Genomic DNA, 55,584 nt, shown 5'->3' on the forward strand with positions numbered 1-55,584 from the left:
CAGCAACAAACTTCATACAACATGCTGGCCAGACGCCTGAGAATCCCGGGGTAAGTCACATTTCCGGACCTGTTTTCCACAGAACTACCGGGCGGGAACAACAGAAGGCGCAACGGGCAAGGGCACAACATTCGCAGAGCCCGCCGGATTCCCTGGCTGGAGCCCTGCTGCAGGCTTCTGTTCGGCCTTTTGCTGCCATTTTTGCTTCAATGCCTGGCGCTTTTCCGGTGGCAACTGTTTGAATTTCTGGTAGCGCTGCCGCGCCTGCTCGCGTTCCTCTGCGGTCAGCCTGTCCCAGTCCTTGAGCTGAGCCTGAACTCGCTGTTGCTCAAGCGGCGTCATTTTACGGTAATGCTTGGCCACGCCCAGCAGCTTGAAGCGCTTGCGTGCTGACATATCATCCCAGTTCCCGGCCACCGGGGAGAGGATCTGCTTCTGTTCCGGGTTCAGTTCCGACCAGCGCGGCGGTTTGGCAGAATCAACTGCGAAACTCATGCCAGGCAGCAGAAAGAGCCAGAGCGCTAGCGCCGCGAGGATTGATCTAGCCATGAATCAAAATCAGAATCAAGATAAGCATGAACTGGCAAATCTCCAGCCAGCAAGGTGGCGTCCTCATCATCCGGCTCAACGTCATTGATTTCCTGCCAGTTGAATGCGATCAGCAGACCCAGTAGCAAAACGGCGAACGGAATCCAGAATCGCAACGAAGAGTGTCCATGCCCGTGGTGTCCGGAATGCATTTCGCCATGACCTGCCATCGCCACACCAAGAACCTGCCGGGAAGTGGCATGCGCGGCCAAAGCCTGCTTGCGGGCAGAGTGCAAGTTTTCCAGCACAGAGCGATCCAGCTGATTGGCGCCGTGATTCAAATACTGGGTAATTTTTTTTGCTATGTTCCGCTCGTTCATAGCCTCACTCCTTTATTCTTCAACGTGGCAGCCAGGGAATGCACTGCCCGAGAACAATGGGTTTTCACACTCCCTTCGGAGCACCCCATTGCCGCCGCCGTTTCGGCGACATCCATATCCTCCCAGTAACGCAGCACGAATGCTTCCCGTTGACGCGCCGGCAACTTTCCTACTGCATCTTCAATCACAGCGAGCGTTTGCGCCCGATCCAGCTGATTTGCCGGATTCTCGAAGTAATTGGAGTCGCTTTCAACTTCCAGAGTTTCCAGCGGATCCTGCTCATCGCCTTCCTTGTTGAAAGAAAACGATGACAACAGGGTGGTCCACAGCGCGCGCACCTTGTGGCGACGGAAGTAATCGCGAATGGCATTTTGCAAAATACGCTGAAACAACATCGGCAGCTCATCAACCGGGCGCGTGCCATACTTTTCCGCCAGCCGCATCATGGCATCCTGGACAATGTCCAGCGCGGCATGATCGTCATGCACGGCGTATGCCGCCTGCTTGAACGCGCGCCGTTCAACCTGGATCAGGAAATCCGAAAGTTCGCGTTCAGTGGCCAGTTTCTGAATCCCATAAATGCAATAAAACAATGCTGTACTCCGCATAATAGCAAAAAACCGCCATTTTCAGGGCATCCCATGGCGCCGATGCAATGCCGCACTTGACCAAACACTCCGCAACCATTACTGTTCGGGGTCTTTTTGTTAGTTTGTCAGACAAGGCATTTCCATGGAGTTAACGGGCGCAGAAATCACTGTACGCTGCTTGGCGGAAGAGGGGGTCGAATATGTATTCGGTTACCCCGGCGGCGCAGTGCTCAACATCTACGATGCAATTTACAAGCAGGACAAGTTCAAGCATGTGCTCGTGCGCCACGAACAGGCCGCGGTCCACGCGGCCGATGGCTACGCACGCGCCACAGGCCGTACCGGCGTGGCACTGGTTACATCCGGGCCAGGCGCAACCAATGCGGTCACCGGCATTGCCACGGCGTACATGGACTCGGTACCAATGGTGGTGATCAGCGGCCAGGTTCCGACTCCCGCCATCGGCATGGACGCCTTCCAGGAAGTGGATACCGTCGGGATTACACGCCCCTGCGTCAAACACAACTTCCTGGTCAAGGATATCCGGGAGCTCGCCAGCACTATCAAGAAAGCATTTTATATCGCCTCGACAGGGCGCCCCGGCCCGGTTCTGGTGGACATCCCCAAGGATGTGACCCAGTTCAGGACCGAGTTCGAATATCCCAAGAGTGTCAGCCTGCGCTCCTACAACCCGGTGACCAAAGGGCATAGCGGCCAGATCAAACGTGCCGTGCAGATGTTGCTGAGTGCCAAGCGCCCGATGATCTATGCGGGCGGAGGGGTGATCCTTTCCGATGCCGCCAAGCAACTGACCGAACTGGCACGACTGCTGGGCTTTCCTTGCACCAACACCCTGATGGGCCTGGGCGGCTTTCCTGCCAGCGACCCGCTTTCGGTCGGCATGCTCGGCATGCACGGCACCTACGAAGCCAATATGGCAGTACAGCACAGTGATGTGCTGGTGGCCATCGGCGCGCGCTTCGACGACCGGGTGATCGGCAATCCCGAGCACTTCTACCAGGAAGAACGCCAGATCATTCACATCGATATCGATCCTTCCTCCATCTCCAAGCGCGTCAAGGTAGATGTACCCATCGTTGGCAACGTACCCGACGTGCTGACGGAAATGATCAAGCTGATCAAGGCCAGCAAGGAAAAACCGGATCAGGCCGCACTCAAGACCTGGCTGACGCAAATCGAATTGTGGCGCTCGCGCGACTGCCTCAAGTATGACCGCAGCAGCGACATCATCAAGCCCCAGTACGTGCTGGAAAAACTGCATGAAGTGACAGGAGGCGATGCCTTCGTGACTTCCGACGTGGGTCAGCACCAGATGTGGGCAGCGCAATTCTACAAGTTCGACAAGCCGCGCCGCTGGATCAACTCCGGTGGCCTGGGCACCATGGGTTTCGGCCTGCCGGCTGCCATGGGCGTACAGTTGGCCCACCCTGCTGCGATGGTGGCTTGTGTCACGGGCGAAGGCAGCATCCAGATGAACATCCAGGAACTGGCCACCTGCAAGCAGTTCAACATTCCCATCAAGATCATCCTGCTCAACAATCGTTATCTGGGCATGGTGCGGCAGTGGCAGGAGTTTTTCTACGGCGAACGCTATGCCGAATCCTACATGGACACCCTGCCGGATTTCGTCAAGCTGGCCGAGGCCTATGGACACGCCGGTCGGCGCATCGACAACCCGGCCGATGTGGAAGGTGCGCTCAAATGGGCGTTCTCCCCAGAAATGAAGGACACGCTGGTGTTCCTCGACTTCCGTACCGATCAGACCGAGAACGTATATCCCATGATTCCCGGCGGCAAGGGCCTGTCTGAAATGATTCTGGTGTAAACATGCGACACATCATCTCCCTGTTAATGGAAAACGAAGCTGGTGCCCTGTCCCGCGTAGCGGGCCTGTTCTCGGCACGCGGCTACAATATCGAGTCGCTGACCGTGGCGCCGACTGAAGACGCCACCCTTTCACGCATGACCATCGTCACGCGCGGCTCCGATGAAGTCATCGAGCAGATCACCAAGCAGCTCAACAAGCTGATCGATATCGTCAGGGTAGTGGACCTGTCCGAAGGTGGACATATCGAGCGTGAACTGATGCTGGTCAAGGTCCGTGCCGAAGGCGAGTGGCGCGAGGAAATGAAGCGCATGTCGGACATCTTCCGCGGCCGCATCATCGATGTCACCGACAAGACCTACACCATCGAAATGACCGGTGCCGGTCACAAGCTGGATGCTTTCCTGAGTGCGCTGGACAAGAGCGCCATTCTCGAAACCGTGCGCACCGGCGCTTCCGGCATCGGTCGCGGCGACAGAATTTTGAAATCGTGAGGGGTGAGGGGTGAGGAGTGAGGGGGAAACCCTGCTCCTTGCTCCTTTCTCCTCACTCCTCACTCCTCACTATGCAATGAAATGAAAGGAAAACCATGAAAGTTTATTACGATAAAGACGCTGACCTCTCCCTGATCAAGGGCAAGAAAGTCACCATCGTCGGCTACGGCTCGCAGGGCCACGCCCACGCCAACAACCTGAAGGATTCCGGCTGCAAGGTCACGATCGGCCTGCGCAAGGGCGGCGCTTCCTGGGACAAGGCCGAAAAAGCCGGCCACAAGGTGGAAGAAGTGGGCAAGGCCGTCAAGGGCGCCGATGTCGTCATGCTCCTGGTACCGGACGAGCAGCAGCCCAGTGCGTACTATGGCGAAATCGAACCCAACATCAAGAAAGGCGCCACCCTGGCCTTCGCCCATGGATTCAACATCCACTACAACCAGATCCTGCCACGCGCGGACCTGGACGTGATCATGGTCGCCCCCAAGGGCCCCGGCCATACCGTGCGCTCCGAATACCTCAAGGGCGGCGGCGTGCCCTCCCTGATCGCGGTGTACCAGGACAAGTCCGGCAAGGCCAAGGACATCGCCCTGTCCTATGCTGCTGCCAACGGCGGCACCAAAGGCGGCGTGATCGAAACCAACTTCCGTGAAGAAACCGAGACCGACCTGTTCGGCGAACAAGCCGTGCTGTGCGGCGGTGCAGTGGAACTGGTCAAGGCCGGCTTCGAAACCCTGACCGAAGCCGGTTACGCGCCGGAAATGGCCTACTTCGAATGCCTGCACGAACTCAAGCTGATCGTGGACCTGATGTACGAAGGCGGCATTGCCAACATGAACTACTCCATCTCCAACAACGCGGAATACGGTGAATACGTCACCGGCCAGCGCGTCATCGCCGACCAGGCCCGTGCCGCCATGAAGGAAGCGCTGACCAACATCCAGAACGGCGAATACGCCAAGCGCTTCATTCTGGAAGGCAAGACCAACTACCCGGAAATGACCGCCCGCCGCCGCCTGAACGCAGAGCACCCGATCGAAATCGTGGGCGCACAACTGCGTTCCATGATGCCGTGGATCGCCAAGAACAAGCTGGTTGACCAGTCTAAAAACTAAGACCGTGAGAGGTGAGGCGGGAGGGGTGAGGCGAAGAAACCGCCCACGCCTCACCCCTCACCCCTTACGCCTCACCCAAAAATGTGCATCGGCGTAGCCCCTCCCAAATTGAATAACTACCCTCACCCCATTATTGCCCGTGAAGGCTGGCCCTTCCTGGCTGCGGCTATTATTGCCTCCCTTTTCGTGACGATCCTGTATGGCTGGCTGCCTGCCGCGCCGCTGTGGATCATCACCCTGTTTGTACTGCAATTTTTTCGTGACCCGGCGCGCACCGTGCCGCAGGCACCCAATGCCGTACTCTCGCCCGCGGACGGCCGCATCGTTGCCGTGGAACGCGCTTACGACCACTACCTGCAACGTGACGCCCTGAAAATCAGCGTATTCATGAATGTATTCAATGTTCACTCCAACCGTAGCCCGGTGGATGGCACGGTTAGGGAAGTGTGGTATCACCCCGGCAAATTTTTCAATGCCGACCTCGCCAAGGCTTCGCTGGAAAACGAGCGCAACGCGGTGTGGCTGCAAACCAGGAACGGCGCGGATGTCACCTCGGTCCAGGTGGCCGGCCTGATTGCACGGCGCATCCTGTGTTACGTGGTACCGACTGACGAACTGGCCCGTGGACAGCGCTATGGTTTCATTCGCTTTGGCTCCAGGGTGGACGTTTACCTGCCGCTGACCGCACAGCCGAAAGTCAGTCTGGGCGACAAGGTTCGCGCCACGGAAACCATCCTGGCGGAACTTGTCTAAAATCCTTATGCAACAGCCGGATAAATCCAAAGCCCTGCTCGATCCCGACAAGCGCCGGCGCGGCATTTACCTGCTGCCCAACCTGCTCACCACGGCCGCGCTGTTTGCCGGCTTCTATTCCATCGTCCAGGCCATGAACGGGCGCTACGAAGCCGCCGCCATGGCCATCTTCATTGCCATGGTGCTGGATGGCCTGGATGGCCGGGTGGCACGCATGACCCGGACCCAGAGCGCTTTCGGCGCCGAATACGACTCCCTCTCCGACATGGTGTCCTTCGGCGTCGCCCCTGCCCTTGTCGTCTATGTCTGGGCGCTGAAAGGCATGGGCAAGCTGGGCTGGATTGCGGCCTTTGTGTACTGCGCATGCGCCGCTCTGAGATTGGCGCGCTTCAACACCCAGCTCGAAGTGGCCGACAAGCGCTATTTCCAGGGACTGCCCAGCCCGGCCGCGGCTGCACTGATCGCCGGCCTGATCTGGGTGATGCACGATTACGGCGTCGATGGGGCTGACATCCGCTGGCTGGCCTGGGGATTGACCCTGTTCGCCGGCCTCACCATGGTCAGCAATGTCCGCTATTACAGCGGCAAGGACATCAACCTGCGCCGCAGCGTGCCGTTCGCGGTGGTGCTGCTGATCGTACTCGGCTTCATCCTGATTTCGCTCGATCCGGCACACGTTCTGTTTGGCGCATTCGTGCTCTATGGATTATCCGGCTATGCAGTCTGGATCTGGCAGCGCGTGCGCACCGGCAAGAAAAACCCTGTTTCCACACCTGAAAACTGACCACTCCCATCATGTCATTTGAAAGCCTCGGGCTACGCCCGGAAATCCAGCGCGCCGTGGCCGAACAGGGCTACACCGAGCCCACCCCGATCCAGGCGCAAGCCATCCCCGTGGTGCTGCAGGGCCGCGACATCATGGCGGGCGCGCAAACCGGGACCGGCAAGACGGCTGCCTTCACCCTGCCGCTGCTGCACCGTCTGGCCACCCATGCCAGCACCAGCACCTCGCCCGCGAAGCACCCCGTTCGCGCCCTGATCCTCACCCCCACCCGAGAACTGGCGGCCCAGGTAGAGGAAAGCGTGCAAACCTACGGCAAGCATCTTCCCCTCAAGGCTACCGTCATCTACGGCGGCGTCAACATGAATCCCCAGACCGAGGCGTTGCGCACCGGCGTGGACATCGTGGTCGCCACGCCAGGCCGCCTGCTGGATCATGTGCAGCAAAAGAGCATCAACCTCTCCAAGGTCGAATTCCTGGTGCTGGACGAAGCCGACCGCATGCTGGACATGGGTTTCCTGCCCGACCTCAAGCGCATCATGGATTTGCTGCCCAAACAGCGTCAGAGCCTGCTGTTCTCCGCCACTTTCGCCGAAGAAATCAAACGCCTGGCCGATTCCTTTTTACACAACCCGGCGCTGATCGAAGTCGCCAGTCGCAACACCGCCGCCGAAACCGTCACCCAGCTTGCCTATCGGGTGGACCAGGCACGCAAACGCGAACTGCTCGCCCACCTGATCAAGGCTCAGGACCTGCGCCAAGTGCTGGTATTCACCCGCACCAAGAGCGGTGCTGACCGCCTCGCCCACCAGCTCGACCGCGACGGCATCCGCGCGGATGCGATTCATGGCGACAAGACCCAGCCGCAGCGCACCAAGGCCCTGTCCGACTTCAAGGAAGGCGAGGTGCGGGTGCTGGTCGCCACCGACGTGGCCGCGCGCGGCATCGACATCGACCAGCTGCCCCATGTATTCAACTTCGAGATGCCCAATTCGCCGGAAGACTACGTGCACCGCATCGGCCGCACCGGTCGCGCCGGCAGCCAAGGCGATGCGATTTCCCTGGTATGCGAGGAAGAAATGCGGATGCTGGCCGAGATCGAACGCCTGATCAAGCGCGAAATCCCCAAGGAGGTTGTGCCGGGCTTTGAACCGGGAAGCGCACCCAAATCCGAGGAATCCCCCAGGGGGCGCGGGCGTGAACGTGAACGCGCTCCCCAGCGCCGGCCCGAACTGCCACCAGCCGCTGAACGCCATGCCCAGCGCGCACCGAGCGAGGGCTTGCCGAAACCGGCAGCCAACAACCACCACCAGAAGCAGCCGATGGGACATGCCGCTTCACATGGCAAGCGCCCCAACCGGCCTGTCGCGGCGCTATTGGGCGGGTTGAAGAAGAAAGATAGTTAAATCAGATCGGTATTTCTTTGCAAAGTTTTGCAAAGAAATGCTTTAGTGAAGATTCATTACTCATACTATTTCATGCGTTGGACTCGTGATTTCAAAGTGCATAAGCACGTCCGCAGAGCAGCCTTTCTTTAATATTCAATTTATTGTGGTTTCGCATTGAGCACTATGCCAATGGCGTGCATACTCTTGGCCTATCAGTCTTTTTAAAACCGTTTAATCACTGTTAGCCCTTTCATATGCACATTGAAGGCACTCTCACCAAATGGAATGATGATCGTGGCTTTGGATTCATCACACCCTCTCAGGGCGGCCCTGAGGTATTTGTCCATATTTCTGCTTTTCCAAAAGGCTATCAACGCCCCAAACTCGGAGAACAGCTCACTTTTGAGATAGAAGTAGCTGAAGATGGAAAGAAGAAAGCAAAAAACATCTTGTACCCCAGTCGTCCAGTCGTGCGCCCTATTCGCCAGAGTGATCTACGCAATCGCCGCGAAAAAAAGAGCTTGGTTGGACAAATCATTCCACTTATCGTTGTTGGCGCATTGGTAGCCTATGGTTACAACAGATTTAACCACCACACTCCTCCAGAAACGGATGTTGCAGCCCAAACCTACGAAGCTGTTACTCTCCAATCTAACAAGCAAGAAACTTCGATATCCTTTCAGTGCGATGGTCGAACTCATTGCTCACAAATGACTTCTTGCGCCGAGGCAACCTTCTTTTTAAGAAACTGCCCCAACGTTCAAATGGACGGCAACAATGATGGCGTCCCATGCGAACAACAGTGGTGTGGATAGCTCGGGCAGGGTGCTAAAACCAACAGGAATGGCGTTTCATATAGTGAAATATGACTATTTGGTACGCTTTGCGGACGATTGATTGCCGGGGGCAGCCCGGCGGCTGATTACCTTTCTTGCTTTGCCAAGAAAGGTAATCCAAAGAAGGCAACCCCCATCCACCGCCCCTTCGGGGTCCCCTGCGCTGCTCGTCAAGCCGGGCGGCTGCGCAACTCGCGCTACGCGCTCAGACAGTGCTCGCCGACTGCCCCCGGCTTGGCTGTGCTGCTCGGCGGTGGACCGAGGGGAGAAAGAACAACACCATCCCATCCCTGGCCCTTCCCTTGAAGGGAAGGGTGCTCCCTCACTCAATACGCGCCATCGCGATGGCATGTTTTTCGGAACGCCGAGCGTTGAATTGCCACCCAACTTCCCCTCTGCGCCGCTTCGGGTTGGCAGGCGGATTGGGGGATGTCGGCTGCGCCCTGTTTGAGCTCCGCGACAGCCCGCGTCTTGTGCGGGCTGTTAGGGCGAGTTGCGCAGACGCCCAATTTGCCTGACAAGCCGAAGGAACCCGAAGGGCGGCGCAGCGGGGTGCCTTTTTCTTTGGTGCCTTTCTTTTGGGCAAGCAAAAGAAAGATACCCGCTGCCGGGCGGCCCCGGCACCCAATCAACCATGCGCAAAGCGCATTCAAACTAGCCGCCCAAACCTACCCCAGAAAAGCCTCCTTAGGCCCCAGATAATCCAGCTCCTCCCGGCTGCTCTCCCGTGCCAATATCGCATTGCGATGCGGAAACCGCCCAAACCTTCGTATCAGCTCGCGGTGGTGCCAGGCAAAGCGCAAATTCCCTTCCAGCCCAGCCTGTTCGAACATCATCACAGACAAATCCTGATCGGCAAGATGCTCGCTGTGCATCAGCGGCATGTACAGGAAACTCAAGCGCCCGGGAGCAATCTCCCTGTCGTAGCCTTTGGCAATGGCCAATTTGCAGGCTTCGACCGCCTGCTGCTCGGTTGAGAAACTTCTGGCTTCGCCGCGAAACATGTTGAGCGGCAGCTGATCGAGCACGATCACCAGCGCCAGGCAGCCTTCCGGGCTGTGCTTCCAGTCATCCAGCCGCCCTTCCGCAACCGCACACCATAGCGGCTCATACTTGGCGCAGATTTCCGCATCGAGTTGCGGCGTGGAAGAAAACCAGCGCGAGGCCATGGGTTCCGAATACCAGAATTGGAGAACATCGTCGGGGCTGATTGCCGGGATATCGGGATCGTCTTGCATTGCCGCCATGATCAAACCTCCACCAGCACCGGGCCGGGGAAAATCAGCGCGCAGTGGATTTTTTTGCCTGAAAACACGCTTTCCATGGCGCTACGGTATTCGCGCATCTGCCCCAGATAGGGAGCAGCCAGGGCTTCTGGGTCGCCGCCGGAAGCCCCGGTCTTGTAGTCCAGCACCCACACGCTGTCGTCAAATTCAACCAGGCGGTCGAGGCGCCGCAGCTCTCCGCCCGCGCCCTGATAGGCAAGTTCGTTGTAGGCCGCCAGATACTGGGATGAGTCGTAAAAGCGCCGCAAGTCAGGCGCCTGCAGCACGTCCAGCGCGCCCTGCCAGAGCGGGGCGAATGCTTCCGGCTCCAGCGCAAGCTTCGCCCGCAGGCTTTCCGCCTGCTCTGCCAGCGGCTGATCCGGGCGTACCCACTCCAGCAGGGCGTGCACCCGGATACCAAATAGGCGCGCCGCATCCAGCCTGGTGAACTCGCGACGGCCGGTTGGTGGCACGGGCAAAGCCGTGATCTGGGCTTGTTCCTGCTCCGTCGGCATCGCCTTGGTAGCAAGTGGTTGCGGCAGCATCGCTGGCAGTTCGCTCTCAAGCCCGGCCTCCGCCAGGCTGTTTTGAAGCAGCTGGTGCCACGTCTCTGCCGCCCTGCCGGCGCAGCCGCTGACAATGAACATCTGCCGCGCCCGCGTCATGGCGACGTAGAGCAGGTTGAGATTCTCGCGCCGGGCATGTTCCTGCTCCTCGTTCACCAGCTGGTCGTGCGCCCTTGCCTGTTCACCCTTGTGGCTCAACAGCGAAAAATACTGCGGCGCCGGCGCTTGCGGCGGCCAGTCGAGCAGCACGCGGTAGCCGCCATCGCTGCGCGGCGCGGTATTGGCGTCCAGCAGCCACACGATGGGCGCTTCGAGCCCCTTGGCGCCATGCACGGTGAGGATCCGCACTGCATTGCCGCCATCGCCGATCAGCCCTTCATCCGGCGATTCCTGCTCGGGCGCGCGGCGGAGGGCAGCCACTTCATTGATGAAGCGCGCCAGGCTGGGGTAACGTCCGCTGTCCATGTTCAGCGCCAGTTCGATGAACGCCCGCAGATTGGCCTGCACCGCCTCCGCCATGGCCTGCGGCACGGCACTGCGGTAGCGCGCCTGCACCTCGCCCTGGAAATAAATCCGGTCCAGCAGGTCATGCACCGGCAGGCGGTCGGCCATTTCCTGCCAGGACTGGAGCAGGGCGCGCGCCTGCCGCAGGGCGGGGCTCAGCGCCGCGTCTTCCAGTTGGCGCAGGCGCTGCCACCAGCTTAACCCCTCCCGGCCTCCTAACCCCCCTCGATCCCCCCTTATCAGGGGGGAAGGAAGACACTCCTCCCCTGTCTCGCCAGAGCGAGCAGTTGTACTGCCGCTCTCGGCGGGGACACTCCTTGCGGGTGACAAGGGGAGGTTGGTTGGGGTTGCCAGCCGCATCAGATCCTCATCCGAGCAGCCAAAGATGGGCGAGCGCAGCACCTGTGCCAGTTTCAGATCGGAAAAAGGCGTGACCAGAAACTCCAGCAGGGCGACCAGGTCGCTGCATTCCAGCGTGTCCAGCAGGCCGCCCTGTCGCGAGCTGAGATAGGGAATTCGCTCCGCGCGCAGCTTGCGCTCGTAGCTGGCGAGCCAGGTGCGGCCCCGCACCAGGAGCATGAAATCGCGGTATTCGGCGGGACGCGGGCCAGTTTTCTCGTCCATGACCCGACAGGTGCCGACCATGGCGCCGATTTTCTCCGCTACCTGCTCGGCTTCCTGCTCGTGGCGCGCATCCTCGTCTTCCACGCGCGCCTGCTGCAAGGGGTTGCGCAGCGCCAGCCCGTCTTCACTGGCGGAGGCCGCGCTGCCTTTTTCCGCCAGCGGCAGAACTGCAATGGCCCCGGGCAGATCGTCATGATGCCAGCCATGCTCGCGGAAGCCGCTGAAATCGGGCTGACCGGCGAACACCCGGTTGACGGCTTTAATCACTGCTGGCGCGCTGCGGCGCGAAGTGTCCTGCTCCAGCCGGGCAGCGGCAAAATCGCGCGCCAGATCCTCTGCCGCAATCTGGAACAGGCGCGGCTCGGCGCGGCGGAAGCGGTAGATCGACTGCTTCGGGTCGCCCACCAGGAAAACCGTGGGCCGGTTCCCGGCCGCGCCGTAGGCCGACAGCCAGGATTGCATGACCTGCCACTGCAGCGGGTTGGTGTCCTGAAACTCGTCCAGCAGGATATGCCGGTAGCGGCTATCCAGCTTGTACTGCATGTATTCCGCGTGCTCGCTGCGGCTCAGGAGCTGGAACACGCGCCATTCCACATCGGCGAAGTCCAGCATCTGGCGCTCTTCCTTGAGCCGCTGGTAGGCCGCCAGCAATGCCGCGCCGCTGCGCAAGCCATCACGGTTGAAGCGGTAGGCCGCCTGCGCGGAGAGGCGGTCGCGCGCCTCGAACAGCAAGGTGCAAATCCTCTGATGCAAGTCGAGCAGACGTGCCTCGCCATCAGCCCCCAGGCGCTTGGCCTGGGTGGGAGAGGGGTTGCGCACACGCGGCTGCGCCTCTTGGGTAAAGCACACGTTCCATATTTGTTCAAAGCGTTGTAACTGCTTATCCAACGCCAGGGCATCCACTAATTTCGCCGCCAGCTTCTGGTCGGTCGCGGTATTTCTCCCCAGGAGTTGCGCATATTCGAGCTGCCATTCCAGCAGAACGCTGTCCTGCTGCAATTCAGCCAGCACGTCCTGCTCCGGGTCGACGTCCAGCTCGGACTGCACCCGCTCCACCGCATAAGCCACCGGGTCTGCCTGACCGGCCGTATAGGCCCACCACTCGGCGCGCTTGGCCACGAAACCCAGCAGCAGGGCACGGGTATTGCTCAAGCCATGTTCGCGGAACAAGGCCTGCAGGGCGGCAGCGCCGGGGTCCCCGTCTGCCTGTTCGGCCAGATCCTCGGCAAAATTCTGCCAGGCCTCTTCCTGCAGGGCGGCGGTCTGGTCGAGCAGGCTGAAATTGCCGACCGAGCCATCGCCCAAAGGCGCGCGCTGCAAGAGCTGCAGAAACCAGCCGTGGAAGGTGTTGATGGTGAGCGCGGGTTCGGCGGTCAGCACCCGCTCCAGCAGGTTGCGCGCCTCGGGCAGGATGGCATCGATTTCGTGCTCGGCCAGCGCACGCTGGCGCAGGAATTCGCGCACCTCGTCTTCCGGATGCAAGGCCAGTGCATTAAGCCATTCCAGCAGGCGCGCCTGCATTTCCTGCGCGGCCTTGCGCGTGAAGGTAATGGCCAGGATCTCGCCCGGTTTGGCTCCCGCCAGCAGCAGACGCAGGATGCGCGACACCAGCAGCCAGGTCTTGCCGCTGCCGGCACAGGCCTCGATCACCACCGAGCGCTTGGGGTCGAGCGCCGTTCTGAAATCAAAGGGTTGATTCATCAAAAAATCTTTGTTTGAAACCACGGAGGGCACGAAGAACACGGAGAAAGGCAATTTACCGCTTTTATTGCCTCACCCAAGGGGTGAATGAAATTCATCGTTTTTGTCCTCCGTGATCTCCGTGAACTCCGTGGTTAATCGAGTTTTTCAGTTTCATTCCAGTAATCCTTGCGGCACAACCCGCGCATTTCGCAGTACTGGCAGACCGCGCTCACGCCCTGGGCAGGCAGCGGCGCGCCCTCATGCAGCGACTGGAACAGGCCTTGCAAGCGTTCAAGGCTGGCCTCGGCCAACTCTGCCAGCGGCTCGGGCGGTTCGAGCTGGCGCACCACTTCCCCGTCCACCGCGACAAATGCCGCCTGCTGCGGCAGGGCTTCAAGCAGCAGGGCGTAGCAGGCGAGCTGCACGTCTTCGCCAGCGGTCTTGAGTTTTTTCTTCAGGCTGTCGAAATTCTGGGTCTTGTAGTCCAGCACCGCCTGCTCAGAGCCTCTGCGGTCCACCCGGTCCAGCCTGCCGCGCAAGGTGAGCTGCTGCTCCCCCGCCAGCGTGATCGGCCGCGCGCACGCGACCTCGCCCGCCTGCCAGCGCCAGCCCTCGCGCTCGCGCTGCGACTGCCAGGCAAGATAGACGGGAACGGCAGCCTGCCAGCGCAGCAGCCAGGCATGGCTAACAAAATCCGCCTCGATCGCCTGGCTGAAAACTTCCCTGCTGATTTCATGCAGGGCCTGCTCAAGCCCCTCCGGCGGACACTCCGCCACAACCGGATAACGGCCATGGAAGCGGTGCAGGATTTCATGCACGTATTCGCCGTAATCGCGCTTCTCCAGCGCCTGGGTCACCTCGTCCAGTTCATTCAGGTGCAAGGCGTGGCGTGCGAAGTACTGGTAAGGACAGGCCATCAGGCTGTTGTAGCCGCTCGCGGAAATGGTCCCGGGAACGAGAGCGGACGGCAGGGATGGCACGGGGCGGCCTGTCATGGCGAGCGCAGCGAAGCCATCCTGTTTTTCTGCCGGATGAACTTGTGGAGAGATTGCTTCGTCACCTTCGGCTCCTCGCAATGACGCGCGGTAAGCCAGCAGATGGAAGGTTTCCAGGCGCTCGAACCATGGACTGAGCGGGTTGGGTTCACCGTTCCTGCGCGCCTGCCACGTCACGCGCACTTCCGGCACACAGGCCAGCAGGCTGATCAGGTCCTGCCGCTCGGATTCCAGCGCCAGGCGGCGGTCCGGCAGGCCGAGCTGGGTGCGCACCGACTGGTTGAAGAACACGCTTTCCCGCCCCTGCCCCGGCAAATGCACCGCATCGGCGCCGGCAATGATCGCCGCGTCAAAGTTCCGCAGGCGGCAGGCGGCGAGGTGGGTGAAGACCACCGGGCTGGTGATGCTTTCGTCGCGGAACACCGCCTCTTCCAGCTGCTGGTTGAGCCACTGCCGCCACTCGGCATAGCGGAACAGGGTCGCATCGGGGGACAGCTCGCGCCGCAAGCCCTCCAGTAGCCGCAGCACCTGCTCGCCCGCCTGGTCGCGCTGCAGGCCCGGCAAAATCTCCAGCCGCTCCAGGCTCTCCTGCAAGGATTGCAGCCATGACGCGAGCGGGCGCTGTTTTTTCTTGTCCAGTTTTTGTTGCGCTTCGTACAGGATCTGCAGCAATTCCAGTACGTCCTCATCCTCGCCCGCAAGCGCACGGTAGTGGTGAAGATGCGACACCACGCTGTGCTTCCTGATCAGCTGTTCCAGGCGGTACACCGTATTGCGGCGGCGGGCGCCATCCCAGGCGGAAAAAATGAACGGGGACTTGAGCAGATCGAGCAGATCCTGGAAATGAAACTGGCTATCCAGATTATCCAGCCAGCGCATCATCACGGTACTGGCGCTGGTCGTGGACAAGGTCCACCCGGTTTCATCCTGCACCAGCACCTCTGCCCGTTCCAGCAAGGCGCGCGCGCGCCGGGCCACCAGGCGGTCCTGCACCACCACCGCGATGGCTGTTTTGCCCTGCGCCAGCCATTGGCCGATGCGGAACGCCAGCGCTTCGGCCTCATGCTCCAGACCATGCGCGCCGAACAAGGAAATACGCTGCCCCAGCGCACTTGCGGGCGCATGGCTGCGGCAGGCTTCTGCGCGCTCATGCAGCGGCGCGGCCTGCTCCGGGTCGGCCCATGCCGCTTCCAGCAGGGCGGGCAACCCCGCCGGATCTCCCTGCCCGCCATCGCTGTTAAAGCAGTGCACGGCATGGGCTTGCGCGTAACGCTCCAGGAACGCCTGTTCCACCGGCATCAGCGCCTGGAGCCCGATCAGGTATAGCGGGCCCGCCGCTTCGCTGGCAAGGTGCGACAACTGCAACTGGTAATGCGCCGCATCATCCAGCTCGCCGCTGCCAGACAGGGCGAACCACAGTTCATGCACCAGCCGCGCCTCGAACTGCATCGGGCTGCCGCGCCGCGCCTGATAAGCCTCTTCCATCTGCGTGAGGAAATCCTCGGCGGAAGCCGGAAGCCGCACCTGCCACAGGGTGATTTCATCAAACAGGCGCAGCAGTTCGGCGCTGACATGCCACAAATCCCCCTGGCGGAACCATTCCCTGGCGCGCAGAGCCTGATAGATCACTGCCTGGCGGCGGCTGAGCGGGATTATTGCAACGTCCTGATCCGCCTGCCCGGCCAGGTCCCTGAGTGTCGTGAAGCGTGGCAGCAGCAGGGTAGGCACGCCTGCAGCCGCGCACAGTGCACGGCCAAAATTTCCGGCGGCGTGCAGGTTGGGCAGCAACACGGTCACACCGCTCAGATTGGGCAGACGGGATCGCTCCTGGGCGATGATTTCACGCGCCGCAGCCGCAAGCAACTGATCCGGCGCCAGCGCGTAATTGCTTAAACCGCTCATTTCAGCATGAACCGCATACCCAGCATGGCACAGGCGGTCAGCACCACGCCTATGGCAAAATTGAGCCAGAAGGGCCAATGGCTGCGCGGCTCGAACACAAATGGCAAGAAAAACAACAACGAAGGCGGGACCAGAAAGAAAATATCGCGCGCGAAAGCGTTCACCCTCGCAATGTCCCTGGTATCCCAGTAAAGCCACGCCATGGCCAGCATTGAAGTAATCGGCAAAGCAATAACCACCGCCCCCCAAAAGGGGGAACGCTTGGCCATTTCCACTGCCGCGAGCAAAACCGCCACGCTGACTAAAACTTTAACCACCAGCATCAATACTTCCCTAAGTCGATATTTTTGGTTAGCATAGCGTCTACATCTGTCTTTGACCACCTACAACAGACTCCACCCCGAATACGCTTCAAACCATACATTCCCACTATTTCAGAACGTTACGAGGCAAGCCATGAGCGAACATATTCATTACATCAGCGACGATTCTTTCGAGCAGGAAGTGCTCCAGTCACAAATCCCCGTGCTGGTTGACTACTGGGCTGACTGGTGCGGCCCGTGCAAGATGATCGCTCCGATCCTCGATGAAGTGGCGCAAGAATACGCGGGAAAAATCAAGATCACCAAGCTCAACATTGATGAAAATCAGGCCACACCACCCAAATTCGGCATTCGCGGCATCCCGACCCTGATGATTTTCAAGAATGGTAACGTGGAAGCCACCAAGGTGGGCGCCCTGTCGAAATCCCAGCTCACCGCCTTTATTGACAGCAACATTTAAAGCCGTTACGCTTCACCCCAATTACTCTCTTCGACTGGCAAGCGCTTAGCTTGCCAGCTCAAGTTTCACCAGCCCTACCCCCCCATTCCCGCCACACTTCTTACAAGCGCTTCCTCTCCATGCATCTATCCGATTTAAAGCAAAAACACGTTTCCGAACTGGTTGAAATGGCGATCGCCAATGAAATCGATGGCGCCAGCCGATTGCGCAAGCAGGATCTGATTTTCGCCCTGCTGAAAAATCAGGCCAAAAAAGGCGAGAGCATCTTTGGAGATGGCACGCTGGAAGTACTGCAGGACGGCTTCGGTTTTCTGCGTTCCCCTGATACCTCGTACCTGGCCGGCCCGGACGACATCTATGTCAGTCCCTCGCAGATTCGCCGTTTCAACCTGCACACCGGCGACACCATCCAGGGCGAGATCCGCACCCCCAAGGAAGGCGAGCGTTATTTCGCGCTGGTGAAAGTGGACAAGGTTAACGACGAGCCGCCGGAAAATTCCAAACACAAGATCCTGTTCGAAAACCTGACGCCGCTGTTCCCCACCCAGCCGATGATTCTCGAACGCGACATCAAGGCGGAAGAAAACATTACCGGCCGCGTCATCGACATGGTTGCACCCATCGGCAAGGGCCAGCGCGGCCTGCTGGTGGCTAGCCCGAAGAGCGGCAAAACCGTGATGCTGCAACACATCGCCCACGCCATTGCCACCAACCATCCGGACGTCATCATGATCGTGCTGCTGATCGACGAGCGCCCGGAAGAAGTAACGGAAATGACGCGCACCGTGCGCGGCGAAGTGGTCGCCTCCACCTTCGACGAACCCGCCACGCGCCACGTCCAGGTCGCCGAAATGGTGCTGGAAAAAGCCAAGCGCCTGGTGGAACACAAAAAGGACGTGGTGATCCTGCTCGACTCCATCACCCGCCTGGCACGCGCCTACAACACAGTCGTGCCCGCCTCCGGCAAGGTGCTCACCGGCGGCGTCGACGCCAACGCCCTGCAACGCCCCAAGCGCTTCTTCGGCGCCGCGCGCAACATCGAGGAAGGCGGCAGCCTGACCATCATCGCCACCGCCCTGGTGGACACCGGCTCGCGCATGGACGACGTGATCTACGAAGAATTCAAGGGCACCGGCAACATGGAAATCCATCTTGACCGCAAGATGGCCGAAAAGCGCCTCTACCCCGCGATCAACGTCAACCGCTCCGGCACCCGCCGCGAAGAACTGCTGATCAAGCAGGACATCCTGCAAAAGATCTGGGTGCTGCGCAAACTGCTCTACCCGATGGACGACCTGGAAGCGATGGAATTCCTGCTCGACAAGATCAAAGCCACCAAGTGCAACGCGGACTTCTTCGACTCCATGCGCAGGGGCTAGGCTTCCAGGCCGCGGCTGCTTCACGGTCGCACGTGCCGAGGCTCCGCGCTTCGCAGCCACACCTCTCAGCAATGAAATTCCTGCTCACTGGTAGAGCGGTTCATCCCCACGGGCGTGGGGAACACGCCATGCGCCCGCCTGAAGCGGGCTGAAATTTACGCTGTTTTTGCCTGGTCCCGGCTGTTGCCCAGCAGATCGAAGTGCGCCCGCACCCATTCTTCCCCGCTATCGACGACCTCGATAAGACGAATGCGGAAAATATTGTTGCGGTAGTGCATGTCCAGCAGCCGGCCATCGCGATAGTCGGGCGTCCGCAGGATCAGGCTGCTGTCGATATCGCGCTGGTAAAGCTTGGGTAGAAATATGGATTTGATCGCCTCTGCCCCGCTTTCATCCGTGGGCATCAGGGTGACCTGTTTGGGCGCATCGCTTAAACGTTCGACTCCCAGCGCCGGCAAGCCCGATTCGCCGTCCTTTTTCCAGCGCACGACACCGATTTCCCAGCAGCCATCGTGGCCGGATGGCTTGACCAGCACCAGCTTCCCTTCCTGCGCGCGTTCGGTATGGCGGGCCTCGACCAGGCCATACCCCCCCTCGCTTTCGTCCAGTACTGCCCAGTGCTCAAACGGGATTTTGCCGCAACGCTTATCGTCCGGCTGCAAACAACTGTAGATCGCTCCGACACCGCACGCCATTTCCATCATCTTGTCTTCTACTGGCGCGCGATGCAGGCGCCGCGCCGCCTCGGGACGAATCCAGTAACGCGCGACATAATCCAGCAGTTCAATGCAATCCGGCACGACACAGTCTTCGCCCAGTTCCACATTTTCGCTCCAGTCGCCTTCACTCAGGCTGGCACGTGCCTTGCGGATCTGCAGGTAGATATCTGCCATGCTCCAGCAGCGCAGGGCGGGGCTGTGCATGTCTTCCAGTAATTTACGGGCACCGGCGCCTGTGGAGAGATCCACGCAGTGCATGTGCGTATCCGGATCGCAGTCCCGATCCAGTTCTACCAGAGCTGCCCAGCGATCAAGCCAGCGATCCACCCTTTCCAGCTGGGGGGGGTTAAGCGTCATGGGTTTAATCATATCGAGCAGAAGGATATGCATGTATTCATTGCGGCAGGTGCTCAGATGCCTGCTATCAATGCTGACTTCGATACTGGCGAAATGGCTTTCCTCGCACATCTGGAAGTATTTGTGCAAGCGCTTCCACATGACGGGCTGCACCGGCTCCTGGTGAAAGTAGCCCCATTTGATGCCCTGTCCGTAGTATCGCAGGGCCCGTGCTGTAATGGTGGGGAGGTAACGGCTGAATTCGGCTTTGCCGCGTTGAGCCACGATTTCGCGAATAAACAGCTGATAAGCGTGCGCAAACTGGGCAAATAGCGTGGTCATGCTTTTCCACAAGGTATCCTCGGCCCGCTTCAGCCCGGCCTGGTTGTGGAAGTATGCCGCACCGAGCCGGTTCTGGAATGCCTGGCTGGTTTCATCGAGGTGCATCAGCACCTTCAGACGTTCCTTGGAAGGGGCTTCCTGGCTTTTCAGGAAGCCGGTCAAGCCTTCAATGATCAGTTTTTGTGCTTCGTATTCGTCCTCGTGGTGCAATTTTTGCAACCACACATCAGCCGCTTTCACGTTATCGAGAAAGCCAGCCTGCTTTTTGCTGAACAAAGTCAAAAAATTGAACACAGATCCAGCGCTATGAAGTGTCTAGTATTCCAGCATATTTCATGCTGATGACCGGCGCAAGCCTTGCCCCGGCAAAAACAAAGGCGCCGCAGCGCCTTTTTGGAGGGTTACCGATCCGGGTCGGCTCAAACGCGAACGGTATCTCTGAGCGTAATGTCGTAATGCGTTCCCACCAGTACCTTTTGCAGCCCCAGTTTCTTGTTCAGATTCAACACCAGGGGCCCATTGATATTGGCACTGATACCGCCCATGAAAAGTGCCTTTTCCTGCATGTTTCCGGCAGGCTTGTAAACCATCAGCACCACGGCCAGATCGGCAGGGCTTCCGGCCTGCAGCAGCACCACTTCCTCATCCGACAGGGTGAGTTCATAGTTAAAGCCGAACAGGGCGGGGTCAACGATTGAAAAAGCGACCGCAGGATCATCCAGTGATTGCAGGTAAAACACGACTGGCCCGGCCTTGTCCTCATGCAATAGCTGATAACGGTAACAACCATCAAACCCGGGCAGGCCTCGCGGGAAAGTCAGGATTGCATCTGGATTGATTTCCAGTTCACCAAAACGGGTGGTATCGATTTTCATCAGGGTTCCCTGTTACAAGGTTTTGGAATAGCGCGGTTTCAATTCCGTCGTCTGCTGGCGCAAGTAGGCATCAAAGGGCATGGCAATGTTGCGCAGGAAAATGCGCCCGGTTTCGGTTACCCGGATGATCCCAGGCTCCAGTGCAATCAGGCCATCCGCGGCAAGTTCCTTGAAATCGTTCAGGGCGTCGGCAAAGAAAACATCGAAATCGATATCCCATTGCCGGCCGAACCTGGCCTTGTCCAGCTCCAGGTCGCACATGATGCCGCTGATCGCCTCGCGGCGGATCATGTCGTCGCGGGAAATGCGCAGGCCGCGCTCCGTCGCCAGCCCGCCCGAGGCGATGCGGCGCTGGTATTCGGCCAGGTTCTTGGCGTTCTGCACATACACTTCCGCCGTCTGGCTGATGGCGGACACGCCGAAGGCATAGATGTCGCAATCCTTGTGCGTGGTATAGCCCTGGAAGTTGCGGTACAGGGTCTTGCTCTGCTGCGCCATCACGATCTCGTCGTCCGCCTTGGCAAAGTGATCCATGCCGATATACACATAACCCGCGTCAGCCAGCCGTTCCATCATCAGTTTCTGCAATGCCATCTTGGTGGGCAGATCGGGCAGATCGCTCTCGACGATCAGCTTCTGGTGCTTTTTCATCCACGGCACATGGGCGTAGTTGAATACCGCCAGGCGGTCCGGCCCGAGGGCCAGCATCTTGTCCAGGGTCAGGGAAAAGCTCTCCACGGTCTGATGCGGCAGCCCCACCATGAGGTCGATATTGATGCTGCTGAAGCCCGCCTCGCGCAGCCAGCCATAGACCTGCTGGATCAGTGCTTCCGGCTGCACGCGATTGACTGCTTTCTGCACCTTTTCATCGAGATCCTGCACGCCCATGCTGACGCGGTTGAAGCCGGACTCGGCCAGTGCGGCGATATGCTCCCGGCTCAGTTCGCGCGGATCCAGCTCACAGCTGATTTCAGCATCCGGGGCGATCTTGAAGCGCGTGGCAAGGTGCTGGAACAGGCGGCGGATATCGGCCGGCTTGAGGAAGGTGGGCGTCCCGCCGCCCCAGTGCACCTGGCGCGCCATACGCTCCGGCGAGGTCAGCGCGGCAACCCGGTCAATTTCCTGGAACAGGTAGCCAAGGTAAGTGTCGGCCTTGCTGTAATCGTGGGTCGCGACCATGTTGCAGCCGCAGTAATAGCACAGGGTGTCGCAAAACGGGATGTGCACGTAAAGCGACATGTCGCGCCCGCTGGACTGGGCCTGGTTCAATTCGTCCAGCCACTCCTTTTCTGCAAACTGTTCCGTGAAATAAGGCGCCGTGGGGTATGAGGTGTAGCGTGGACCGGCCTTGCTGTATTTTTCGAGAAGTGAAGTCGCGAGTTCCATGAATTAAGAGGCGCCAAATTAAAGTTCGGGAATTATACCCTCCCGTCAGGATTATGATAAAAAAATGACTTCCCTTGAGTTAAACTCCGTCTAATCAATAATAAATTCAAAATCCCCTGGCATGAGCACTAAAGGTATCCCGGCCAGCATCGGCCGCTTCAAGGTTTTACGCATTCTCGGCGAAGGCGCCCAGAGCGTGGTTTACCTGGCCGAAGACCCTCACCTGCAACGCGAAGTGGCCATCAAGACCGTGCACCTGGCTGGCGGCGAAGACCACCTGGCACGCACGAAAACGCTGATTGACGAAGCGCGCACAGTCAGCAAACTGCAACACCCCAACATTGTGCCGATTTTCGAGGCAGGCGAGCATGAAGGCAATCCTTACCTGGTGTTTGAATTCGTGCAGGGCAGCGACCTCTCGCACCTGATCAGACAAAAAGGCGCCCTCCCCCCGCAACAGGCAGTGGAACTGGCCATACAGATTCTCGACGCTGTCGCTTATGCGCACCAGCACAACATCATTCACCGCGATCTCAAGCCCTCCAATATCCTGCTTAATGCAGAAGGGATGCCGCGGGTCATGGATTTTGGCATCGCCACGCGCATCTCCGAAAAAGCCGGCGCTGAAAAGGTTTTGATGCTATTTGGCACCCCCGGCTACATGGCGCCGGAGTACATCACAGGAAAGGAAATCACGCCCAAGCTGGATATTTTCGCCAGCGGCATGATTCTGCACCAGCTGCTCACCGGCAAGCCGGCGGTACAGGGCAGCGACCCGCGCGACACCTTGCGCCTGATCGTGCAGGAACCCATTGCACCGCCGTCTGCCCGCAACGGCCAGGTAGACGAAAAACTCGATGACATCGTCCTCAAGGCACTGGCAAAAGACCCATTGAGCCGCTACGACTCGGCCCAGGACATGAAAGCGGCACTACAGGCCTACCTCACGCCAGAATCCGAGCCTGCCAGCCCCAGCACCAATCAGGGCACGCTGGATTTTCTGCTGCGCCGCATGCGCCACAAGAGCGATTTCCCCGCCCTGTCGGAATCCATCAGCACCATCAACCGCATCGCCTCCTCCGAATCGGAGGGGGTCACCATGCTGTCCAACGCCATTCTCAAGGACGTGGCGCTCACCAGCAAACTGCTGAAAGTGGTCAACGCCGCCTATTACACCCAGTATGGCGGCGGCACCATCAGCACGGTTTCGCGCGCGGTCGTGATTCTGGGCTTCGATGCGGTGCGCAACCTCGCGCTCACCCTGATGCTGTTCGATCACCTGCAAAATCAGGAACATGCCGCGCAGCTCAAGGACGAATTTGTACGTTCGCTGTACGGCGGCATCATCGCCAAGGGACTGGCGCACAAGGTAGGCGTGCGCAACGCCGAGGAAGGCTTCATCTGTGCGCTGTTCCACAGCCTGGGCAAGCTGTTGTGCATGTTTTACCTGATGGAGGAGGTTGAGGAAACCAACCGGGTGATGCAGCAGAAGAACATGAGCGAGGAGAACGCTTCCGTCTCGGTGCTGGGCATGTCCTACCACGAGATCGGTATCGGCGTCGCCAGGGCGTGGAACTTTCCGGATCAGATCAGCCACAGCATGCGCAGCCTGCCGGCAGACAAGATCAAGAAACCGGCCAGCGACATGGAACGGCTCAATATCCTGTCCGCCTTCTCGCATGAGATCAGCCGCATGGCCACCCAGGAAGCGGGGCAGGACAAGATCAAGGAATTGTTGCGCATTACGCAGCGCTTCGGTGCGCCTCTGGACATCAGCCAGAAAACCATTGATGCCGTGGCGGAAAACGCAGCCATCGAATTCGCAAAATTCACCAGCACGCTACAGCTCGATCTGCGCCAAAGCGCGGTTGCCAGGCAACTGCTCAAATCCAGCGGCCAGGCGGAACGCACAACTGCCAGCGGCATGACAGATGCAATTTTGGGCGAAGGCATGTCTGATGAACAGACGCACATGATAGAACTGGGGTCGCCTGGAATTCATCAAAATGCGCAAGGCATCCTGACCCAGGGCATTCAGGACATCAGCAACTCGCTGGTGGAGGGCCGCTCGCTCAACGACATCATGCGCATGATCATGGAAACCATGTACACCAGCATCGGCTTTTCGCGCGTCATACTGTGCCTGAAAGATGCGCGTCAGAACCTGATGGTGGCAAGATCAGGCTTCGGCCCCGACTCAAGCCAGATCGTCAGGGAGTTCAAATTTTCCATGGCTTTCGCGCCCGATGTCTTTCATGTCAGCCTCAAGAACAATGTGGACATCATCATCGAGGATATCGACGACCCAAAAATCGAGGCGCGCATCCCCGAGTGGTATCGCAAGGTCGTCCCGGCCCACACCTTCGTACTGTTTCCGGTGGTACTCAAGAACAACCCGATCGCCCTGATTTATGCCGATAAACCCAAGGCGGGAGACATCAAGCTGCCGGAGCAGGAACTGAACCTGCTGCGCGTGCTGCGCAACCAGGCGATCCTGGCCATTAAAACCCAGGCGTAAAAAAAGGCGCCGCAGCGCCTTTTTTCTGGCTCCATGATACTCAGCCGGTAATACGGCGCTTGTATTCCGCAGTACGGGTGTCGATCTCGATCTTGTCACCGATTTCCACAAAGGCCGCTACCGGCAGCTCAAAACCGGTACCAATCTTGGCTGTTTTCATCACCTTGCCGGAAGTGTCGCCACGCGCCACGGGTTCGGTGTAGATCACTTCGCGCACCACGGTAGTGGGCAGCTCCACGGAAATGGCCTTGCCGTTATAGAACACCACTTCGCACGTCATGCCATCTTCCAGATAGTTGAGCGCGTCACCCATGTTTTCGCCTTCGACTTCAAACTGGTTGTACTCGGCGTCCATGAACACGTACATCGGATCGGCAAAATAGGAATAGGTCACGTCCTTGCGTTCCAGCGACACAGTTTCGAATTTGTCGTCTGCCCTGAACACGCTCTCGCCGGGCGAACTGGTAAGCAGATTCTTGTATTTCATCTTGACCACGGAGGCATTGCGGCCGGATTTGGTGTAATCGGCCTTCAGCACGACCATGGGGTCGTTGCCGATCATGAAGACGTTGCCTGCGCGAAGTTCCTGAGCGGTTTTCATAATACTTTTGTCCTACGGCTAAAAAATGGCTGGAGAAAAACGGGCCATTATAATCTTTTATTGCAAAATTGCACCAGGTTTGCCGCCAAACCGCTCTGGCTCAACAGACCATCCGCCCAGTGCTGCGCGTGCTGTTCCAGTGCCGCACGATGTTGCCAGAACCCTTGCCAGGCCTCACCCGCGCCACTACCCTTGTTCCATGCCCCCCAAAAAGCCCGTACCCCGGATGCCACCTCCAGTGGTAAAGCAGCGCAATAACGATCGAGAAATGCCTCCAGCTTCACCCAGTGTGCATCCTCCTGCTGGGGATAGATATGCCACACCAAAGGCCGTGCCGCCCATTGTGCCCGGACAAAAGAATCCTCACCGCGTACAAAATTTAAATCGCAAGCCCACAAAAAATCGTCATAGCGCACCTGATTCATGAAAGGCAATACCCGCACAGTAAGACTGCCGCGTTCATAATCGCGTCCGCAATCCAGTCCATTCAGGCCCAGAAATTCTGCCGTACCTGGCACCAGCCGCCCTTCCGGCACCAGGCAGGTAATTGGACTGGAAGCGTCACGCCAGGCTGCCAGCAATCCTGGCAACGCCGGGTTTTCATAGCCGAACAGGGAAATCCGGCATTCATCCGCTTCGGGCGCTGGCAGTCCGATAGACTGCCAGAAAGCGTGTTTATGCCCCAGACCTTCCTGGAATGTGCGGCGGCGCTGCGCCAGCCCGCTCTCGGCCAGCAATCCACCCGTTTCCGGTGTAAACCCGGGGAAAAAGAAATACTTGAGGAGAGGCAAACGAGGATGCGGAGAACTCAGCCCGTGGCATTCACCAACCCATTGTTCCGCGCTGAGATATTCGAGATTGATCCACACCGGCTGGCGGGGAAGTTCTGCCATGGCGTCGATATAGCGGGGAGGCAAGGCACAACCAAACGCCTCGATCACCACCTCGGCGGGCTCCACCAGAAGGAAAGGCGTCGGCCAGCGCCGCACCTCAATTCCATCAAATGTTTGCTGGGTCTCGAGAGCGGGAGAAATTTCGGGCAGAATCGGCTGCAGACTGGCGAGATCATCGACCCACAGCCGGACCTTGAGGCCATGCTCGACAGCGAGCTGCCTGGCCAGCCGCCAGCTCACGCCGATATCGCCGTAGTTATCCACCACGGCACAGAAAATATCCCAGCGCTGGCCGCGAGCTTCCCTGATTGTCAGACCGATTTTTCCAGCTCGTCCTCGATACCGAGGCGTACGGCTTCTCCATCCATATCAATGGTGACGTGGCCGCCATTGGCCAGCCGGCCAAACAGCAATTCGTCAGCCAGCGCGCGCCGGATGGTGTCCTGGATCAGCCGGGCCATGGGGCGCGCGCCCATGAGCGGATCGAAGCCGTGCTTGGCCAGATAGGCTTTCAGCGCATCGGTAAAAGTGGCTTCCACTTTCTTTTCGTGCAACTGCTCTTCGAGCTGCATCAGGAATTTGTCGACCACGCGCAAAATAACTTCCTGGTCCAGGGCCTGGAATGAAATGGTGGCATCCAGGCGGTTGCGGAATTCGGGCGTAAACAAACGCTTGATCTCCGCCATTTCGTCGCCCGCCGTCTTGCTCTGGGCAAACCCGATGCTGCCCTTGCCGAGCTGCTCCGCGCCGGCATTGGTGGTCATGATGATGATCACATTGCGGAAATCCGCCTTGCGGCCATTGTTGTCGGTCAGCGTGCCATGATCCATGACCTGCAGCAGGATGTTGAAAATATCCGGATGGGCCTTCTCGATCTCATCCAGCAGCAACACGCAATAAGGATGCCTGGTGATCGCCTCGGTCATCAGCCCGCCCTGCTCGAAGCCGACATAACCCGGCGGCGCGCCGATCAGGCGCGACACCGCGTGCCGCTCCATGTATTCGGACATATCGAAGCGAATCAGCTCGATGCCCAGAATATAGGCCAGTTGACGCGCAACCTCGGTTTTACCCACACCGGTTGGACCGGAGAAGAGGAAGGAACCGATGGGTTTCTGCGGGCTGCCCAGGCCGCTGCGCGCCATCTTGATGGCTGATGAAAGCGCCTCGATGGCCTTGCCCTGGCCGAACACCACGGCACTGAGATCGCGTTCCAGCGTTTTCAGTGCCGAGCGGTCATCGCTGGACACATTCTTGGGTGGAATGCGCGCAATCTTGGCAATGATTTCCTCGATTTCCTTGATGGAAATGGTCTTTTTCTGCCTGGATTTGGGCAGAATGCGCTGCGCCGCACCCGCTTCGTCAATCACGTCGATCGCCTTGTCCGGCAGGTGGCGGTCATTGATATAGCGCGCCGAAAGCTCCGCCGCCATGGTCAGGGCGGCGGATGTGTATTTCACCCCATGGTGCGCTTCGAAGCGCGACTTGAGGCCGCGCAGGATCTCCACGGTTTCCGCCACCGAAGGCTCGGGTACGTCGATTTTCTGGAAGCGCCGTGACAGGGCATGATCCTTCTCGAAAATACCGCGATACTCATTGTAGGTCGTGGCGCCGATACATTTCAAAGCCCCGGAACTCAATACCGGCTTGAGCAGATTCGAGGCATCCAGCGTACCGCCGGAAGCTGCTCCGGCACCGATCAGGGTATGAATCTCGTCAATGAACAGGATGGCATGCGCATCCTCGGACAATTGCTTCAATACCGCCTTGAGGCGCTGCTCGAAATCGCCGCGATACTTGGTGCCTGCCAGCAGGGCGCCCATATCGAGGGCATACACGGTGCTTTTTGCCAGCACATCTGGAACTTCACCTTCCACGATACGCCGCGCCAGGCCTTCCGCAATCGCAGTCTTGCCCACGCCGGCTTCCCCCACCAAGAGAGGATTGTTCTTGCGGCGGCGGCACAGGGTCTGCACCACCCGCTCCAGTTCCAGGTCGCGCCCGATCAGCGGGTCGATCTTGCCCGCCAGCGCCTGCGTGTTGAGATTCTGGGTATAACTATCCAGTGCAGATGCCGGCGCGGCATCCTGTTCAGCCTCTTGTTCCTGTTCCTGACGGGGTGTGGCGCCCTCCTGCCCCTTGCTGATGCCGTGCGAAATAAAGTTCACTACATCCAGCCGGCTGACCCCCTGCTGCTGCAGAAAGTACACGGCATGTGAGTCTTTTTCGCTGAACAGGGCGACCAGCACGTTGGCACCCGTCACTTCCTTCTTGCCGGAAGACTGGACATGCAGGATCGCGCGCTGGATCACGCGCTGAAAGCCCAATGTGGGCTGGGTATCGACTTCTTCCGCACCGGCTACAATAGGCGTGTGCTCGGCCACAAAATCGGTCAGCTTCCCGCGCAAATCTTCCAGATTTGCCGCGCAGGCACGCAGCACCTGAGCAGCGGTAGGATTGTCCAGCAAGGCAAGCAGCAGGTGCTCCACGGAAATGAACTCGTGACGCTTTTGCCGCGCTTCGATGAACGCCATGTGCAGAGAGACTTCCAGTTCTTGCGCTATCATTTCACGACTCCTCCATCACGCACTGCAGCGGATGTTGATGTTCATTGGCAAACGCCACCACCTGATCCACTTTGGTTGCTGCAATATCCCTGGGATAGACGCCACACACACCGCGGCCATCCCTGTGCACTTTGAGCATGATTTCCGTCGCCTGTTCACGGTTCTTGGAAAAAAACTGTTGCAGCACAACCACTACAAACTCCATCGGCGTGTAGTCATCATTCAACAATATCACCTTGAACATCGGCGGCGGCTTGGCCTTGTTTTGCTGCTTCTCGGCTACGGAGCTTTCTCGAAACTTGCCAGGCATATTCATCACACTCACTCAATGTGATCAATTGTGACGCTAATGAGAAATTTTTCAAGTGCAGACAACGATATTTGCCTGGCGTACGAAAGTGCTTGACTTGCTGTCATATAGGACGTAAAAAGACGGCTGTGTTTGGTTTCAAGTTTTCTGCAGTGCCAGCTTGACCGGTTGCGGTCTTGAATTTCAAACATTTTTTGGGTTTGAGCCCGTAATTTTTTAAGGAAGCATGTAATGGCAACTGGTACCGTAAAATGGTTTAACGACGCTAAAGGTTTTGGCTTCATTACCCCCGATGATGGCAGCGAAGATCTGTTCGCGCATTTCTCCGCCATTCAGATGGGTGGTTTCAAGACCCTGAAAGAAGGCCAAAAGGTCCAATTCGAAGTGACCCAAGGTCCTAAGGGCAAGCAAGCCTCCAACATTCAAGCTGCCTAATACAGCTTCAGAATGCTAAAAGCCCGTGGTGAAAACCACGGGCTTTTTTTCGTCCCCTGATTCGGGGACGGGTTCAGGCCAACCTGCTTACATTTTCTGAATCATCACGTCGCCGAAAGTGGAACAGGATACCTGCTTTGCGCCATCCATCAACCGCGCAAAATCATAGGTCACCTCTTTGCTTGCAATTGCGCCGTTCATGCCCTTGATAATCAGGTCAGCCGCTTCCAGCCATCCCATGTGGCGCAGCATCATCTCGGCCGAGAGAATAATCGAGCCAGGGTTGACATAATCCTTGCCGGCATACTTCGGTGCCGTGCCGTGGGTGGCCTCGAACATCGCGATTGAATCCGACAGGTTTGCCCCCGGTGCGATCCCAATGCCGCCCACTTCCGCCGCCAATGCATCGGAAACATAATCGCCATTCAGGTTCAGGGTGGCAATCACGTCATACTCTTCCGGGCGCAACAGGATCTGCTGCAGGAAGGCATCGGCGATCACATCCTTGATCACAATGCCATTCGGCAATTTCATCCACGGCCCGCCGTCGATCAGTTCTGCGCCGAACTCGCGCGCCGCCAGTTCATAGCCCCACTTCTTGAAGCCGCCCTCGGTGAACTTCATGATATTGCCCTTGTGCACCAGGGTCACCGACCTGCGGTTGTTATCGATGGCGTACTGGATCGCACGGCGAATCAGGCGCTCGCTGCCCTCGATGGAAACCGGCTTGATGCCGATGGACGAGCTTTCCGGAAAACGAATTTTCTTCACGCCCATTTCCTGCTGCAGAAACTCGATCACTTTTTTCACTTCGGCAGAACCGGCTTCCCACTCCACGCCGGCATAGATGTCTTCGGTGTTTTCACGGAAAATCACCATGTCCACGCGCTCAGGGTGTTTGACCGGGCTGGGGACGCCTTCGAAGTAGCGCACCGGGCGCAGGCACACGTACAGGTCGAGCATCTGGCGCAAGGCCACGTTAAGAGAACGGATGCCACCGGAAACCGGCGTGGTCAGCGGCCCCTTGATGGACACCACATACTCGCGCACCGCCGCCACCGTTTCTTCCGGCAGCCAGGTGTCCGCGTCGTAGATCTTGGTGGCTTTCTCGCCGGCAAACACTTCCATCCAGGCGATCTTGCGCTTGCCGCCATAGGCCTTCTCAACCGCGGCATCCACCACCTTGATCATGACCGGGGTGATATCCACACCGGTTCCGTCTCCCTCGATAAAGGGCACAATCGGACAATCCGGAACCTGGAGGGAGAAGTCGCTGTTGACTTGAATTTTTTCGCCTGTGGCAGGCACTTTGATGTGCTGATACATGTTTTGCTCCTGATCAAAATCGAAAAACAGACAGGATTAACCAGATTTACAGGGCACGGGGAAGCTCCCCATAATTCTGTTAATCTTGTAAATCCTGTCCATTCTTAAAAAAATGCTCATCCTGTTCAACAAACCCTACGGCGTGATCTGCCAATTCAGCAGTGATGGCATGCATCCCACACTCAAGGACTATCTGGCCATCCCAGGCATCTACCCAGCCGGGCGGCTGGACACGGATAGTGAAGGACTGCTGATTTTAACCGATGATGGCAAGCTACAGCACAAAATCAGCCACCCTCGCCACAAAGAAGCCAAGACCTACTGGGCGCAAGTGGAGGGCAACCCTACCCCTGAAGCGCTGGGGAAGCTGCACAGAGGAGTGGATCTGGGCGACTTCGTCACCCAACCTGCCAGCGTAAAAATCATTCCCGAACCGCCCGGCTTATGGCCACGCACGCCACCAGTCCGCTTCCGCAAGGAAATCCCCACCAGCTGGCTGGAACTCACCATCAGCGAGGGCAAGAACCGCCAGGTACGCCGCATGACCGCCAAGGCGGGCTTCCCCACCCTGCGCCTGATCCGTTGCCGGATTGGCGAATGGAATCTAGGCGGCCTGGCACCAGGCCAATGGCGTGAAGTCTTGAACCCAGATAATCCATTGGACGGCTGTAGCAAATCAAAATGAGCACGGCCCGGTGGCCCTGCCCTTTTCATTTATGGCATTATCGCTTTTCATGAATTTTCCAATACACAGACACACATGATCTGGAAACCCAATGTCACCGTCGCAGCCGTGGTCGAGCAAAACGGCAAATTTCTGCTGGTGGAAGAACAAACGGACCAGGGCCTGTTGTTCAATCAGCCAGCAGGCCACTGGGAGCCGGGTGAAACGCTTGAGCAAGGCGTGATACGCGAAACCCGCGAGGAAACCGCTTATTCCTTTACTCCGCAATGGCTGCAGGGGATTTACAGCTGGCATCATCCCCGCAAGAACATCACCTACCTGCGCTTTGCCTTTTCCGGGCCTGTTGGCCCCCACGATCCGCAGCAAGCACTGGACGACGGCATCGTGCGCGCAGCATGGCTGACCGTGGAGGAAATCCGCGAATCCCAGGCCCGCCACCGCAGCCCGCTGGTGCTGCAATGCGTGGAAGACTACCTTGCCGGAAAACGCTTTCCGCTCAATTTGATTACCCATCGCTAGATGCGCCCCGGTTTATTTCTCACCATGCTGATGCTGTACAGCATGGCGCCCAGTGCATATGCCGATGAAGTGTCCATTTGCTACAACTATGGCTGCACCAGAAGTGCCGAGGTTCAATTGCGCGGCGCTCAACTGTCGCGCATTCACATACTTTTCTCCTGGGCCGGGAATGCAGAGGAAGAACGCCAGGCCATTTCCCAGGCAATCGGCCTGTTTCAGGTTTTCGCCGGCGAACAAACCCCCACCTTCCGCGACCGCGGACGCAACAGTCCCGATGAAGGCGTCGATGGCCGCATGGACTGTATTGATCACGCCCGCAACACCAGCGAATATCTGCAACTGATGGAGGAGCGCAGCTGGCTGCGCTTCCACCGGGTGCTGGAACCGGTCAAACGCGCGCCGTTGATCTTCAATGAGCACTGGTCAGCGCGCATCGCGGAAAAGGAAAGTGATGAGGAATTCGTGGTAGATTCGTGGTTCTTTGATAACGGGCACCCAGCGGCCATTTTCACGCTGGCGGAATGGATGAAGGGAGCAGATCCGGATGAGTAAGGTAGTCGTCGGCATGTCGGGCGGAGTGGATTCTTCCGTTGCCGCACTGCTCCTGAAGCAGCAGGGGCACGAAGTGATCGGCCTGTTCATGAAAAACTGGGAAGACGACGACGGTGAAGACGGCTATTGCCCGGCCAAGCAGGATTTCATGGACGTGCTGGCGGTGGCTGACAAGATCGGCATCGAGGTGGAAGCCGTCAATTTTGCCAAGGAGTACAAGGAACGGGTCTTCAGCCTGTTTCTCAAGGAATATCAGGCGGGCCGGACGCCCAACCCGGACGTGCTGTGCAATTCGGAAATCAAGTTCAAGGCCTTCCTCGACCATGCCCTGACTTTAGGCGCGGACAAAATCGCCACCGGCCACTACGCACGGGTGCGCGAACGTTTCGGTTCATTCGAGTTGCTGAAGGCCGAAGACGGCACCAAGGACCAGAGCTATTTCCTCTATCGCCTCAGCCAGGCCCAACTCTCGAAAACACTCTTCCCGCTTGGCGGCCTGTACAAGCGCGATATTCGAAAAATCGCCGAGGCAGCCGGCTTACCCACTTATGCGAAAAAAGACAGCACCGGCATCTGTTTCATCGGCGAACGGCCGTTCCGGGATTTTCTGCAGCGCTACCTGCCCCGGCAGCCGGGGCCAATGCAGACGCCGGAAGGCAAGGTGGTGGGAGAGCACCAGGGCCTGGCCTATTACACCCTCGGCCAGCGCCAGGGACTGGGCATCGGCGGCCAGGGCGAACCCTGGTTCGTGGCCGCAAAAGACATGGCCAGCAACATCCTGATCGTGGTGCAGGGCCATGCGCACCCCCTGCTGCTCAAGGACAAGCTCGTCGCGGCGGAACTCAACTGGATCAGCGGCGCCCAGCCCCACCCGCAATGGGTGTACGCCGCCAAGACGCGCTACCGCCAGAGCGATGCGCCCTGCAGCATCACGCATGTGGACGCCGACAGATGCGAGGTGCAATTCGCCGCACCTCAATGGGCAGTGACGCCGGGGCAGTCGGTGGTGATCTATGAAAGCGAGGTTTGTCTGGGCGGCGGGATTATTCTGTAACGCGCCCGGCTTGTATTTTGTAGCCCTGCTGCCCGACCCCACTTTGCAGGAATGCCAGCGCTTCGGCCACCTGGGCATGGCGGCCCTTCAACCCGAACTCGATGCGCCGCACCCCGTCCACCCCAAGATGCGGCAAACTGGAAAAGCACACATCGGGGTAGCGCACCACGAATTCGTTCATCAAATCCAGCAGAAAACTTTCCGACACGTCCAGGGCCGTAAAGATTTCCTCGCTCTCGGGCGCCAGATCGCGCAAATCCGAATAGCGGGTGTCCAGTACCCATTCCATCATCGGCCAAGCCATCTGCGGAAAACCCGGCAAAAAATGGTGATGGCGCAAGGAAAAGCCCGGCACCCGATTGACCGGATTGGGAATGATCGCGCTGCCATCCGGCAGATCGGCCATGAGGATGCGGCGCGGATAGGCCTCGGGCCCGAATTGCGCTTCGATCTCGCCCACCGCGTCGGGGTGACGTAGCATGGAAACACCGGCAGCCTCGGCAGCACACTGGCGCGTATGATCGTCTGGGGTGGCCCCGATGCCACCAAAGGAAAATACCAGATCAGCCGAGGCATAGGTCTCGCGCAGATTTTGCACAATGCGCGCCGGCACATCCCCAACGATGCGACACCAGGCCAACTCCAGTCCCCGCCCGGCAAGCGTTTCGACAGCATGTGAAAAATGCCCGTCCTTGCGCTTTCCGGAGAGAATTTCATCGCCGATAATGAGGATGCCGATATTCATGAAGGTGGGTTTCCTGAGTTTTGTGCAAACAGATTTCGTTTAACGTATGCAAACATACCCGCAGAATAACTGCACTTGCAATGGTGCCGGTGGTGTGCGCTGGACAATAAAAAACCCAGAGAGTGTTGATCTGTCTGGGTTTTTGCTGCTTCTTGGTGCTGTGTTCTGGTGCCGGGAGCCGGAATCGAACCGGCACGATGTTGCCACCGCGGGATTTTGAGTCCCGTGCGTCTACCAGTTCCGCCATCCCGGCTGATAGAGAGCGGAGATTATCAACCAAAACACCGATTTCGGCAAGTAGCGGCGCCGTTTTGCGGCGCTTTTCAGCCGCCAATTGAACATATCAGCACCGAATCTTGTATCCCCGCATTATTTCGCTTAATGTAAGCGAGCATACGGATGGCGGCGGAAAAAACACATTTCAAACAAATAGTTACTTACTTATCGAACAACCGGCTGTTAGAATGCGCCATGAACGACAAAATTCGCCGCATTCTCAACCAGATTACCGTCCTCGAAGATGAATTGCGTACATCGCTAAAGGAACAGGAAGGGCGTTTGCGCTACCAGGTCGAGGGTAAGCGCATTGAGTTCGAGCACGCCATCAAGGATGCGCATCTCAAGCTGAAACGCGGCGTATTTAGCTGGTTTTTTTCCATTCCACCGCAGAATTTTCTCACCGCCCCCATCATCTATGGCATGGCCGTTCCGCTGGCACTGACCGATCTGTGCGTCTCGTTCTACCAGCTAAGCTGCTTTCCGGTTTACGGCATCCCCAAGGTTCGGCGAGCCGATTACCTCATCTTTGACCACCAGCACCTTGAATACCTCAATATTTTCGAAAAATTTCACTGTGTATATTGTTCTTATGCAAGCGGGGTGCTGGCTTACGCGCGCGAGATTACAGCCTGTACCGAGCAGTATTTTTGCCCGATCAAGCATGCGCGCAAAATACTCAGCACCCATCGTCGCTATGCGGCTTTTCTGGATTATGGCGAGGCGGAAGGCTTTCATGCCAGGCTGAACGAATTTCGTGCGCAACTCGCGCAGGAACTCGAAAGCGATGCAGAGCAGAAAAACGAAAAAAACCCGGATTAACCGATTCAACGATGCGGGCAGTTGTGCCGCATGCAACCCGGATTTCCTGAGCGCCTGGTTCCACCGGTTTTGACGCCCTGCCGGATGCCGCTCTCGATGCCGCCCTGCTCATCCACATCCCCGCGCAGGTCGAAGGGTTTGGGTAATTCGCGTTAAAAAGGTGTTCGCGGGTCAGGCCGGTTTTTCGTGTGCCACAGGAATATTCCGCACATTTTATCCAGGCGGGCAGGGGCCAGGCGCTCCAAACCGGCATGCCAACATGGGTATAATGTGCGCCATGATCAACCCATTCACCGCTCGCTGGACCATCACCGGGAACAACCTGTGCCTGGGTCAATGGGAAATTCGCTACCTTGGGCGGCCAATAGAGCTCGACCCCGGCCCGCGTGAAAATGACATGGGCAGCTTCGGCATATACAGCTATATTTTTCCCGACGACGAAGATCTGGCCGAAGGGCTGCCGGAAGATGACTGGATCCTCGAAAATGCCGAATGGCTGGCCGATTTTTTTGCCGCCCATGACATTCCCGTCGATGAAGAACATATGCGCTGGTTTTACCAGGCGATCAACCCCCATGACTGGCGCTGCGGCAGTTGTGGGGGGTGTATTTGAAGCGCGCCTGTCGATCCTGAAGCCCTCCTTGCCCTGCTTCCCAGCTCAAGAAGCGAGGCCGTCCATCCGGGAAATAAAGCGATCCACATCCTGTGTTGCCACCTCGACCGGCATGCCGTCATAAAGCGGTTGTGCGCTGACATATTCATGGAGTCCGGCATGCTGCACCGGGTACATCTTGTACCCATCCCGGGGTAGCGAGGAATCATCCGAAACGAGCCGGACATCGGGGGTGAGCTCTTTCTCCCACAAGCCCGTCGTCATATCCATCGTGGCTTTCATGGCACACCTCCTTTTAGAGTTGCACTACATATAGTTATTTATCGCCATCAAGTGCAAAAAGTTGAGTTTGCGCTGCTGTCTTCATGCAATTTTGTACAAGCATGATGTGTGCCTGAAAAACACTGCAACGCCAGCCCAATCAGGGCAAGCAGAAACCGGCGGTCATTGAATGGCCGCCGGACTCGCCCTCGAATTGCAGCTCTTACTTGCTGATACCCAGCGCCTTGGCTATACCGGCGCCATATGCCGGATCGGCCCTGGTGCAGTTTTCGATATGGCGCAGCTGGATCTCACGCGGGGCGCCGCCGACGGAACGCGCGGTATTTTCGAACAAGACCTGTTGCTGCGCCGGTGTCATCAGACGAAACAGGGCACCCGGCTGAGAATAATAGTCACCATCCTCGCGGTGGTTCCAGTGATCCGCGGCGCCATCGATGGACAGCGGAGGCTCCGAGAAATCGGGCTGCTCCTGCCACTGGCCGTAACTATTCGGCTGGTAGCCAATGGTGCTGCCCTGGTTGCCGTCTACCCGCATGGCGCCATCACGGTGGTAGCTATGGAACGGACAGCGCGGCGCATTCACCGGGATCTGGCCATGGTTGACCCCGAGGCGGTAGCGTTGCGCATCGCCGTAGGAGAACAGCCGCGCCTGCAACATCTTGTCCGGCGAGAAACTGATCCCGGGCACGACATTGGCCGGGTTGAAAGCGGCCTGCTCCACCTCTGCGTGGTAGTTATCCGGATTGCGGTTCAGCTCCAGCACGCCCACCTCGATCAGCGGATAATCCTTCTTGGGCCAGATTTTGGTGAGGTCGAAGGGGTTGTAGGGCACCTTGGCGGCGTCCTTTTCCGGCATGATCTGGACGTGCATGGTCCAGCGCGGGAAATCCTTGTTCTCGATTGCCTCGTACAGGTCGCGCTGACTGCTCTCGCGGTCGTTGGCGATGATCTGAGCGGCTTCCTCGTCGGTCAGATTCTTGATGCCCTGCTGGGTTACGAAGTGAAACTTGACCCAGTAGCGCTCGTTCCTGGCGTTGATGAAGCTGAAGGTATGGCTGCCGAAGCCGTGCATGTGGCGATACGAGGCAGGGATGCCGCGGTCGCTCATGACGATGGTCACCTGGTGCAGCGCTTCCGGCAGCAAAGTCCAGAAATCCCAGTTATTTTGCGCACTGCGCATATTGGTACGCGGGTCGCGCTTGACTGCATGGTTGAGATCCGGGAATTTGAGCGGATCGCGCAGGAAGAAGACGGGCGTGTTATTGCCGACCAGATCCCAGTTGCCCTCTTCGGTGTAGAACTTGACCGCGAAGCCGCGAATGTCACGCTCGGCATCTGCCGCGCCGCGTTCGCCGGCCACGGTGGAGAAACGCGCGATAAGATCAGTTTTCTTGCCGATTTGGGAAAAAATCCTGGCGCGGGTGTACTGGGTGATGTCGTGCGTCACCGTGAAGCTACCATAGGCCGCCGAGCCCTTGGCATGCATGCGGCGCTCGGGGATCACCTCGCGATCGAAGTGTGCCAGCTTTTCCAGCAGCCAGACATCCTGAAGCAGCATGGGACCGCGCGGCCCGGCAGTCATCACATTCTGGTTGTCAGGTACGGGCGCGCCGCCAGCAGTGGTCAGTTTTTTCGAGTTCATGGCTAAATCTCCTCAAATTGTTAAGAAAATTACGAACTTGCATTCTATGAAACAACGCACAATAGCTCCAATTGATTATAGAAATAACATTGATTGCCAAAAACTATATATAGCCGATTCACCCGGATATCCATTGAACCCAAATAATCCATTAAATTGTAGGTCGGGCTTCAGCCCGAAATCTCGGGCTGAAGCCCGGCCTACAAGCTGTTGATTTCCTTCATGTCAAATCTCTAACGGATAATCTGGGTTGAATGCATGGGCATGCAGGAGCGCCGCCCTCGGCACGCACTCACGGTAAAATCGATAAAACCGTCTTTAAATAGTACACTCAAATAAAAATCGAACCCTATCGTTGATCCCATGCCAGACACACACCACTTCGAAACGCCTCCCTTGCAACCATCCTGTTGTCCCGCACGGCATGTGTGCAAGCGGGAGGAGTTCGCGGTGAAATGGATTTACGCCCTGCTGTTCCTTCCTGGCATGTTGCCGTTGCAGGCCGCCGGGTCTGATTTCGGGAAATGTGCCGCGATCATCCGGGATTCGGAACGCCTTGCCTGCTACGACCAGGCTGCCACACAACTTGTAGCGCCGCTGCCGGCTTCGGTTGAGCCGGACCCGATCATTGCGGAGCAGCGCCCGGATCGTATCGCCGTGGCCAATTCTTTCCTTGGCAAACGCTGGGAACTGGACCAGCAGTCAAAAAAGGGAACCTTCCGCTTTCGTGAATACAAGCCGGTCTTTATTCTGCCGTTTCACTACAGCAACAACCCCAATCAGTCGCCCTCCTCGCCCACGCCGGATCACTCGGCAACGTCATCCGTACCGGTGGGCACTACCGACGTGAAATATCAACTCAGCTTCAAAACCAAGCTTTGGGAAAATAGCCTCGGCGATAATGGCGATCTGTGGTTTGCCTATACGCAACAGTCACACTGGATGCTCTACAATCAGGAGGTTTCGTCCCCCTTCCGCGAAACCAATTACGAGCCCGAGCTGATTTATTCCCTGCGAACGGATACCGGCCTGCCGGGGATGAAATGGCGCATGTTGAACCTGGGCCTGGCGCACCAGTCGAACGGGCGCGGGCTCCCGCTTTCGCGTAGCTGGAACAGGGTCTATGCCCAATTCGGCCTGGAACGGGACAATCTTGCTCTCTTCGTGCGCCCCTGGATTCGCCTGCCCGAGCGTAGCAACCAGGACGACAACCCGGACATCACCCGTTACATGGGCAACGGCGACGTGCTGCTGAACTACCGCAGCGGAGAAAATGTCTACTCGGCCCTGGGGCGCTATAACCTCGGCGGCAATCATGGCGCTTTGCAATTAAGCTGGAGTTTTCCGATTTCGCACACCCTCAAGGGCTATGTGCAAGCTTTCAGCGGCTATGGCGAAAGCCTGATCGACTACAACCATAAGCAGAACAGCATCGGCTTCGGTTTTTCCCTGCAGGAGTGGCGCTGAGCCTGGATTGCGGATTTTTATGAAACCGATCATGCCGGAACCGATCCCCTTGTGATTGAAAATCCATGACCACTGAACGGCTGCCCGGTTACTGCGCCCTGTGCATTTCCCGCTGCGGCTGCGTGGGCACGGTCGAGGACGGTGTCCTCACCCGGGTCGATCCCGACCCGCTGCACCCCACCGGGCGCGCCCTGTGCGTCAAGGCCAGGGCGGCGCCGGAGGCGGTCTATCACCCGGAGCGCATCCTCCACCCGCTGCGCCGCACCACCCCCAAGGGTTCGCAAGATCCCGGCTGGGAGCGCATCTCATGGGATGAGGCGCTCGACCTGATCACTGAAAAAGTGCGCGCCGCCTGGGCACGGGATGGCGCCACGGGACTGGCTTTCGGCGTGGCCACGCCGAGCGGCACGGCAGTTGCCGACAGCTTCGCCTGGATCCATCGCCTCGCCCATGCCTGCAAGAGCCCCAACCTGGTTTTTGCCACCGAGAACTGCAACTGGCACAAGGATTTCGCGCCGGCCTACACCTTCGGCGCGGGCATCGGCATGCCGGACTACGCCCATACCGGCTGCATCCTGCTGTGGGGCTTCAACCCCGCCACCTCCTGGCTCTCCCAGGCCACATTGGTGCGGGAAGCGCAGAAGCGCGGCGCCAGGCTGATCGTGGTGGACCCGCGCCGCGCCGGGCTGGCGGGCTCCGCCGACCTGTGGCTGCGGCCCCGTCCCGGCAGCGACGGGGCGCTGGCCCTGGGGCTTGCCAACGCATTGCTGGAAAGCGGACAGTTCGACCGCGATTTCGTCATGCGCTGGAGCGATGCCCCTTTCCTGGTGGCGGATGACACCGGGCGGCCGCTGAGCGCCGCCGAGCTGGACGCGGATGGCGACCCGGCCTGTTTTGTCGTTTGGGATGCCGCAGCGGGAAAAGCGGTAGCCTGTCCGCGCCTGCCGCCCAATACGGATGAAGCCGGGCATCTGGCACTGGAAGGATGCCACACCGTCATGACCCTGCGCGGCCCGGTGACCTGCCGGCCGGTGTTCGCGCACCTCGCCGAGCGCTGCCGGGCCTGGACGCCGGAGAAAGTGGCCGAGGCGACCGGCATTCCGGCGGATCAGGTTACGCAGGCGGCGCGCCTTATTTCCGGCCACCTCCCCCTGTCGTTCTTCACCTGGACCGGCACCTGCCAGCACAGCAACGCCACCCGGAACGGGCGCGCAATTGCGTCACTATATGCCCTGACCGGCTGCCTCGATGCGCCGGGCGGCAACGTCTGGTTCAGCAAGCCGCCGCTGGCCGATGTCATGGGCTTTGAAATGGTCGCGCCCGGGGAGCGGGCGCTGACCCTGGGCCTAGACCAGCGCCCCCACGGCCCGCCGCAGAAGGGCTGGATCACCAGCCGCGACCTGTTCCGCGCCGTCGTCGAAGGGCAACCCTATCCGGTTTCCTGCTTCATCTCCTTCGGCAGCAACTTCCTGCTCTCCAAACCGAGCACCCGGCTGGCGGAGGAAGCGCTGCGGCAGCTCGATTACTTTGTCCTGGCCGAGCTTTTCGAGACGCCCACGGCGCGCCATGCCGACCTGCTCCTGCCGGTGTGCACCGCCTGGGAGCGCGAGGGGTTGCAGGCGGGCTTCCAGGTCAGCGCCGCGGCCGAGGCGCACGTCCAGCTGCGCCCGGCCTTCGTTGCACCGCAGGGAGAAAGCCGCTCCGACACCTGGATCGTGTTCGAGCTGGCCAAACGCCTGGGCCTCGCCGACCAGTTCTTCGACGGCGATCCCGGCAAGGCGCTGGACCATGTGCTGGCGCCAAGCGGCATCACGGCCGAAGCACTGCGCGCCGAACGGCGCGGCGTCGCGCTGCCACTGGCAACCCGCTACCGGAAATACCTGCAAAACGGCTTTGCCACGCCCAGCGGCCGGATCGAGTTCCACAGCGAGCGCCTGCGCGCGGCCGGGCTGGAACCGCTGCCCGATTTCGCCGCCCCGTCCGTGCCGCGCGGCACGGCATTCCCCCTCACCCTGACCACCGCCAAATGGCCGCAGTACTGCCACAGCCAGCAGCGCAACCAGCCTTCGCTGCGGCGCCTGATGCCCGAGCCGCTGGTGGAAATCCACCCGGACACGGCGGCAGCCCGCGGCATCCGTGATGGCGACTGGGTGGAGGTGGCGACGGCGACGGCCCGAATGCGCGCCCGCGCCCGGCTGGACAAGCATCTCGCGCCAGAAGTGGTGTGCGCCCAGTATGGCTGGTGGCAATTCGCGGACGGGGCGGGAGACGCCAACCGCCTGATCGACGGCGAATATTTCGACCCGGTGGCAGGCTCGAATAGCCTGCGTTACTTTCCTTGCGAGGTCAGTTTGTGCCCGGCGGGGGTAGACCAGACTCAGTCCAGCGCGACGTAGCGAATCTCCACCACGTCCAGCTCCTCCACCCCGCCCGGCGTGCGCAGCGTCACCACGTCACCTTCCCGCGCCTTGAGCAGCGCCATGGCCAGGGGTGAAACCCAGCTGATGCGGCCGCGCCCCACATCTACTTCGTCCAGGCCGACGATGCTGTAGGTTTTTTCCTCGCCTGAGGGGTTGCAGACCGTCACCGTGGCGCCGAAGAATACCTGGTCGCACTCCCCGCGCTGTGCCGGGTCGATCACTTCCGAGTGTTCCAGCCGCTTGGAGAGGAAGCGGATGCGCCGGTCGATCTCGCGCAGGCGCTTCTTGCCGTAGATGTAATCGCCGTTTTCCGAGCGGTCGCCGTTGGACGCGGCCCAGTGGATGACTTTCACCAGTTCAGGACGTTCCACTTTCCACAGCTGGTCGAATTCTTCCATCAGGCGCCGATAGCCTCCCGGCGTAATGTAGTTTTTGCTTCCCTGGGGTAGTTTGGGCGAGGCATCGAGATCTTCGTCGTCATCCTCGCTCTCCTTGGTAAATGCCTTACTCATCCGCTGCTCCATGATCGCCGGTCAGCGGCACGAAGGCCACCGGCAGAATGTTTCGGGTCGACACCTCCCCTGAACTGCTTTTTTCCACCAGCAACAGGTCCTGGCGCATATAGGGCAGGCCCACCGGGATCACCATGCGGCCGCCGGGCTTGAGCTGCCCGATCAGCGGCGGCGGGATTTCAGGCGCGGCGGCGGTGACGATGATGCCGTCGAAGGGCGCATGTTCCGGCCAGCCCTGGTAGCCGTCGCCGTGCCGCACTGTCACATTGCCATAGCCCAGATGCAACAGGCGCTCCTGTGCCGCCCGGGCCAGCTCGGGCACGATTTCCAGCGAATAGACCTGCTTCACCAGCCGCGACAGCACCGCGCTCTGGTAGCCCGAACCGCAGCCCACTTCGAGTACCACGTGATGCGCCTGGGTCGCCAGCAAGTCGCTCATCAGCGCCACGATAAAGGGCTGCGAAATGGTCTGCCCCTGACCGATCGACAACGGCCTGTTGTCGTAGGCCAGCTCCTCCATGCCATACGGCACGAAGGCATGGCGCGGCACCTGCTGCATCGCCTCCAGGACGCGCGGATCCAGCTCGGATTTGCCAATCCAGGCGCGTGTTTCCGAGGTTTCCCAGCGGATGTCGCGCAGCATGCGTTCGATCCCGGGATGGATATTGGGGCTCATGGGGAAAGGATCGTTCCAGAAAAGGGGGATGCGGGCTATTCTATCAAACCCATACCGAATGCTTTCCGAATATGAATTTCATCAGCGCACTTAAAGAAGCCTTTCTGAGCCTGTTTCATCCGCGCATGCTGGCGCTGCTCCTGCTGCCGATGGGTTTTTCCCTCTTGCTGTGGGGCGGGCTGGCGGCCTGGTTCTGGGGCGACTGGGCCAGCGCACTGGGCCACTGGCTGGCCACCAGCGCCGCCGGCCCCTACGTTGAGGGCATCACCTGGCTGGCCGGCTCGGCAGTGACTTTCCTGATCCTGCTGATCCTGATTCCGCTCGCTTATGTCACCGCCCTGCTGATCGTGTCCGTCTTCGCCATGCCGATGATGGTGCGCCATGTGGCAGAGCGCCGCTTTCCAGAATTGCGCCGGGAACACGGCGGCAGCAATCTGGGCTCGGCGTGGAACGGCTTTGCCGCCCTGCTCATTTACCTGCTGCTGTGGCTCCTGACTTTGCCGCTGTGGCTCCTGAGCGGCCCGCTGGCGCTGGTGTTCCCGCTGCTGCTCAATGCCTATCTCAACCAGCGCCTGTTTCGCTATGACGCGCTGGCCGAGCATGCGAGCCGCGAGGAATTCGCCGCCCTGATGGAGCGTTCAGGCGGGAAACTCTATCTGCTTGGCGGCGTGCTGGGGCTGCTCCAGTACGTGCCGCTGCTCAATTTTCTCTCCCCGATCTACATCGGGCTGGCCTTCACCCACTTCTGTCTCGATGAGCTGGAAAAACTGCGCAGGGAGAAAGCCGGGCTGGTGGTAGCCGAATAGCTACTGCGCGCCCATTTCCGCCAGCGTTTCGGCGGCAATCTCGCGCACTTCGGCGTTCTCGTCGGCAAGGCAGTCCTTGAGGTAAGGCACGATCCGTTCGCCGCCGATGAGCGACAGGTAATGACAGGCGTCGGCTCGCGTCAGCGCACCCGCATGGCGGGTCAGCTCGCCCAGGCCGGGAATCATCACCCCGGCGATGGCATCGCCCTGAAACTCCTCCAGCACCGCGCCGATGCCCAGCCTCACCGCCATGCTGGATTCCGCATCGGCCAGCAGCGTCACCAGCGCCAGCAGACGCTGCGGCGCCTGGCGCGCCATGGCTTCCACCTTGTCGCGCCGGCCATTCTTGAGCAGATGCATGAAATACTCCGGCAGGCCGCGCGGCGTGCCCGAAAGCCCTGCCCAGCGGCGCAGCTCGCCCGGCGTCTGCACGCCTTCCAGCTCGAATTCGCCGATCCGCGTCCAGGGTACGCTGCGCACCCCAAGGTCTGCCGCCTGTTCAGGATGCACCGCGATATTGACGGCTTCCAGCCGCCCGATCTCGCCCTCCTTCACCAACCCGGACAAGCCTTCCAGCACCGCCGGGCAGTGCGGACAGCCGGGAGCCAGCAGGAGCAGGGCATCGGGCGCTTCACGCGGCTGCGTCATGAGTTACAGCTCCATCTCGATTTGCAGCAACTGGCGCAGCAGGGGCACCGTCACCGGGCGCTGCTGCTCCAGGGTGATGCGATCCAGGGCATCGAGCACCGCCATCAGCGAGGGCAGGTCGCGCCGCCAGTGGCGCAGCAGGTAATCCAGCACTTCCTGCGGCAGGGCGAAGCCGCGCGCCCGGGCGTGTTCCTGCAGGGCCTGGGCTTTTTCCACATCATTCAGGCCCTGCACCTGGTAAACCAGACCCCAGCCGAGGCGGGTCGCCAGGTCGGGGCGCACATTCAGCCGCGCGGGAGGGCAAGGGCCGCTGGCCACGAAAAATCCGCCGTCTTCGCGCAGGTCGTTGTAGAGGTTGAACAGGGAGATCTGCTCTGCGGCGCCCAGCCGCTCCACGTCATCCACGGCCACCAGCGCCCCCGCACCCGGCTGAACGGGAATGGCCTCACCCGCCGTTACCCGCATGGCGGGCAGGCCCGCTTCCCGCGCTGCCGCCACCAGGCCGTGCAGAAGATGCGATCTGCCGCTGCCCGCCTCGCCCCACAGGTAAATGGCGCGCTCGCGCGCGCTGCCCGAAAGCAGTTGCCGCAATGCCTGCATCAGCTCGGCATTTCGCCCGATGACAAAATTGTCCAGCGTGGGCGCAAAAACGGGGGAGATTTCCAGCAACAACTGTTTCATGGCTAGAAACGATGGAACGAATCAATATGCAATTGCGCCGCGGGCAGGCCATGTTCAAGCAGCAAGGCGCGCGTCTCGGGCACGGCATGCTCCGGGCCGGTCATGTAGACCCGGCAATGGGACAGGTCGGGATGCTCGGCGACGATGCGCTGCGCTCCGAGAAGTTGCCCAATCTCCGTATCCGAAAACGGGCTGCTCCCTTCACCTTCATCCAGTAGCGGAGTGAAGGAAAAATTGTCCAGCGCGTCGAGCCAGGAGCGGCAGAGATTTTCCAGATAATGGTCGCCCGCCCTGGAAGCCACCCAGTACAGATGCATGGGGTGAGGATATTCGAGCGATATGGCGTGCTCGATCAGACTCTTGATGGGCGCGAAACCGGTATCGTAGGCAAGGAAAATGACTTCCTCGTTCGCCTCGTCGTCAAAGGTGAAACGGCCCGACGGCCCGGTGAGCATGACCGCCTGATTGGGCTTCAGCGCTGTAAAGCAGTATTCCGCAAAAGGGTCGCCGGGTGCACGCCGGATGTGGAACTGCAGATTCATCGCATTGCAGGGGCAACTGGCGATGGACTTGTTGCGCGGCGGCAAGCCGGGAATTTCCAGCGTGGCATGCTGCCCGGCCAGAAAGCGCAGAGACTGGCTGCGCGGGGTACGCAGATGCACCACCATCACGTCCGGATGAGGGTGCTCCAGCCTGGCAACCCGCGTTTCAATCTGCTGCAGCGGCATGTCTTCCGCGCTACCCGCTTCATGCACTTCGATTTCCAGGTCTTCCAGCGTGCAGGCATGGCAAGTCAGAAAATAGTTGGCCGCCTTTTCCGCCGCGCTGAACTGGTAATCAGGCAAGCAGCCGGGTGCCAGGTGGCCCGAAAGCAGGCGCGCCTTGCATTCTCCGCAGGCGCCGCTGTTGCAGCTATAGGGAATGGCGATCCCGGCCCGCAATGCCCCTTCCAGCAGGGTCTCGTGAGGACCGGCCTGAAACTCGCGCCCACTGGGCAGAATGCGGATTTTTGCAGTCATAATGGCGCAAAAGAATAGCATACAAGCTGAATTCCTGATCACCTCGCGGCAACAGCATGGCGGTCATTTGAGGTAAAATAGCGCAAATTTTTTGCCGCCATGGAATACACAATGAACCCGTCCGAACCCTCCAAGACTTCCCTTTCCTACCGCGACGCCGGCGTGGACATCGACGCTGGCGATGCGCTGGTGGAAAACATCAAGCCCTTCGCCAAACGCACCATGCGGCCGGAGGTGCTGGGCGGCCTGGGCGGCTTCGGCGCCATGTTCGAGATCGGCAAGAAATACCAGAACCCGGTGCTGGTGTCCGGCACCGACGGCGTCGGCACCAAGCTGAAGCTCGCTTTCATGACCGGCAAGCACGACACCGTCGGCATCGACCTGGTCGCCATGAGCGTCAACGACATCCTGGTACAGGGCGCAGAGCCGCTGTTCTTCCTCGACTACTTCGCCTGCGGCAAGCTCGATGTGGCCACCGCCACCGATGTCATCAAGGGCATTGCGGCCGGCTGCGAGCAGGCCGGCTGCGCGCTGATCGGCGGCGAGACGGCGGAAATGCCCGGCATGTACCCGGCTGGCGAATATGACCTGGCAGGTTTCGCCGTGGGCGCGGTGGAAAAGGACAAGATCATCAGCGGCAAGACCATTGTCGCGGGCGACGTGGTGCTGGGCCTGGCTTCCAGCGGCGCGCACTCCAACGGCTACTCCCTGGTGCGCAAGATCATCGAGCGCACCGGCATCGACCTGAATAGCGACTTCCATGGCCGCCCCCTGCGCGACGTGGTGCTGGCGCCGACGCGCATCTACGTCAAGCCCCTGCTCAAGCTGATGGGCGAATTGCCGGTCAAGGGCATGGCCCACATCACCGGCGGCGGCCTACTGGAAAACATCCCGCGCGTGCTGCCGGAAAACCTCACCGCCGTGATCCGGAAAACCAGCTGGCCCATGCCGCCGCTGTTCTCGTGGATGCAGCAGGAAGGCAACGTGGCCGAGAAGGAAATGCACCGCACCTTCAATTGCGGCATCGGCATGATCGTGATCGTGGCCGCCGGAGATGCCGAGGCCGCGATGAACTCGCTCAGCGCCAGCGGCGAACAGGTATGGCGCATCGGCCAGATCGAAGCCCGCGCCGATGGGCAAGCGCAGACGGTCGTTGAGTGAAGTGAAGTGAAACGCATCGTCATCCTCATCTCCGGGCGCGGCAGCAACATGCAGGCGATCCTGGAGGCCGGGCTGCCGGTGGAAATCGCCGCAGTCATCAGCAACAAGCCTGAAGCCAAAGGCCTGGAAATCGCGGCACGGCACGGCATTGCAACGGCCGCGGTGGACCACCGCGAACATGAAAGCCGGGCGCACTTTGATGCCGCCCTGGCGGAGAAAATCGACAGCTTCCAGCCGGACCTGGTGGTGCTGGCCGGTTTCATGCGCATCCTGACGGCAGATTTCGTCAACCGCTACCAGGGCCGCCTGATCAACATCCACCCCGCCCTGCTGCCCGCCTTTCCCGGCCTCGACACCCATGAGAAAGCCTTGCAGGAAGGCGTCAGAATCCACGGCTGCACGGTGCATTTCGTCACGCCAACTGTCGATCATGGGCCGATCATTTCCCAGGCCGCCGTGCCGGTATTGCCCGGCGACACGCCGGACAGCCTCGCCGCCCGCGTGCTGGAGCAGGAACACCTGATCTACCCCGAAGCCATCCGCTGGTTTGCCGAAGGCCGCCTGGTGCTGGAAAACAACCGGGTGAAAGCGGATGTTGCGCAGGCTTCCGCTTCTGCGCTGAGGTCGCCATGGGCCGCCTGATCATTCTTGTGCTGGCACTGGCCAGCTTCGCGGCCCAGGCAGCACCGCCGCAACAGATTGACGCCACCTACCGCGTGCTGAAAAACGGCCAGCAAGTAGGCAAAGTCACCGAGCACTTTGAGCATGATGGCAAGCGCTACCGCATTGAAAGCACGACGGCGGCGATTGGCATTTATGCGCTCTTCGCTCGCGGCAACATCCGCCTCATCAGCGAGGGGGAAATCACCCCGAACGGCCTGCGTCCGCAACATTTCGAGCACCATCGCGGGTCCGATCCGGGCAAGCTGATCGTGGCCGATTTTGACTGGGAAAAACGTGTTGTCAGCCACAAATATGACGGGAAAGTCGAAACCGCCCCGCTTGAAGAGGGGATACAGGATCGCATCAGCCAGCATTATCAATTCATGTTTCAGCCGCCACGACAGGAGAACATCGACATTCGCCTGAGCACCGGGCGCAAACTCAGCCTCAACACCTACCGGGTGCTCGACGAAGAAACCATGTCAACGCTCGTTGGCAGCCTCCAGACCGTGCATATTTCCAAACAGCGCACGCCGAATGAAGACGGCATCGATTTGTGGCTGGCAAAATCCCGGCATTACTTTCCGGCGCGCATCGTGTTCAACGAAAAAGATGGCGGCAAGCTGGTACAGCAACTGGAAAGTCTGTCCCCTCCGCCAGACTCCGAGCCCAATCCAGCCAAACGGTGACGCCGTCCACAGTCAAACGTTTTTTCTGGGCGCTGGCACTGTCGCTGCTGGTTCACCTGATCGCGACTTTCGGCCCCGGCATCACCCTGCCGGAATATCAGCCTGACCCGGTGATTACAGCGACCATCAGGCCCCTGCCCGCTCTCCCGCCAGTAGCAAAGACCCCCAAGCCGCGTCCCAAACCAGCACCACAACGGCGGCCTGAACCTGTTGCGGCCGGCGCCCCGCCCGAACCTGCCGTGGCTGAAACACCAGCGCCGGAGCAACCTCCGGCCGTAATACAGGAAATACCCGCCCCCCCCCCGGAAAGCGAAAGTGCCGGAGCCCCCCCTATCGACCTGCCGGAACACGCCGAAATCCGCTACACCCTGAACAAGGGGCAGGACGGCTTTTCCGTAGGCCTTGCCGTTCATACCTGGAAGCGCGAGGGAACGCATTACTCCATTACCCAGATCGCAGAAGCCAGCGGCATCGTGTCGCTTTTCTACAGCGGCCGCCATGTCCAGATCAGTCAGGGCGTCATCACGGCACACGGCATGCAGCCCGATTCCTACTGGGTGCAGCGCGGGCAGAGCGCAGAAAAGACCGATACGGCTAAATTTGACTGGATAAACAGACAGCTTACATTCGGCACCAGCGGCAACACGCGTACTGCCAACCTGCCGGATGGCACGCAGGACCTGCTCAGCTTTCTTTATCAACTCGCCTTCGCCCCGCCACGGGAAGGCAGCACCCGGCTCCATATCACCACCGGGCGCAAACTGGGCAGCTACGGCTACCGCTCCATGGGCGAGGAAAACCTGGAAACTCCCCTCGGACCCATCAAGGCGCTGCACATCGCACAAGTACGCCAGGATGGGGAAGAAAACACGGAAATCTGGCTGGCGACGGAGTATCATTACCTTCCGCTTAAAATCCGTTTCACCGACAAACAAGGCAGCGTGACAGAACAAACCGCCACTGCCCTGGATATCCGATAACCATGCCCATCCCAGTTTCCCGCTTCGGCCACCTCGTCCACGCCCTGCAATCCGTCATGCGCCTGCACGAACCCGCCGACGCCAACCTGCACAATTATTTCCGCATCCACCGCGAACTCGGCAGTCAGGATCGCGCCTTCGTGGCTGAAAATGTCTACGCTGCGCTGCGCCGTAAACGCTTTCTCGAACACCTGATCGGCCCCCTCTCTCCTGGCTCTCTCCCAAAAGCCCCTGCCGAATTACCCGAGGATAAAGGAGAGAGTGACGAGGTTCCGCTACACGAGGCTCGCGTTACGGCCAGCCCGCGCCAGCTCGCACTGGCCACCCTGATGAAGCTGCAAGGCATCAATGCGCGTGAACTGGCGCCGCTGCTGCTGGATAGCGAAGAGGAATGGCTGAAGCAGCTCAAGGCGAAATCAAGCGCCGATTTGCCGCTCGCCGTGCAGGCCGACTTCCCCGACTGGTTGATGGAAAAGCTCGCCACCTTCATGTCCGAAGCCGACATCCTTGCGCTGGCGCGCGGCATGCAGCAGCCCGCGCCGCTGGACCTACGCGTCAACACCCTGCTCGACAAGCGCGACGAGGTGCTGCATACCCTGGTCAACAGCGACGGCATCGCGGCGGAAATCACGCCCTACTCCCCGCTCGGCCTGCGCCTCAAGGACAAACCCTCGCTCAACAAGAATTCACTCTTCATTAAGGGCAAGATCGAGGTGCAGGATGAAGGCAGCCAGCTGATCGGCCTGCTCCTGGCGCCGCAGCGCCGCGAAATGGTGGTGGATTTCTGCGCCGGGGCAGGCGGCAAAACCCTGTTGATCGGTGCGCTGATGCAGAATTCAGGCCGCGTCTATGCCTTCGATGTGTCCGAAAAACGCCTCAACAACCTCAAGCCGCGCCTGAAACGTTCAGGACTCTCCAACCTGCACCCGCAGCTCATCGCCAACGAAAACGACCTCAAGATCAAGCGCCTGGCCGGGAAAATCGACCGCGTGCTGGTGGATGCCCCATGCAGTGGCTTCGGCACCCTGCGCCGCAACCCGGACATGAAATGGCGCCAGACGCCAGAAGGCATCGCCGAGCTGACCCAAAGGCAGGCCGCGATCCTGCTGGCAGCATCCCGCCTGCTGAAAACCGGCGGACGCCTGGTGTATGCAACCTGCAGCTTCCTGCCTGAAGAAAACCAGCAGGTCGTGGAAGCTTTTCTTGCGCAGCATCCCGAATTCAAACTGCTGGACGCCAGTGAAATCCTTGCCTCCCAGCACGTCCCCCTGAACACCGGGAAATACCTGCAACTCCTGCCCCATGTTCACGGCACGGATGGGTTTTTTGCGGCGGTGATGGAAAGGGTCTAAGAAAGCGCTGATTTATCCCGCAGCCCGGTCATTGCGAGCGCAGCGAAGCAATCTCGATCTTTATAAACCAGCGCTTCCCTAAGAGATACAAAAAGCCCCGGAGGGAAACCTCCGGGGCTTCTTGCTATGCGCCAGGCCCTTGCATAGCAGGCGGCTTTCTTCTTGAACACTTGCTATGGCGTTGGTCTATCGCTCCCAATGGCCTTCAAAGTCGAATGAAAGTTGCCGCTGGTGGCGGATGGCGAGGAGGTAAATCTTTCCGCCAATCAGCGCGTAGAGCTGCAGGTAATCCTTGAAGAGGTATTCGCGTAACGCGTCTGCGTCCTGTGCCAGTGCCGACAACTTTGCGCGGAGCGTTGCCAATGCATTTGTGGTCTCGACAGAACGCGGCTGGCGGATCAAAAATGGTGTACCCATTTCGGGGAAACGCTCAAGGTTGGGAACCACCGTTTCGAGCAGTTCATCCAGCAAGCTGTCGAAGGCTTGCGGCGCTTCTGCTTCAGTCAGGAAGTGCTCGATATCTTCAAGGTTACGCTCGAAGTTCTCAGTGAATTTGACGACAGGTTGTTTCGCCACAAGCAGGCCCCGCTATAACTCAGGCGCTACGGCGGCGCTTGATTGACTGGATCACGCTACGGGCATCTTTCACCTTGCCAGCAGCAACGTCGTCGAGCCCCCTGGATGCCTCGTCGATCAGCAGCAGGTGAATGCGCTCGCGTTCCAGTTGGTGGTAGTAATCCAGACGCTTGGCGTCGATCAAGGCGATATAGCTTTCACCGTTCTTGGTGATGATCTTCTCGGTGCCGCCTTTGACCTCTTCAGCCAGTTCGGAGAAGTTCGCCCGGGCGTGCGAGAGCGGGATAACATCGCTTGCGGAAATACCCATGATGGCCTCCTGTGCCGCACAATGTGTGCAGTATTTTGTACATCATACGCTCTTGCGCGCAGGGAAAAAAGGAAATGGGTTTTGCTTCCTGGGCGGGGCGATTCACCCCAACTTCACGGCACCGGCGGCTTCTTCGCCGCCGCGCTGGAAAAAGGCTGAACCCGGCCATATACTCTGGCAAGCTGGACCAAAATCAATAAGACAACAGGCTTGCAGGGATAACCGCAATGAATCAGACAACAAAGCACTCCATGAGCATCAAAACCCGCTTGCTGCTAGTCCTCGTCCGGGGGTGTCCGGAATTTTGTGTAAACGGGATTTCGTTTAACGTTGTGGCAACCGGTCATCGAACTGGATAGTAAACCGGTTTAGCGCAGCTTTCCAATCCCGGATCGGCATGGTCCACTTCTGGCTGATGTTTTGCAGAGCCAGATAGAACAACTTCAGCAATGCCTCATCAGCATAAAGGGGACCATAAAGGGGACAGATTGGACGTGTCAGAAATTCTGTGTGCTGAGGTCGGGTTAAGAAATCTCAGTTTAGTGCATTCGTGAACCGTTCGCCGAACAGGATGGCGAACTGGTTGACTGCCTGTTTCCACGTAATAGGTGGCATCTTCCAATCCTTCTCGATATTGCACAAGGCCAAGTAGAGCAATTTGCTGGCTGCCTCGTCGCTGGGGAAATGCCCGCGATTCTTGACGATCTTGCGCAGCTGCATGTGCATGCTTTCGATGGCATTGGTCGTGTAAACGATTTTGCGTACGGCGGGCGGGTAGGCGAAGAACGGGATCACCTGCTCCCATTGGCGTTGCCACATGGTTACGACCGTCGGAAATTTCTGTCCCCACTCGCTTTGGGCAAACGCCTCCAGCGCCGTTGCCGCCGCTTGCGCCGTAGCGGCCTGATAGATGGGCTTGAGCGCCGCCGCCAGCGCCTTGCGTTCCTTCCAGCTCGCCAGATTCAGCGAATTGCGGATCAGGTGCACGATGCAGGTCTGGATGTGCGCCTGCGGGTACACCGCTTCGATGGCCTCCGGAAAGCCGCGCAGGCCGTCGACGACCGCAAGCAAGATGTCCTCCAGGCCGCGATTCTTGAGCTCGTTGAAGACCTTGAGCCAGAACTTGGCGCCTTCGGTTTGTTCGATCCATAGCCCCAGCACTTCCTTGCGGCCGTCGGCCCGGATGCCCAGGGCAAGATAGACCGCCTTGTTCCTGACCGTGGAGGTCAGGGCAATATCGGTCTTGCCGCTATGCCCTGCAAGACGGCCTTTGCTATGCCTTCGGGCGATTTCAGCCACGGGCATGAACTGGCCGCGATACAGGTTGAAGACGAAGCGTTGGGCAGCGATGTTCATGGGCGGAAATTATCGTGATTTTTTATACATGCGGCGCAATGCCCGTTGGTTATTGCGCCCTACGCGGGCTCTCAAAGACAACTGCAAGAGCCAAAGGGGTCACAACCAAGAGCCAAAGGGGTCACCAAGAGCCAAAGGGGTCAAGTCTTGACGTAACAGCTACGAAATAAGGGACGTCAACTTCGTTTGTGGGTCATGGCAATTACGGCAAAGAGGTGATGGCGGCATGTCAAGACTTGACCCCTTTGGTGCTGAAGACTTGACCCCTTTGGTGCTGCTTGATCTGGCTGCTCAGGATGTGAATATCGTTCCCGGCATCGAGGTTCATTTCACAATCCTCAATCCATTATGCGTTTGCACCACAAGAACTGGCCGGTGTGGTAGTCCAGTTCAAAGTAGTGTTTGCCTGCATATTCCACCCAGGCGGTGACGCCAAATTTGCCCTCCTTGCCATCGGCGGGGTTGACGTAGGGGGCGCTGATGTTTTCAAAGCTGGTCGGAGGTTGGCCTGATTCTGGGCTGGTGGAGCCTGTCATCTGCCACGGCACAGTCAGGCGCATGCGTTCTTTGCCGTAGGCATCTAGGAGAATGCAGTTGTCGGGTTTCGAATCGCTTTCGAAGCAGATGAAGCCGCTGGCGTCGGAGAGAAGGTGAATTAACAATTTACTCTTTAAATCATCAATTCTCTTTTCCGCACCGTTCACCTTCCATGAATAAGCAGTTACAGGACCGAATATTTCGCTACCGGTTACTGGGTCGCGCCAATTATTGAACTCAGAAAGCAATACCGCTTGACCTCTGTTGTTATGTTTCGTAAAGAACTCGATTTGTTTTACTGTCATGGCAAAGCCCTCCCGCTACCTTGAACGTATTTGAAGACGCTGCTTCGATCATCACGGGGTATCATGAAATTCAACTGATTCCCGCCACCCCCTGCCGTCCCACCTTGACTACCCACAACGCCAACCTGCGCCTGAATGGGTTTGGTGATTTCAACTTCGATGACGTAGCCTACGTTCTGCTTAAACTCATTGGTAATGGCAAGCTGGTTACGGGCATAGGCTTGGTTTGGGACGTTGTCGAATGTGGCCCAGCCGCCAAAAGAGCGTTCTGTTTTTCCATCACGAATCGCGTTCCATGCAATTTCATCCACCACCATCTGCACCCTGGTCCCCGGCTGCAATGTGGCCTCTGCCACCGCTGTTCCAGACTTCCATGCCGGTGCATAGCTGTAGGCGTTCATCAGACTGTTGACCTCATCAGCACTCTTGAAACCATGGATGGCACCGACTTGAACACCCTTTAGCGCCATGTTCTGAATCATCTGGGTAGCCGCCTGCGCGCTCTGCGCTACGGCTCCGGTGATCACATCTGCCCCCGCCTTGGCCGTTGTGGCCACTACCTTGCTCACTCCCATCGCCACAGTGGCCGCCCCCACGATATCCACGGCCAGCCGCCCCGCCTCAACCCCCGCAGTGATGGAGCCATCCCAGCCGCCCTCGTTGTAGGCTCGGGTTTGCATGTCGATGCGCTGCTGGTAGTCATCGGCGATCTGATTGCCCACCTTGGTGCGGAACTCAGGGTCGTTGACGATGGCTTTGAGCGCGGTCAGGGTCTCTGGCAGGTTTTTTACCATTTCTACCACGGCAACACCTTGCTCATAGGTTTGGTAGCCCATGCCGCCAAATACACCAACAATCAAGCCCGTCTCTTGTTTAATACTTATTCCAGCGTAGTTGAGTTTTACGCCGATTTCGCAAGCCAAGCTTTTCTTGCAGGCCTCCAATTCCTTGTCGCGTTGCGCTTCCTGAGCGTGAGTCAGATAGTTATTCTCCGCCGCGTTCGCCCCCGTACTGCTGGCGATGGCGATCCCCTGGGCATCCTGCCCGGCCACGGCTGCCGCGATGCCGCCCATCATGGCGGCAAAGGCGACGGTGTCGGTCTTGGGCAGTAAGCCTGCCTCGGCTCGCCCCGAGTTATAGAGGCCGGCACTTAATTCCCCCACCACCGCACCCAAGGCGCCCGCACCACAGCCGTTGCCAGTGCCGGTGTTGCTGCCCGGCGCACTCGCTCCCGCCGCACCGGCCATGCAACCCGCTACCGCGTGCGCAAAGGCGCGGCCGAATTCGTTGATCTGACCGGTCTGCGCCTGGTCCCCGATCCAGTTGGCGCCCTGGGCGCTGGCGGCGTTGAGTAAGCTGGCGATGACTTCGGTGCGGAGGCTGGTTTCCAGGTCGGTGCCGGTCACGGCGCTGGTGAGGGTGGCGCGGGCCAGGCCGTTGATGAGGTTCTTGCCGGCGTTGGCGGCAAAGCCGTCTTTTACGCTGATGGTGTTGAGGGCTTTGCCGTCTATGGTAAAAG

General features: G+C 59.2%; 53 protein-coding genes, 1 tRNA gene and 2 pseudogenes. 26 read left to right on the forward strand and 30 right to left on the reverse strand.

Annotation, left to right across the window (positions count from 1 at the left end):
• Window positions 1-84: 84 nt before the first annotated feature.
• From WC392_13640 to WC392_13650, 3 genes are read right to left on the reverse strand one after another with little or no spacing between them, the layout of a single operon-like run.
• Window positions 85-495, reverse strand: a complete 411-nt coding sequence (locus tag WC392_13640; protein ID MFA5243408.1) for a DUF3106 domain-containing protein — start codon at window positions 493-495, stop codon at window positions 85-87.
• Between the two features lie 26 nt (window positions 496-521).
• Window positions 522-908 carry a DUF3619 family protein gene (locus WC392_13645; GenBank protein ID MFA5243409.1) on the reverse strand — a complete coding sequence of 129 codons (387 nt, stop codon included), beginning with the start codon at window positions 906-908 and terminating at the stop codon, window positions 522-524.
• Window positions 905-1,471: an RNA polymerase sigma factor gene (locus tag WC392_13650; protein ID MFA5243410.1), complete on the reverse strand. Its 567-nt coding sequence runs from the start codon at window positions 1,469-1,471 to the stop codon at window positions 905-907. The genes WC392_13645 and WC392_13650 overlap by 4 nt, the downstream gene beginning before the upstream one ends.
• Window positions 1,472-1,640: 169 nt before the next feature.
• Between WC392_13650 and WC392_13655 the strand changes: the two genes are divergently transcribed.
• The 7 genes from WC392_13655 (at window position 1,641) to WC392_13685 (ending at window position 8,687) form a co-directional block, all read left to right on the forward strand.
• The gene (locus WC392_13655; protein ID MFA5243411.1) at window positions 1,641-3,344 is read left to right on the forward strand and encodes an acetolactate synthase 3 catalytic subunit; all 1,704 of its coding nucleotides are present in this window, start codon (window positions 1,641-1,643) and stop codon (window positions 3,342-3,344) included.
• Window positions 3,345-3,346: 2 nt separating this feature from the next.
• Window positions 3,347-3,838, forward strand: coding sequence for an acetolactate synthase small subunit (gene ilvN, locus WC392_13660; protein ID MFA5243412.1), 492 nt, complete (start codon window positions 3,347-3,349; stop codon window positions 3,836-3,838).
• Between the two features lie 95 nt (window positions 3,839-3,933).
• Window positions 3,934-4,950 (forward strand): ketol-acid reductoisomerase, encoded by a 1,017-nt coding sequence (gene ilvC / locus WC392_13665; GenBank protein MFA5243413.1) that lies wholly within the window; start codon window positions 3,934-3,936, stop codon window positions 4,948-4,950.
• Between the two features lie 108 nt (window positions 4,951-5,058).
• On the forward strand, window positions 5,059-5,703 hold the full coding sequence (locus WC392_13670; protein MFA5243414.1) for a phosphatidylserine decarboxylase: 645 nt from the start codon (window positions 5,059-5,061) through the stop codon (window positions 5,701-5,703).
• 7 nt (window positions 5,704-5,710) lie between these two features.
• Entirely contained in the window at window positions 5,711-6,487 is a 777-nt protein-coding gene (gene pssA / locus WC392_13675; protein MFA5243415.1) for a CDP-diacylglycerol--serine O-phosphatidyltransferase, read from the forward strand.
• 11 nt (window positions 6,488-6,498) lie between these two features.
• Window positions 6,499-7,890, forward strand: coding sequence for a DEAD/DEAH box helicase (locus WC392_13680; GenBank protein MFA5243416.1), 1,392 nt, complete (start codon window positions 6,499-6,501; stop codon window positions 7,888-7,890).
• Between the two features lie 236 nt (window positions 7,891-8,126).
• Complete coding sequence (locus WC392_13685; protein ID MFA5243417.1) at window positions 8,127-8,687, forward strand: cold shock domain-containing protein; 561 nt, start codon at window positions 8,127-8,129, stop codon at window positions 8,685-8,687.
• A 689-nt stretch (window positions 8,688-9,376) separates the two neighbouring features.
• Here the strand turns inward: WC392_13685 and WC392_13690 are convergent.
• The 4 genes from WC392_13690 to WC392_13705 form a co-directional block, all read right to left on the reverse strand.
• On the reverse strand, window positions 9,377-9,955 hold the full coding sequence (locus tag WC392_13690; protein ID MFA5243418.1) for a DUF924 family protein: 579 nt from the start codon (window positions 9,953-9,955) through the stop codon (window positions 9,377-9,379).
• Between the two features lie 2 nt (window positions 9,956-9,957).
• On the reverse strand, window positions 9,958-13,368 hold the full coding sequence (locus WC392_13695) for a UvrD-helicase domain-containing protein (GenBank protein MFA5243419.1): 3,411 nt from the start codon (window positions 13,366-13,368) through the stop codon (window positions 9,958-9,960).
• Window positions 13,369-13,502: 134 nt separating this feature from the next.
• Entirely contained in the window at window positions 13,503-16,247 is a 2,745-nt protein-coding gene (locus tag WC392_13700) for a PD-(D/E)XK nuclease family protein (protein ID MFA5243420.1), read from the reverse strand.
• Window positions 16,244-16,573 (reverse strand): DUF3147 family protein, encoded by a 330-nt coding sequence (locus WC392_13705; GenBank protein MFA5243421.1) that lies wholly within the window; start codon window positions 16,571-16,573, stop codon window positions 16,244-16,246. The genes WC392_13700 and WC392_13705 overlap by 4 nt, the downstream gene beginning before the upstream one ends.
• A gap of 130 nt (window positions 16,574-16,703) precedes the next feature.
• Between WC392_13705 and trxA the strand changes: the two genes are divergently transcribed.
• Both trxA and rho read left to right on the forward strand, forming a co-directional pair.
• On the forward strand, window positions 16,704-17,030 hold the full coding sequence (gene trxA, locus WC392_13710) for a thioredoxin TrxA (GenBank protein MFA5243422.1): 327 nt from the start codon (window positions 16,704-16,706) through the stop codon (window positions 17,028-17,030).
• A 119-nt stretch (window positions 17,031-17,149) separates the two neighbouring features.
• Window positions 17,150-18,409 carry a transcription termination factor Rho gene (rho, locus tag WC392_13715; protein ID MFA5243423.1) on the forward strand — a complete coding sequence of 420 codons (1,260 nt, stop codon included), beginning with the start codon at window positions 17,150-17,152 and terminating at the stop codon, window positions 18,407-18,409.
• Window positions 18,410-18,564: 155 nt separating this feature from the next.
• On the opposite strand, the gene WC392_13720 is transcribed toward rho, so the two are convergent.
• The 3 genes from WC392_13720 to hemN form a co-directional block, all read right to left on the reverse strand.
• Window positions 18,565-20,088, reverse strand: coding sequence for a hypothetical protein (locus WC392_13720; protein ID MFA5243424.1), 1,524 nt, complete (start codon window positions 20,086-20,088; stop codon window positions 18,565-18,567).
• A 137-nt stretch (window positions 20,089-20,225) separates the two neighbouring features.
• On the reverse strand, window positions 20,226-20,681 hold the full coding sequence (gene fliW / locus WC392_13725) for a flagellar assembly protein FliW (GenBank protein MFA5243425.1): 456 nt from the start codon (window positions 20,679-20,681) through the stop codon (window positions 20,226-20,228).
• Between the two features lie 12 nt (window positions 20,682-20,693).
• Window positions 20,694-22,067 carry an oxygen-independent coproporphyrinogen III oxidase gene (gene hemN / locus WC392_13730; protein ID MFA5243426.1) on the reverse strand — a complete coding sequence of 458 codons (1,374 nt, stop codon included), beginning with the start codon at window positions 22,065-22,067 and terminating at the stop codon, window positions 20,694-20,696.
• Between the two features lie 121 nt (window positions 22,068-22,188).
• Here hemN and WC392_13735 point away from each other — a divergent pair, with 121 nt between their 5' ends.
• The gene (locus tag WC392_13735) at window positions 22,189-24,585 is read left to right on the forward strand and encodes an HDOD domain-containing protein (GenBank protein ID MFA5243427.1); all 2,397 of its coding nucleotides are present in this window, start codon (window positions 22,189-22,191) and stop codon (window positions 24,583-24,585) included.
• 40 nt (window positions 24,586-24,625) lie between these two features.
• Here the strand turns inward: WC392_13735 and efp are convergent, their stop codons facing one another.
• From efp to clpS, 4 genes are read right to left on the reverse strand one after another with little or no spacing between them, the layout of a single operon-like run.
• Entirely contained in the window at window positions 24,626-25,186 is a 561-nt protein-coding gene (gene efp / locus WC392_13740) for an elongation factor P (protein ID MFA5243428.1), read from the reverse strand.
• A gap of 47 nt (window positions 25,187-25,233) precedes the next feature.
• Entirely contained in the window at window positions 25,234-26,400 is a 1,167-nt protein-coding gene (gene earP / locus WC392_13745) for an elongation factor P maturation arginine rhamnosyltransferase EarP (GenBank protein ID MFA5243429.1), read from the reverse strand.
• Window positions 26,391-28,646 carry an ATP-dependent Clp protease ATP-binding subunit ClpA gene (gene clpA / locus WC392_13750; GenBank protein MFA5243430.1) on the reverse strand — a complete coding sequence of 752 codons (2,256 nt, stop codon included), beginning with the start codon at window positions 28,644-28,646 and terminating at the stop codon, window positions 26,391-26,393. Before clpA ends, earP begins: the two co-directional genes overlap by 10 nt.
• 1 nt (window position 28,647) lies before the next feature.
• On the reverse strand, window positions 28,648-28,956 hold the full coding sequence (gene clpS, locus WC392_13755; protein ID MFA5243431.1) for an ATP-dependent Clp protease adapter ClpS: 309 nt from the start codon (window positions 28,954-28,956) through the stop codon (window positions 28,648-28,650).
• 231 nt (window positions 28,957-29,187) lie between these two features.
• On the opposite strand from clpS, the gene cspD reads away from it, so the two are divergent.
• The gene (gene cspD / locus WC392_13760; GenBank protein MFA5243432.1) at window positions 29,188-29,391 is read left to right on the forward strand and encodes a cold shock domain-containing protein CspD; all 204 of its coding nucleotides are present in this window, start codon (window positions 29,188-29,190) and stop codon (window positions 29,389-29,391) included.
• An 87-nt stretch (window positions 29,392-29,478) separates the two neighbouring features.
• Here the strand turns inward: cspD and icd are convergent, their stop codons facing one another.
• Window positions 29,479-30,717: an NADP-dependent isocitrate dehydrogenase gene (gene icd / locus WC392_13765; protein ID MFA5243433.1), complete on the reverse strand. Its 1,239-nt coding sequence runs from the start codon at window positions 30,715-30,717 to the stop codon at window positions 29,479-29,481.
• Between the two features lie 112 nt (window positions 30,718-30,829).
• Between icd and WC392_13770 the strand changes: the two genes are divergently transcribed.
• From WC392_13770 to mnmA, 4 genes are all read left to right on the forward strand, one after another.
• Window positions 30,830-31,402, forward strand: coding sequence for an rRNA large subunit pseudouridine synthase E (locus tag WC392_13770; protein MFA5243434.1), 573 nt, complete (start codon window positions 30,830-30,832; stop codon window positions 31,400-31,402).
• Window positions 31,403-31,477: 75 nt separating this feature from the next.
• On the forward strand, window positions 31,478-31,921 hold the full coding sequence (locus WC392_13775; GenBank protein ID MFA5243435.1) for an NUDIX hydrolase: 444 nt from the start codon (window positions 31,478-31,480) through the stop codon (window positions 31,919-31,921).
• 24 nt (window positions 31,922-31,945) lie between these two features.
• On the forward strand, window positions 31,946-32,473 hold the full coding sequence (locus WC392_13780; protein ID MFA5243436.1) for a hypothetical protein: 528 nt from the start codon (window positions 31,946-31,948) through the stop codon (window positions 32,471-32,473).
• Window positions 32,460-33,527, forward strand: coding sequence for a tRNA 2-thiouridine(34) synthase MnmA (mnmA, locus tag WC392_13785; GenBank protein MFA5243437.1), 1,068 nt, complete (start codon window positions 32,460-32,462; stop codon window positions 33,525-33,527). Before WC392_13780 ends, mnmA begins: the two co-directional genes overlap by 14 nt.
• On the opposite strand, the gene WC392_13790 is transcribed toward mnmA, so the two are convergent.
• Both WC392_13790 and WC392_13795 read right to left on the reverse strand, forming a co-directional pair.
• Complete coding sequence (locus WC392_13790) at window positions 33,517-34,272, reverse strand: molybdopterin-binding protein (GenBank protein ID MFA5243438.1); 756 nt, start codon at window positions 34,270-34,272, stop codon at window positions 33,517-33,519. The two genes, mnmA and WC392_13790, sit on opposite strands and share 11 nt — an antisense overlap.
• A 166-nt stretch (window positions 34,273-34,438) precedes the next feature.
• A tRNA-Leu gene (locus WC392_13795) sits at window positions 34,439-34,525 on the reverse strand.
• 218 nt (window positions 34,526-34,743) lie between these two features.
• On the opposite strand from WC392_13795, the gene WC392_13800 reads away from it, so the two are divergent.
• The gene (locus WC392_13800) at window positions 34,744-35,370 is read left to right on the forward strand and encodes a hypothetical protein (protein MFA5243439.1); all 627 of its coding nucleotides are present in this window, start codon (window positions 34,744-34,746) and stop codon (window positions 35,368-35,370) included.
• A gap of 259 nt (window positions 35,371-35,629) precedes the next feature.
• Window positions 35,630-35,983: a hypothetical protein gene (locus WC392_13805; protein MFA5243440.1), complete on the forward strand. Its 354-nt coding sequence runs from the start codon at window positions 35,630-35,632 to the stop codon at window positions 35,981-35,983.
• A 45-nt stretch (window positions 35,984-36,028) separates the two neighbouring features.
• Here the strand turns inward: WC392_13805 and WC392_13810 are convergent, their stop codons facing one another.
• Window positions 36,029-36,265, reverse strand: coding sequence for a hypothetical protein (locus WC392_13810; protein MFA5243441.1), 237 nt, complete (start codon window positions 36,263-36,265; stop codon window positions 36,029-36,031).
• A 202-nt stretch (window positions 36,266-36,467) separates the two neighbouring features.
• The gene (locus tag WC392_13815; GenBank protein MFA5243442.1) at window positions 36,468-37,907 is read right to left on the reverse strand and encodes a catalase; all 1,440 of its coding nucleotides are present in this window, start codon (window positions 37,905-37,907) and stop codon (window positions 36,468-36,470) included.
• Between the two features lie 450 nt (window positions 37,908-38,357).
• Here WC392_13815 and WC392_13820 point away from each other — a divergent pair, with 450 nt between their 5' ends.
• The gene (locus WC392_13820) at window positions 38,358-39,374 is read left to right on the forward strand and encodes a phospholipase A (GenBank protein ID MFA5243443.1); all 1,017 of its coding nucleotides are present in this window, start codon (window positions 38,358-38,360) and stop codon (window positions 39,372-39,374) included.
• Window positions 39,375-39,439: 65 nt separating this feature from the next.
• Window positions 39,440-41,770, forward strand: coding sequence for a molybdopterin-dependent oxidoreductase (locus WC392_13825; protein ID MFA5243444.1), 2,331 nt, complete (start codon window positions 39,440-39,442; stop codon window positions 41,768-41,770).
• On the opposite strand, the gene greB is transcribed toward WC392_13825, so the two are convergent.
• On the reverse strand, window positions 41,752-42,306 hold the full coding sequence (greB, locus tag WC392_13830) for a transcription elongation factor GreB (protein MFA5243445.1): 555 nt from the start codon (window positions 42,304-42,306) through the stop codon (window positions 41,752-41,754). The genes WC392_13825 and greB overlap by 19 nt on opposite strands.
• Window positions 42,299-42,982: a protein-L-isoaspartate(D-aspartate) O-methyltransferase gene (locus WC392_13835; GenBank protein ID MFA5243446.1), complete on the reverse strand. Its 684-nt coding sequence runs from the start codon at window positions 42,980-42,982 to the stop codon at window positions 42,299-42,301. The genes greB and WC392_13835 overlap by 8 nt, the downstream gene beginning before the upstream one ends.
• Window positions 42,983-43,053: 71 nt before the next feature.
• Between WC392_13835 and WC392_13840 the strand changes: the two genes are divergently transcribed.
• Entirely contained in the window at window positions 43,054-43,788 is a 735-nt protein-coding gene (locus WC392_13840) for an EI24 domain-containing protein (GenBank protein MFA5243447.1), read from the forward strand.
• Here WC392_13840 and WC392_13845 read toward each other — a convergent pair whose 3' ends face one another.
• Genes WC392_13845 through WC392_13855 form a run of 3 tightly spaced genes read right to left on the reverse strand, consistent with a single transcriptional unit; the run spans window position 43,789 to window position 46,136 of the window.
• Entirely contained in the window at window positions 43,789-44,436 is a 648-nt protein-coding gene (locus tag WC392_13845; GenBank protein MFA5243448.1) for a HEAT repeat domain-containing protein, read from the reverse strand.
• A 3-nt stretch (window positions 44,437-44,439) separates the two neighbouring features.
• On the reverse strand, window positions 44,440-45,117 hold the full coding sequence (gene hda, locus WC392_13850; GenBank protein ID MFA5243449.1) for a DnaA regulatory inactivator Hda: 678 nt from the start codon (window positions 45,115-45,117) through the stop codon (window positions 44,440-44,442).
• Between the two features lie 2 nt (window positions 45,118-45,119).
• Window positions 45,120-46,136 (reverse strand): 2Fe-2S iron-sulfur cluster-binding protein, encoded by a 1,017-nt coding sequence (locus WC392_13855; protein MFA5243450.1) that lies wholly within the window; start codon window positions 46,134-46,136, stop codon window positions 45,120-45,122.
• Window positions 46,137-46,247: 111 nt separating this feature from the next.
• Between WC392_13855 and purM the strand changes: the two genes are divergently transcribed.
• From purM to WC392_13880, 5 genes are read left to right on the forward strand one after another with little or no spacing between them, the layout of a single operon-like run.
• Window positions 46,248-47,297, forward strand: a complete 1,050-nt coding sequence (gene purM, locus WC392_13860; protein MFA5243451.1) for a phosphoribosylformylglycinamidine cyclo-ligase — start codon at window positions 46,248-46,250, stop codon at window positions 47,295-47,297.
• 6 nt (window positions 47,298-47,303) lie between these two features.
• Complete coding sequence (purN, locus tag WC392_13865; protein ID MFA5243452.1) at window positions 47,304-47,939, forward strand: phosphoribosylglycinamide formyltransferase; 636 nt, start codon at window positions 47,304-47,306, stop codon at window positions 47,937-47,939.
• Window positions 47,927-48,649: a DUF3108 domain-containing protein gene (locus WC392_13870; GenBank protein ID MFA5243453.1), complete on the forward strand. Its 723-nt coding sequence runs from the start codon at window positions 47,927-47,929 to the stop codon at window positions 48,647-48,649. Before purN ends, WC392_13870 begins: the two co-directional genes overlap by 13 nt.
• Window positions 48,646-49,629, forward strand: coding sequence for a DUF3108 domain-containing protein (locus WC392_13875; GenBank protein MFA5243454.1), 984 nt, complete (start codon window positions 48,646-48,648; stop codon window positions 49,627-49,629). Before WC392_13870 ends, WC392_13875 begins: the two co-directional genes overlap by 4 nt.
• Before the next feature lie 2 nt (window positions 49,630-49,631).
• Window positions 49,632-50,981 carry an RsmB/NOP family class I SAM-dependent RNA methyltransferase gene (locus tag WC392_13880; protein MFA5243455.1) on the forward strand — a complete coding sequence of 450 codons (1,350 nt, stop codon included), beginning with the start codon at window positions 49,632-49,634 and terminating at the stop codon, window positions 50,979-50,981.
• A gap of 186 nt (window positions 50,982-51,167) precedes the next feature.
• On the opposite strand, the gene WC392_13885 is transcribed toward WC392_13880, so the two are convergent.
• Together WC392_13885 and WC392_13890 are read right to left on the reverse strand one after the other, a co-directional pair.
• The gene (locus WC392_13885; GenBank protein ID MFA5243456.1) at window positions 51,168-51,557 is read right to left on the reverse strand and encodes a type II toxin-antitoxin system RelE/ParE family toxin; all 390 of its coding nucleotides are present in this window, start codon (window positions 51,555-51,557) and stop codon (window positions 51,168-51,170) included.
• A gap of 19 nt (window positions 51,558-51,576) precedes the next feature.
• On the reverse strand, window positions 51,577-51,867 hold the full coding sequence (locus tag WC392_13890; GenBank protein MFA5243457.1) for a type II toxin-antitoxin system Phd/YefM family antitoxin: 291 nt from the start codon (window positions 51,865-51,867) through the stop codon (window positions 51,577-51,579).
• On the opposite strand from WC392_13890, the gene WC392_13895 reads away from it, so the two are divergent.
• Window positions 51,866-52,195 carry a hypothetical protein gene (locus WC392_13895; protein ID MFA5243458.1) on the forward strand — a complete coding sequence of 110 codons (330 nt, stop codon included), beginning with the start codon at window positions 51,866-51,868 and terminating at the stop codon, window positions 52,193-52,195. The genes WC392_13890 and WC392_13895 overlap by 2 nt on opposite strands.
• Here the strand turns inward: WC392_13895 and WC392_13900 are convergent.
• The 4 genes and pseudogenes from WC392_13900 to WC392_13915 all read right to left on the reverse strand — a co-directional run.
• A pseudogene (locus WC392_13900) lies at window positions 52,192-52,329 on the reverse strand (IS256 family transposase). The gene WC392_13895 and the pseudogene WC392_13900 sit on opposite strands and share 4 nt — an antisense overlap.
• A 72-nt stretch (window positions 52,330-52,401) precedes the next feature.
• A pseudogene (locus WC392_13905) lies at window positions 52,402-53,085 on the reverse strand (IS256 family transposase).
• Between the two features lie 476 nt (window positions 53,086-53,561).
• Entirely contained in the window at window positions 53,562-54,065 is a 504-nt protein-coding gene (locus tag WC392_13910; GenBank protein ID MFA5243459.1) for a hypothetical protein, read from the reverse strand.
• Window positions 54,062-55,584 (reverse strand): DUF637 domain-containing protein (locus tag WC392_13915; GenBank protein MFA5243460.1); only part of this gene is annotated, 1,523 nt, incomplete at its 5' end. The genes WC392_13915 and WC392_13910, both read right to left, overlap by 4 nt.

It is taken from the genome of Sulfuricella sp., assembly GCA_041651995.1.
Lineage (GTDB): Bacteria > Pseudomonadota > Gammaproteobacteria > Burkholderiales > Sulfuricellaceae > Sulfurimicrobium.

Excerpts from the sequence above, each read along its gene's own strand:
- WC392_13910 (MFA5243459.1), bottom strand. The coding sequence starts at position 54,065 with ATGACAGTAAAACAAATCGAGTTCTTTACGAAACATAACAACAGAGGT.
- WC392_13735 (MFA5243427.1), top strand. The coding sequence starts at position 22,189 with ATGAGCACTAAAGGTATCCCGGCCAGCATCGGCCGCTTCAAGGTTTTA.
- WC392_13810 (MFA5243441.1), bottom strand. The coding sequence starts at position 36,265 with ATGAAAGCCACGATGGATATGACGACGGGCTTGTGGGAGAAAGAGCTC.
- WC392_13700 (MFA5243420.1), bottom strand. The coding sequence starts at position 16,247 with ATGAGCGGTTTAAGCAATTACGCGCTGGCGCCGGATCAGTTGCTTGCG.
- WC392_13645 (MFA5243409.1), bottom strand. The coding sequence starts at position 908 with ATGAACGAGCGGAACATAGCAAAAAAAATTACCCAGTATTTGAATCAC.
- rho (MFA5243423.1), top strand. The coding sequence starts at position 17,150 with ATGCATCTATCCGATTTAAAGCAAAAACACGTTTCCGAACTGGTTGAA.
- WC392_13840 (MFA5243447.1), top strand. The coding sequence starts at position 43,054 with ATGAATTTCATCAGCGCACTTAAAGAAGCCTTTCTGAGCCTGTTTCAT.
- ilvN (MFA5243412.1), top strand. The coding sequence starts at position 3,347 with ATGCGACACATCATCTCCCTGTTAATGGAAAACGAAGCTGGTGCCCTG.
- hda (MFA5243449.1), bottom strand. The coding sequence starts at position 45,117 with ATGAAACAGTTGTTGCTGGAAATCTCCCCCGTTTTTGCGCCCACGCTG.
- ilvC (MFA5243413.1), top strand. The coding sequence starts at position 3,934 with ATGAAAGTTTATTACGATAAAGACGCTGACCTCTCCCTGATCAAGGGC.
- purM (MFA5243451.1), top strand. The coding sequence starts at position 46,248 with ATGAACCCGTCCGAACCCTCCAAGACTTCCCTTTCCTACCGCGACGCC.
- WC392_13870 (MFA5243453.1), top strand. The coding sequence starts at position 47,927 with ATGGGCCGCCTGATCATTCTTGTGCTGGCACTGGCCAGCTTCGCGGCC.
- pssA (MFA5243415.1), top strand. The coding sequence starts at position 5,711 with ATGCAACAGCCGGATAAATCCAAAGCCCTGCTCGATCCCGACAAGCGC.
- hemN (MFA5243426.1), bottom strand. The coding sequence starts at position 22,067 with ATGGAACTCGCGACTTCACTTCTCGAAAAATACAGCAAGGCCGGTCCA.
- WC392_13690 (MFA5243418.1), bottom strand. The coding sequence starts at position 9,955 with ATGGCGGCAATGCAAGACGATCCCGATATCCCGGCAATCAGCCCCGAC.
- clpA (MFA5243430.1), bottom strand. The coding sequence starts at position 28,646 with ATGATAGCGCAAGAACTGGAAGTCTCTCTGCACATGGCGTTCATCGAA.
- WC392_13880 (MFA5243455.1), top strand. The coding sequence starts at position 49,632 with ATGCCCATCCCAGTTTCCCGCTTCGGCCACCTCGTCCACGCCCTGCAA.
- efp (MFA5243428.1), bottom strand. The coding sequence starts at position 25,186 with ATGAAAACCGCTCAGGAACTTCGCGCAGGCAACGTCTTCATGATCGGC.
- WC392_13835 (MFA5243446.1), bottom strand. The coding sequence starts at position 42,982 with ATGAGCCCCAATATCCATCCCGGGATCGAACGCATGCTGCGCGACATC.
- fliW (MFA5243425.1), bottom strand. The coding sequence starts at position 20,681 with ATGAAAATCGATACCACCCGTTTTGGTGAACTGGAAATCAATCCAGAT.
- WC392_13685 (MFA5243417.1), top strand. The coding sequence starts at position 8,127 with ATGCACATTGAAGGCACTCTCACCAAATGGAATGATGATCGTGGCTTT.
- WC392_13890 (MFA5243457.1), bottom strand. The coding sequence starts at position 51,867 with ATGGGTATTTCCGCAAGCGATGTTATCCCGCTCTCGCACGCCCGGGCG.
- trxA (MFA5243422.1), top strand. The coding sequence starts at position 16,704 with ATGAGCGAACATATTCATTACATCAGCGACGATTCTTTCGAGCAGGAA.
- WC392_13895 (MFA5243458.1), top strand. The coding sequence starts at position 51,866 with ATGATGGCCTCCTGTGCCGCACAATGTGTGCAGTATTTTGTACATCAT.
- clpS (MFA5243431.1), bottom strand. The coding sequence starts at position 28,956 with ATGCCTGGCAAGTTTCGAGAAAGCTCCGTAGCCGAGAAGCAGCAAAAC.
- cspD (MFA5243432.1), top strand. The coding sequence starts at position 29,188 with ATGGCAACTGGTACCGTAAAATGGTTTAACGACGCTAAAGGTTTTGGC.
- WC392_13790 (MFA5243438.1), bottom strand. The coding sequence starts at position 34,272 with ATGAATATCGGCATCCTCATTATCGGCGATGAAATTCTCTCCGGAAAG.
- WC392_13845 (MFA5243448.1), bottom strand. The coding sequence starts at position 44,436 with ATGACGCAGCCGCGTGAAGCGCCCGATGCCCTGCTCCTGCTGGCTCCC.
- icd (MFA5243433.1), bottom strand. The coding sequence starts at position 30,717 with ATGTATCAGCACATCAAAGTGCCTGCCACAGGCGAAAAAATTCAAGTC.
- greB (MFA5243445.1), bottom strand. The coding sequence starts at position 42,306 with ATGAGTAAGGCATTTACCAAGGAGAGCGAGGATGACGACGAAGATCTC.
- WC392_13655 (MFA5243411.1), top strand. The coding sequence starts at position 1,641 with ATGGAGTTAACGGGCGCAGAAATCACTGTACGCTGCTTGGCGGAAGAG.
- WC392_13800 (MFA5243439.1), top strand. The coding sequence starts at position 34,744 with ATGAACGACAAAATTCGCCGCATTCTCAACCAGATTACCGTCCTCGAA.
- WC392_13815 (MFA5243442.1), bottom strand. The coding sequence starts at position 37,907 with ATGAACTCGAAAAAACTGACCACTGCTGGCGGCGCGCCCGTACCTGAC.
- WC392_13775 (MFA5243435.1), top strand. The coding sequence starts at position 31,478 with ATGATCTGGAAACCCAATGTCACCGTCGCAGCCGTGGTCGAGCAAAAC.
- WC392_13770 (MFA5243434.1), top strand. The coding sequence starts at position 30,830 with ATGCTCATCCTGTTCAACAAACCCTACGGCGTGATCTGCCAATTCAGC.
- WC392_13680 (MFA5243416.1), top strand. The coding sequence starts at position 6,499 with ATGTCATTTGAAAGCCTCGGGCTACGCCCGGAAATCCAGCGCGCCGTG.
- WC392_13640 (MFA5243408.1), bottom strand. The coding sequence starts at position 495 with ATGAGTTTCGCAGTTGATTCTGCCAAACCGCCGCGCTGGTCGGAACTG.
- WC392_13825 (MFA5243444.1), top strand. The coding sequence starts at position 39,440 with ATGACCACTGAACGGCTGCCCGGTTACTGCGCCCTGTGCATTTCCCGC.
- WC392_13695 (MFA5243419.1), bottom strand. The coding sequence starts at position 13,368 with ATGAATCAACCCTTTGATTTCAGAACGGCGCTCGACCCCAAGCGCTCG.
- WC392_13805 (MFA5243440.1), top strand. The coding sequence starts at position 35,630 with ATGGGTATAATGTGCGCCATGATCAACCCATTCACCGCTCGCTGGACC.
- WC392_13780 (MFA5243436.1), top strand. The coding sequence starts at position 31,946 with ATGCTGATGCTGTACAGCATGGCGCCCAGTGCATATGCCGATGAAGTG.
- WC392_13855 (MFA5243450.1), bottom strand. The coding sequence starts at position 46,136 with ATGACTGCAAAAATCCGCATTCTGCCCAGTGGGCGCGAGTTTCAGGCC.